Genomic DNA, 57,671 nt, shown 5'->3' on the forward strand with positions numbered 1-57,671 from the left:
CTGATGTTTCCAGATGCGTGGCCGGCACACAGGAGGAAAGCTGAACACGAATGTCCATGATCGTTTCGAGCGCTGAAGCGAGGAAGAACTCGATGCCTTCCTTACCAAGTACATTGGCGATCTCGTGGGGGTCGCAGATCACGGTCGTCACACCATAGGGCAGCACGCAGCGGTCGAACTCATGCGGTGTGACCAGCGAGGATTCGATGTGCAGATGTGTGTCGATGAAGCCTGGAACGACGATCTTGCCGGAGATATCGATCTCGGTCTCGCCGCTATAGGCGCCGCAGGTGCCGACAATACGCTCGCCACCGATGGCAATGTCCGATTGGATGAGTTCACCCGTCACGAGATCGAAGAAGCGTCCGCCTTTCAAGACGATATCGGCCGGTATGCGACCCACACCCTGATCGATGAGACGTTCGAGCTTGGCGGTCATGACTATCCTCGCGATACAATCGATTCCGCGAGTTATAGCGCATCTGTCTGCGGATTGGATGCCCGCAAACGAAACCGGACGCCAATGGCGCCCGGTCCCGTGTCTCATTCGTTTCGATTACTCGGCAGCAACGATCTTGCCGCCTTCCCACTTGTAGAGCGAGAAGCTCTGCGAGGTGAGGTCGCCGGTTTCGCCGTAGGTGAGCTTGCCGATGACGGTCGAGATCGGCTCACCGCCCTTCAGGGCAGCAGCAACGGCTTCCGCATCCTCGGCGCTACCGGCCTTTTCGATGCCAGCCTTCAGGACTTCAACGGCTGCATAGGCGTTGAGCGTGAAGGCTTCGGCCGGGATGTTCTTGGCGGCCAGTGCATCGGCAGCAGCCTTGGAGTCCGGGCTCTTGGTGGCGTCGGAGGCGTTGGTAAACAACGTGCCGGCTGCCGCATCCGTGCCGATCGACCAGAACTCGGTGTTGGAGAGGCCGTCGCCGCCGATGATCTGAGCGTTGACCGAGAGGTCATGCAACTGGCGGGCAAGCAGGCCGCCTTCCGGGTGGTAGCCGCCGAAATAGACGAGATCGACCTTCTCGGCCTTGATACGGGTCGTGAGTGCGGAGAAGTCCTTGTCGCCGGGCGTGATGGAGTCATTGATGACTTCGGTGACGCCGCCGGCGTTCAGCGTTGCCTTGAAGGCGTCGGCAAGGCCCTTACCGTAAGCGCCCTTGTCGTTGATAATGGCGACGCGCTTGTCCTTGAAGTGTTCCAGAGCATATTTGGCGGCGACTTCGGCCTGCTGGTCGTCACGGCCGCAGGTGCGCAGAACGTTGGTCAGGCCGCGCTTGGTGAGGTCAGGCGCGGTTGCCGTTGGCGTGACCATCAGCACGCCGTTTTCGGCCAGAACGTCGGAAACCGGGATTGCAACGCCGGAGGTGACCGGACCGACGACGAAGCGGATGCCGTCGGCGACAACCTTGTTTGCGGCGGAAACGCCCTGCTTCGGTTCGCCGGCGTCGTCTGCAAGCTCGAGCACGACCTTCTCACCGAGAATGCCGCCGCTCTTGTTGATTTCATCGACGGCGGTCTGCGCGCCGTTCTTTACCTGGTCACCATAGGCAGCCACCGGGCCGGTCAGCGGCGCGATGAGGCCGATGACGATATCCGCATGCGCGAGCGGCACAAATGCCAGCGAGGCGACGAGCGTCGCCGTCAGGGTCTTCAGGGTCATGTTCTCTCTCCTTGGGTAGGGTCGTCTTCGACCACCGGTTGCTTGCCGCGAAAGCCGTTTCTTTTGTCAGCGATCCCTTCGGGAGCGTGCCAAGGACGAGGAAAAGCTGCGCGATCAATGAGCCCCGCGGCCATATTTGGCTCGCGCGGCGCATGGCAAGATTTCTAGGAATTTCGGTGAGATTCCGCAAGATGATAACAAGATCAGGTTTGTTTTCGCCAAATCTGGAAAGATTGCGCCCGATTTTTTGATTTTTCAGTCCATTTCCCGCAATTTTCGGTCTGCCTTGTCTCGGCCCGCCAATGATCCTTGCGGTAATTCATATATTCAATCCAATTAATAATTGATTCTGAGAATCCCAGTATAACTGTCGTTCCTGTAGATATTGTTGCGGTGCAATAAAATATTCGATTTGTCGATATATGGATAGCGGGAACAGATATCTGGATGCTCAAGCGTATTGAAGCCAGGCAGGTGCGGACCGGAATGTTTATCGAGATGGTCGAGGGCATCTGGCACGATCCTCTTCTATCTCGGCGACGGTTCTTACTGCGACGCGAGAGCGATACGCTGAAGCTCAATGAGTGCGCGGATGCAGGTGTCGTGATCAACACCACCAAGGGCCTCGATGTCAGGAACACCTCACGCAAGATCGAGATCGACGTCAAGGGAGCGCGCGAGACCATTCAGAGATCCGTGGAGGTCCTGGAAGATGTCTTCGATCGGCTGCAGGGTGGAGATGGGATCACCGTCGATCAGGTCGAGCCGGTGATTTCCTCCGTTTCCAAATCGATGGATGACCACCCTGCCGTCTTCATGAGCGTCACCCGGCTGAAGTCCAAGGATGAAGTGACCTTTCTGCATTCCCTTTCGGTCAGTGCCTTGATGATCCTTTTCAGCCGCCATCTCGGACTGGATGAGGAAGTGGTGCAGACACTCGGCACGGCTGGGCTGTTGCACGACGTCGGCAAGCTCGAAATTCCGCTCGAAGTCCTCAACAAGGAAGGGCGCCTGAACGAAGACGAGATCCAGTTGATCCGTGATCATCCGGAAAAAGGGCATGCGATCCTGTCGCGTCAGGAGGGCATGTCGGAAATCGTTCTCGACGTTTGCCTCAATCATCATGAACGGATCGACGGCAAGGGTTATCCGCGCAGGCTGTCCCACGGCGAGATCAGCCTTCACGCACGTCTTGCCGCGATTTGCGATGTCTATGACGCCGTTACTTCGGTGCGCCCCTACAAGGCTCCGTGGAGCGCGAAGGAGGCGCTGAGCTGGATGCTTGCCAATGAAGGGCATTTCGACCGCCGGCTCGTCAAAAAATTTGCCCTCTGCCTGTCGATAGCCTCCGTTTCCTGAGCGTATCTGTCTCATCACACAAGGCTGCAGGGATCTGATCCGCCGCAGGCCGAATGTCTTCGTGATCCGTGGCTTCCCGAAAGCGCGCAGGATGAGGAAGCTGCTCTATTGATCAGCGAGCGCCTTTCCCAGGAAATCCGTGACCATGCTGGAAACCTGCTGGTGAATCGTTCCGCGATCCGCGCCAACACCATCCCCGCAGACGATGCTCTCCCCTGGCGCTTCCTTCTCGATCAGTTCGGCGGCGTCAGGTTTGCAGGACTGCATGAAGCTGAAATGCAGCGATCCGGGGATAAGGCTGTAGGTGGTGGTCGCTGGCGGTAGATAGCGGGCAAGGTAGCCGGAATCCTTGTTGGTGGCGGCTATGTCCGCCTCGGTTGCCGTCTCCGCATCGACATCCGCCGCAGCACCCAGCACCATGAGAGGGATATGGATTGCCGCAAGGCTCTCCGGTGTCAGCCCGCGGCCAGGTCCGAGGTCGAGCGTCACCGCGGCACGAATTCTTGCATCACCGAGATCGGCGGCCATCGCCGCGTTGGAAGCCGCATCGCGTCCGATGCCGAGCGCCTCGAATATCTTGCAATAGATCGCGCTGAATTCAGCCATGCAATTCTTCGTCACCTTGGCCGCGTCGAAGCGGCCGCCCGCCAGTTCGACGACCGTCCAGCCGCCGAGCGAATGGCCGATGGCGGCAATCCGATCGGATGCCACGCCGCCCGTCAGATCGGGATTGTCGAGCAGCGCATCGATCACGCGGCTGAGGTCGCCAGGGCGCTTCCACAGTTTAACGGCATCGGGCTTTCGCATGTCGAGTGTGGTCGTGCCGGGATGATCGGGTGCGGCGACGACATAGCCCGCGTCAACGAGGTCGGCCGCAAGCCAGGCGAGGTTGCGCCAGCTGCCGCCATAACCATGGGAGAGGACGACCAGCGGATGCGGGCCGGCCACGGGTTCGGCGTCCTTGATGACAGGTTGGCCGACGAAGGCCGGTGTTTCGCCGAGAAGGACGGGTGTGGCGTCAGACGCGGTCGGATACCAGATGCTGACATGCATTGAGCGATCGGCGTTTTTGCCGGGCAGGGTGGTTTGGCGGAACCCGGTTCCGGCATGTGCTGCTGATACCAGCAGCAGGAGCAGAGGGAGGACAAAGGCGAGTCTTGGCATCGGATCTCCATTGGGTTGATTTGCCCTGTCTGGAGGAAATCCCTGAGGCTGGAGACCGATAACGCGATCGAGGTCGCCGATATCAAAAGAAAGGGCGAGGCCGAAGCCTCGCCCTTGAATTCAATCGGGACTATCGAGCTCAGATGTTGTTCTGCAGGATCGTACGCAGCTTGCCGAAGAGTTCGTCGATGTGCTTCTTCTCGATGATCAGCGGCGGTGAGAGAGCGATGATGTCGCCTGTCGTGCGGATCAGCAGGCCGCTTTCGTAAGCCTTGAGGAAGGCCGTGAAGGCCCGCTTGGTCGGCTCACCGGCGATCGGGTCGAGTTCGATGGCGCCGATAAGGCCGGTGTTTCTGATGTCGATGACATTGGGGCAATCCTTCAGCGAATGCAGCGCATCGGCCCAGTAGTCGGAGAGTTCGGCTGCGCGGGTCAGCAGGCCTTCTTCCTTGTAGGTGTCGAGCGTTGCAAGAGCTGCGGCCGAGGCGATCGGGTTACCAGAATAGGTATAGCCGTGGAAGAACTCGATCATGTGCTCGGGGCCATTCATGAAGGCATCATGGATTTCCGAGGTCACGAAGACAGCGCCCATCGGGATGACGCCGTTGGTCAGGCCCTTGGCGGTGGTGATGATATCGGGCTTCACATCGTAGTACTGAGCAGCGAAGGGAGCGCCCAGACGGCCGAAGCCGGTGATGACTTCATCGAAGATCAGCAGGATGCCATGCTTGGTGCAGATCTCGCGCAGCTTCTGCAGATAGCCCTTCGGCGGAATGAGAACGCCGGTCGAACCCGCAACCGGTTCGACGATCACGGCGGCGACCGTGGATGCATCGTGCAGAGTGACGATGCGCTCGAGTTCGGTGGCGATATCGCCGCCATGCTCGGGTTCTCYGCGGGTGAAGTTGTTCTTGCCGGGCAGGTGGGTGTGCGGCATGTGGTCGACGCCGGTCAGCAGGGTGCCGAACATCTTGCGATTGGTGACGATGCCGCCGACCGAGATGCCGCCGAAGTTGACGCCGTGATAGCCACGCTCACGGCCGATCAGGCGGAAGCGTGAGCCGTTGCCCTTCACGCGGTGATAGGCGAGCGCCACCTTGAGCGCCGTTTCCACCGATTCAGAGCCGGAATTGGTGAAGAGGACGTGGTCCAATCCTTCCGGCGCGATGTCGACCAGGCGGTTGGCGAGCTCGAAAGCCTTGGGATGGCCGAGCTGAAAGGCCGGGGCGTAATCGAGTTCGCCGGCCTGTTCGCTGATCGCCTCGGTGATCTTCGGACGGCAATGTCCGGCATTCACGCACCAGAGGCCAGCCGTACCGTCCAGAACCTGACGCCCGTCATGGGTCTGGTAGTACATATCCTTGGCGCTCACGAAGAGGCGCGGTTCCTTCTTGAACTGACGGTTTGCGGTAAAGGGCATCCAAAAGGCGCGAAGGTCGTTTGGCGTTGCATTCAGGCGGTTGGACATGCTGTTCTCCTGGCCGTTGGGGAGGCCGTTCCCGTTCAAGGCTTGGCGCCGTTTATTTTTACTGCCCGGTCAAATTATCAGCGCCCGGCAAGGCGTCAAGCCGAAGAAGCGCCGCTGTCTGCCGTTGCCGGACACTTCGGGCGTCATCAATCCTTCGCCCGGCATTGCTACAAAAATCGATGGCCGCAATGGCCGAGGGCATTTCATTCATTTCCTTGAAATTCAACCATTTTTACCGGAGGTAGTCATGACGGACCGCCAGAAAACCAGACCGCGTCCCAATCCGCGGCGTGCATTTGCGCCGAGCTACGGCACCATTCTCGAAGAAGGCGTTCGTCGCCGTACCGTTCTCAAGGGCTTTATCGCCGCCATGGGTGCGGCTGCTTTTGCGCCGGCGCTCGAAGCAACGAGGGCAGAAGCTGCCGAGTCGACCCTTACTTTCCCCGAACTGAAGCGCGTGCGCGACACCGCCGACCATTGGCCTGATGGTTACGAGCGCCAGATCCTCATTCGCTGGGGCGACGCTCTCTTTACCGACAGCCCGGAATTCGATGTCGCCAAGCTGAATGGCAAGGCGGCCGAGCGCCAGTTTGGCTACAACAATGACTTCACGCAGTTCCTGCCGCTGCCGTGGGGCGAAAAGAGCTCCGATCACGGCCTGATGGTCGTCAGCCATGAATATGCGACGCCCTTTCTGATGTTCCCGGGCCTGACCGCGGACGATTACCGCGAGAAGATGACCGAGGATCAGATCCGCGCCGTCATGGCTGCTGTCGGCATATCCGTTTTCGAAGTGCGCAAGGATGGCAATCAGTGGCAGGTGGCTAAGGACGGCAAGTATAACCGCCGCATCCACATGAGCACGGAGATCGGCATTTCCGGCCCGGCTGCCGGCGACGACCGGCTCAAGACCAAGGCCGATCCGACCGGCACGGTTGTCTTCGGCACGATCTCGAACTGCAATGGCGGCATCACACCCTGGGGCACGATGCTCTCAGGCGAAGAAGGCGCGATGGACGTTTTTGCCGGCGACTATACCAAGTTGCCGAACCAGGAACTGGTCGAGCGCCAGGGCTGGGACGAGGATGAGAACGACATCTATTCCGTCAGCCGCGTCGAGCCGCGCTTCAAGTTCGAGGAAGAGCCGAACGAATGGATGCGTTTCGACTGGGTCGTCGAAATCGATCCCTTCGATCCGACGGCAAAGCCGGTCAAGCGCACGTCGCTCGGCCGCATGACGCATGAAGGCGCGCAATGTTGCGTCGCGCCTGACGGCCGCGTCGTGGTCTTCATGGGTGATGACGACGATTTCGAATATATCTACCGCTTCGTCACCCGCGATCCGTGGAACCCCAACGATCGCGCCGCCAACAAGGATCTGCTCGATCACGGCACGCTGTCTGTCGCCAAGTTCGAAAGCGACGGCACGATGCGCTGGATCCCGCTCGTTGCCGGCGAAGGCCCGCTGACGGCGGAAGCCGGCTTCAAGACGCAGGCAGACGTGGTTCTCGCCACCCGCACTGCCGCCGACCTTGTTGGTGCGACGCCGATGGACGGGCCGGAGGGCTTCATCCCGCATCCCGGCACCGGCAAGCTCTATGTGGCCATGACCGAAAACGAGGATCGCTTGCCGAAGGGCCAGGGGGACGACGAGAAGGAACAGGTCAACGTTGCCAATCCACGTGGCCCCAACCCGCATGGGCATCTGCTGGAGCTTGTAACGCCAGGCGGTCCTGACAAGCCCGATTACGCCGCTGAGAGCTTCAAGTGGGACGTCTTCGTGCTCTGCGGTGATCCGGCCAAGCCCGAAGACCAGGCGATGTTCCACCCGGCGACCACCTCGGCCGGCTGGTTCACCGACCCCGATAACCTTGCCGTGGATCCAGCAGGCCGCCTCTGGGTCACTACCGACGGTCCGCCGCCTGAGGGCATCGCCGATTCCGTCTATGTGATGGATACGGAAGGTTCGGGCCGCGCTTTGCCGAAGCTCATTTATATCGCGCCTGTCGGTTCGGAGACCTGCTCGCCGACCTTTACCTCGGACGGCTCCAGTGTCTTCCTCTCGGTCCAGCATCCGGGTGAATTGCGTATGGCCGATAACGAGGATGCGACCTCAATGGAAGATGCCGGCACCAGCTGGCCGGACTTCAAGCCGGGTGTGCCGGCGCGTCCGTCGCTCGTCGTGCTGACGCGCGCTAGCAACGGAGTGGTGGGCAGCTAACCTGTCGTTCTGACACAGACGGGACCGGCAATTCTTGCGAATTGCCGGTCCCAAAGGTTTTACGTGCTGAAAATCGTTAAGCGGCGCCCGCGGAAGCATTTCCCTGGAACGCTGCTCAGACTGACATCATGTCAGCGCTGACATCAGGCTGCAGACCTGCTCCGGTTCTGAGCCACGTAGATATCCTCCAGCGTCGCGAGGATCTTCATGACCGGCTCGGAGTTGCTGGAATAGTAGATCGTCTGTGCATCACGACGGGTCTTGACCAGCTTCTGAGCGCGCAATTTCGACAGATGCTGGGAGAGGGCCGACTGGCTCAGGCCGACCTGGGTGGCGAGAACGCCGACAGGCACTTCTCCCTTTACCAGGCTGGTGAGGATCAGCAAACGCTTGGGGTTGGCCATGGCCGATAATAAAGCTGCCGCCACATTGGTGTGCTCGGCCAAATCAGAGGTTTCCATATTTTTTCTTCCTAATGCGAAACGTACATCATCCGTACAGGCACAGGCCGTCAGACGGTTCTTTGACTGACGGCGAAAACTAGCAATTGGGCTCGAAGATTGTATATACCTAAATTTAAGGTATCAGGTATGCTATTTTAGATATGTTTGAACAAATGTGATCTAAGTCCTCAGCGGGTATGTCGAACTCGCAACGCATCAATAAGTCACCTGAAATCATATCAAAACCTTCGGAATCGACCCCACATATGCGCCAGGGACCCGCTTCAGGTGCCTTCAGCCTGGATGTCAGCGCTAACATGAGGTCCGGATGGCGCGCTACTAAATCTTGCACTGCGGCGTCAGCTTTTTCAGCGATGTGATCATTTGCCTCGGAGTGAATCACGAGATCGCTGCCGTCCAAAATGTAAGCACGGCCGAATCCGCCATTAAGGCTGGCCGATTGCGGGATGAGCCGGAAGAAACGGAAATCCGGGAAATCGATATAGAGTTTCGCCTTGGCGTGACGATTGAGGAAACGAGCGCGGATGCGCGCGTGGAGAGGCGTATCCCGCTCCACCTGTTCCGCACTGCATTGGGTCGTCAGGCGGGCATGGGCAAGCGGATCGCCCTTGCCGGGCTCGCCGGTCAGGAGCGAGGCCCTGGCATCGGCAGCGAGCGCTTTCGTGTGGGTCGAGAGCGCGGAAACGAGAATGACCGGCACGCCGTCTATGTCGGTGCCGAGGAGAACCCGGCTTGCGAAGGGAAAGCCGGTTTCGGGATCGAGAACGGCGAGGGCAGCATAGCGGGCGGAGCGCAAGAGAGTGCGCGCCAGCTTGCGGGCCTCGTCGTCGGTTTCGCGGAGCGTGGAGGACGGTTCTTTCATATCCGCGTTGTCGCAAAGCGGAGTGAAAGGATCAAGTCTAAAGCGTGTCGCGATCTCCAGGATTCGCTTGCCACGCTTTAGGTTTTTGTTTTCGCATGTCGTTACCGCAAAACCGCTGCACACTTTTGCGCGACATGCTTTATTCCTTCCGCTTGTGCCGTGTAAGGCCGGTGACGACATCCTGCGCCGAGATCGTGCCGACGATCTGCCCGTTGTCGACCACGCCGATACTGCCGGGCTGCCGGGAGAGGGCGTCGAGGATATCGACAAGCGGCGTCGTGGGGCGCGCAGTGGCGCTGACCGACATGCCGATTGCCGCATCGCCAAGCCCGGGCTGCATGATGTCAGAGGCCATCAGCATGTTGATCGGATTCATGTTCTGCACGAAGTCGGCGACATATTGATCGGCCGGGTTCTTGACGATCTCCTGTGGCGTTCCGCACTGGATGATGCGTCCGCCCTCCATGATGGCGATGCGATTGCCGATGCGGAAGGCCTCGTCGAGATCGTGGCTGACGAAGAGGATGGTCTTCTTCAGCCGCCGCTGGAATTCCAGCAACTCGTCCTGCAGGCGCGTACGGATCAGCGGATCGAGCGCGGAGAACGGCTCGTCCATAAGGAGGATTGGCGCGCCGGTGGCGAATGCACGGGCAAGGCCGACGCGCTGCTGCATGCCGCCGGAGAGCTCGTTGACCTTGCGGTCCGCCCATTTCGTCAGGTTGACGAGTTCGAGCTGCTCGCCGACCCGGCTCTTGCGCTCGGCTTCCCGCACGCCCGAGAGCTCAAGGCCGAAACCGACATTCTCGGCAACGGTGCGCCAGGGCATGAGGGCGAATTGCTGGAACACCATGGAGACCGTATGCGTGCGCAGGTCGCGCAGCGCCTTGGCACTGCATTTGTAGGGGTTTACCGGCCCCGTTGCCGTCGAAACGGCGACGTCGCCGCGCACGACCGGCGCAAGCCCATTGACGGCACGCAGGAGCGTCGACTTGCCGGAACCCGAAAGGCCCATCAGCACCAGGATTTCGCCTTCCTCGATGGTCAGCGAGGCATTGGCGACGCCGAGAACGAGGCCGGTCTCGGCGCCGATCTCGTCACGTGAGCGGCCCTGGTCGACCATGGCGAGCCCAATTTCCGGCCGGTCGCCGAAGATGATGTTGACGTCTCTGAAACTGACCGCGGTCATGCGCCGTCTCCTTCGCCTGCGGTGCGGAACATGCGGTCCAGAATGATTGCCAAGATGACGATACAGAAACCGGCCTCAAAACCCTTGGCGATGTTGACGGTATTTAAGGCACGCACGACCGGTACGCCGAGACCGGGAGCGCCAACGAGGGCGGCGATCACGACCATCGAGAGGGAGAGCATGATGGTCTGCGTCAGGCCGGCCATGATCTGCGGTGTTGCAAAGGGCAGCTCGACCTTGCGCAGAACCTGGATCGGCGTCGCGCCGAAGGCGACGGCGGCTTCGACGAGGGAAGGGGGCGTCGAGATAATGCCGAGGCGGGTAAGGCGGATGGGGGCGGGGATGGCGAAGATGACGGTTGCGATCAGGCCCGGCACCATGCCGAGGCCGAAAAGGATAAGTGCTGGAATCAGATAAACGAAGGTCGGAATGGTCTGCATGAGGTCCAGAACGGGCCGCATCGCGGCATAGATCCAGGCGCGGCGGGCAGCCGCAATGCCGAGCGGAATGCCGATCACCATGCTGACGAAGGTCGCGGCGAGTACGAGCGCCAGCGTTTCCGTCGTCTCCTTCCAATAGCCCTGGTTCATGATGAGCAGCAGCCCAAGACAGGTGAAGACCGCCACTGTTATCGATCGGCGCAGCCACCAGGCGAGGAGGCTGATGGCAAGGATGGCAATCAGCGGATTGGGCGTCTGCAGCACGAAAAGCAAGGCATTGATGACGTGGGACAGCAGCGCGGAGAGTTGGTTGAAGAACCATTCGCCGTTTGTCGTCAGCCAGTCAACGAAGGACTTGGCCCAGGGGCCAATGGGAATTTTAGCGTCGGTGATCCAATTCACGAGGCGCGCCTGTCTTTTAAGAACGAAGATCGGGATGAAAACGAAAACGGGGCGGCAGATCCGCCCCGTTCATTTCATCAGAGGCCGAGGCCGGACTTGACGGCTGCGAGGCCATCGCTGCTGCCATCGCGCGTCTTGACGCCGGCAAGCCAGGGATCAACCGTGGACGGATTGGCCTTCAGCCATTCGCCCGCTGCCTTTTCCGGATCTTCACCGTCGTTCAGGATCTTGTTCATGATCTCGTTCTCCATCTTCAGGGAGAACTTCAGATTATTGACCAGCGTCCCGACGTTCGGGCACTCATCGAGATAGCCGGCACGCACGTTGGTATAGACTTCGGCGCCGCCGAAATTCGGTCCGAACGTGTCGTCGCCACCCGACAGATAGGTCATCTTGAAGTTGGTGTTCATCGGATGCGGTTCCCAGCCGAGGAAGACGACGGGCTTGCCTTCCTTCTCGGCGCGGGCGACCTGCGCCAGCATGCCCTGCTCGGAGGATTCGACCAGTTCCATTTCCTTCATGCCGAAGGTGTTCTTGTCGATCATGTCGATGACGTGGCGGTTGCCGTCATTGCCGGGCTCGATACCGTAGATCTTGCCGTCGAGATCACTCTTGTGGGCAGCGATATCCTTGAAGTCCTTGATACCGAGTTCGGCGCCCTTGGCATTGGTTGCCAGCGTGTACTTGGCGCCGACGAGGTTCGGACCGTAAGATTCGACCGACTTGTCGTCGAGGTAGGGCTGGATATCTGCCTTCTGGGACTGCATCCAGTTGCCGAGGAACACGTCGATGTCCTTGTTCTTCATCGAGGTATAGGTGACCGGCAAGGAGAGAACCTTGATGTCGGTCTCATAACCAAGCTTCTTGAGGAGCAGGGAGGCGGTCGCCGTAGTCGACGTGACGTCCGTCCAGCCGATATCCGAAAGATGGACGGTGGAGCAGCTTTCAGGGTCTGCGGAGAAGGCGGCGGTCGCAACGGAGAGAGCTGCGACTGCAGTTGCGGTAATGAGTTTGAATGCGCTTGTTGTTTTCATTTTAGACTCCCAGTCTTACGTTCCCAAGCCAACCATCAATAGACCAGTTTTACAAGCGATCTCGGCGCGTTTGCGGCGTTCCGGACTATATGATTGCGACGCCTCAGCGTTTTTTGGGAAAGCTTGAATTTCAAGGCCTTTGGCGATTTCGCCACCAGGATTTCCTGTGATTATCGATTTGTCGGGGCTTTTCTTTGCGTTCTCCAGCTTTCAAGAAGCCAGATAAGGAGAATCCGATGGCAAAACTCTATTTCAACTACTCGACGATGAATGCCGGCAAGTCGACCATGCTGCTGCAGGCCTCCTACAATTACCAGGAGCGCGGCATGCGCACGGTTCTCTTGATCGCGGCCTTCGACGATCGGGTGGGGCGGGGCATCATCGGTTCGCGTATCGGGCTCGAAGCGGAGGCCATCCCCTTCGAAAGCGACAGCGATCTCTATGCGCTGGTCCGGAAACTCAGCAGCGAAGGACAGGCGATCTCCTGCGTCTTCGTCGATGAAGCGCATTTCATGACGCGCGATCATATCTGGCAGCTTGCCCGCGTCGTCGACAGGCTCGGCATTCCCGTGATGGTCTACGGCCTGAGAACGGATTTCCAGGGCAAGCTCTTCCCGGCCTCGCAGGAGCTGCTGGCGATTGCCGACGAGATGAGGGAGGTGCGTACCATCTGCCATTGCGGGCGCAAGGCCACCATGGTCGTGCGGCTCGATGCCGAGGGCAAGGTGCTGCACGAGGGCGCGCAGATCGATGTCGGGGGGAACGAGAAATATGTTTCGCTCTGCCGCCGCCATTGGGATGATGCAATGAACGGCGAATGGATTGCCGAGCCGGTCTGAACGGATCGACGCCTGTTTTCTTTAGCGCGGCAAGTGAATAGTCTGGAAGACGGAGATTCCATGGGAGTGCCCGGTGCGCAAGAGCCCGCCCTTCGATAGCCAGTATGATGCTGCCCGTGACCTTGCCGAGGCCATGGCCGGCGAAGCCGACTATTGCGCCGCCTGCATCACAAGTTTCGATGGTGACGAGTCGCGCTCATCCGACGAGATTTTCCTGGAGCAGAATGCGCGCTTCCAGGCCTTCTTAAACGACAGTGCCACGCTCGATGTGCTGCTTGCGGAACTCGTCTTCTCCCTGGACCGGCTGACGGCCAAGGTTTCGGCCGATCTCGACAGTTTTCGCGGGCTGACGCGGCGTGAAAAGATGGCCGGATGGTTTTCCCGACAGCGCATGTGGCGCATGCATAGCGCGCGGGTGCGCGAGGCGCCGGTCGTGGAACAACTGCTCGATCTTCTGACGAAATCCGATCTGCTGGCGACGCTGCTTAAAGGCGAGAGGCTGTCCCTTGTCGAGCGTCACAAGAGCGCCGAATTGAGCCTCATCGACATTGTCGAGCATCGGCGGCGGCTTGTTGACGAGATCGACATTGCGCGGATGCGGATGAAGGAGCTCAACGCCAAGGCATTGAACACGCAGGGGCGCATCGGCGTCTATGGCAACAAGGCGCACTGGGAGCAGATGGAGGCGGAGCGTCTGGCGTTGAAGGCGGAGGCCGAGCGCATTTCCGTCGAGGAACATGCGATGCGCGACGAGAGCCAGCGACGCGAACGCTTCATCGGCATGTTCCAGGCCTTCGTCGACAGGCTGAACGGCCGTGTCGCCGGCTGCAACGTGCTCATCCGCAAGCTTTCGGTCGATACCGAGGAGCGGCTTATCATCTATCAGGCACAGGTCGATACCGACCGTCCGGGCATGAAGGTGAGGATCAAGCCGGAGCTTTTCCCGAATATCGCCGCATCCATCGCGCTTTTCGAAAAGGGCATGCTGGTGCCTCAGGATCTGGTCCAGCGAAAGAGCCGTGCAGATCAGGAATTTGCCCGGAAATTTCCCGCCTATGCCGAGGAGCCCTCGGAGGCGCCGCTGATCGATGTGGTGCGAAAATCTCCGATGTTCGGCCTCGGATTCCTCCGTTCGCTGCGCTCCTGACGGGGCGGCGAGGGAAGGCGTATCCGATCTGTCGCGTCTGGCTCGCGCACCGTTTGGCCGAAATATCCTTGTCTGTTGTTGTACTTGGGCGATCGAGCGCATATGTGGATGGAAAGGATATCCCTGTTTTCGCCGCCTGACAGGAGACGACGATGCTCGACCGGATTGCCGGTTTTTTCAGACTGATCGGCCAGACGATCAGCCGCTGGGTTCGCCTTTTCGCTGCCTGGGCGATCTGGCCACTCATGGCCGCGCACGGATGGTATGCGCGGCGGACCTGGATGATCCGGCTGCCGATCATCGCGTTTCTCGCGCTTCTCGTCGTCCTCTACGGCTATTTCATCTGGCAGACGCAGGCCTGGTCGAATTTCAATACGAACTTCGTCGATCAATATCGCCTTTCGGATCGCAAGGTGCCGGCAGGACAGGAAATTCCGGCGGCCGACGGCACTGCCACCAAGACCTGCCAGCGCTCGGCGATCGTCGATGTCGCGGCCGATCTGACGGACTTCAACGTCAACCAGAATGCCTGGATATCGTCGATGGTGCTCTACAAGATGGGCCTGTTCGGCATGGACTGGGATCACACGCCCTTCCTCGACAACAAGGCATCCTTCCAGCGCGGCATCAACCAGGCGGTCCGGCGAACTTCGGCGGAGCTTGTCGACACGCTCGGGCGCGTGCGCGGCACGTCCGGCATCAACAACGATCTGCAGACCGCGCGCGGCAATCTGCAGTTCGATGAACACAGCTGGTATTTCGGGCTCGATCCCTTCGGACTGAAGACGCCGACGCCTGCCTATTATCGCACCGCCATCAAAGACTTGCGCAAGTTCAATACTGATCTCGCCGCCTGCAACGCAGTTTTCGACGGTCGCGCGGACAACCTGATGCAGTTCATCGACCGCATCGCCAACGATCTCGGCAGCACCTCCGACATGCTGGCGGAGCGCTCGGAAAACCATAATCGCGGCTGGTTCGACACGCGGGCGGACGATCGATTCTGGTTCGCCTACGGGCAGCTCTACGCTTATTACGCGATTCTGACGGCCGCACAGTCTGATTTCTCTCAGGTTGTGTCGGAGCGAAACCTCGGGGCGATCTGGGCCGGCACGACACGGCAATTCCAGGCAGCACTTCGCATCCAGCCGGCAATCATTTCCAACGGACGGGAGGATGGCTGGATCATGCCGAGCCATCTCGCCACGATGGGCTTTTATATGCTGAGAGTGCGATCGAACCTGGTTGAAATCCGCTCGGTGCTGGACCGTTAAGCCGGAGTGCCGCCGTCCTCGAAGCCAAGGATGCGCAGCTTCTCGACGAATTCATAGGTGATACCGACGATACCGCCGCCGCTGGCGTCGTCGCGGAACTTGCCGACGGAGCGCACCATCTTGTAGCCGCCGAGCCCGTTGTCGACGCGATAGACATAGTGGAAGCCGACCCGGTAGAGGCTTGCCTGCTCGAAGGTTTCGGCAATCAGCAGCCGGTCTTCCGCATGGATGCGCGACATGAGTTCGGTCAGGTTGACCGGACCTTCGCTGTAAGGAAGATCGAAGATCTGGTGTACGTCTTCGCTGGCGAAGAAATGCCCGGTCTCGAGGTTCATCCGCCAGAAGCCGAAGAGGCGGTAGGCAGCGAACATGGTCAGCGCTTCTGCATCGGTAATTCCGATGTGGGCACGGGATTGCAGCCGATGTTCGACGGCTGACTGTTCGAAACGAAGAGGCACGGTTTCCCCCTAATTCGGGATGGCGCGCTGATTCTCTTCTGATTCCTCAGTTGATCAGCTTCAATCGGATGGCTTTTGCTACCAACTGGGTGCGGTTGACGCAATCGAGTTTTTTAATTGCGTTGGTCATATAGGCATTTACCGTGTGATCCGAGAGCGCCAGGATCTGGCCGATCTCGATCGAGGTCTTGCCCTGCGCTGTCCATCGCACGACCTCAAGCTCGCGGGCCGAGAGCGCGCTATGGGGGCTCTCCTCATTGCGCTTGACGCTGTTGTAGGTATCGACGGCGTGGAGAACGATCATCGCGAGTTCGTTGATCTCGCTCTGGCCGAGGGATGCACGTTCGCCGCCAAACCAGAAGACGAGGCGCTGTCCATCGGCCGAATTGATCGGCATGGCAATGCCGGCGCTCATGCCGTGCTGCAGCATCAAGTTTCTGGTGCCGGCAGGGAAAGACTGGGCATGGCCGGGATCGTTAAGATGCCATACCTGCGGTACGGCTGATTCCCTCATGCGTGCGGCAAAGGGACAGGCGCGCAGCATATGCGCGCGATCGAAATCCCTGATGTAGGAAACCGGCAGCGAGCTCTCGATGATCAGCGGCTTGAGCAGCAAATCTTCTATCGTCGGCGCGTTCAGCAGGGTGGCGTGCTCAAAACCGAATGCCGCTGCCACCCTTCCAAGCGCTTGTGCGAACAGGCCGCGCGTGCGCGCCACTGCCAGTTCGCTCGATAGTAATGACTGCCTTTCAGAGGTAGTCATGTAAGACATTATATGCCCCCGCAAGTCCCTATGTTACCGCTATCAAATACATAAATCCGCCTGGATGCTAGCCCTAATTGACTTAGCACACGCTGATTAATTCATTTTGTGAAAAATTAACCAGATGAAAAACGCGCTTAAGTTGATTTTCGAGCTATACGGGTAGAAGGGCTGTGCCTTTTACCTCCTCCATGACCGCATAGGTGTGTGTTTCGCGTACGCCGGGGAGGGAAAGAATCACCTCCGAGAGGAATTGGCGATAAGCCTCCATCCCCGCCATGCGCGCCTTCACAAGATAGTCGAAGCCTCCTGCGACCATATGACATTCCATGACGTCGTCGCTGCGTTTTACTGCCGCAGCAAAGGCATCGAAAACGTCAGGCGTGGTACGGTCAAGTTTTACCTGTACGAAAACGAGGAGGTTGCGGCCGAGTTTTTCCGGCGAAAGGATTGCCATATAGCCCGTGATATAACCGTCTCGGGTTAGCCGCTTGACGCGCTCGGCAGTGGCCGTGGGAGACAGGTTGACGCGTTCGGCGAGCTCTATGTTGGAAAGTCGTCCTTCCTTCTGCAGCGCACGCAGAATCTTGCGATCGAGACGGTCGAGCTCTTTCATTTTTCGCGGCCTTTCAGGCGGTCGGTAGGCGAAGATCGTGTTGGTCGGCCTCAGTTTAGTGAAAAACACCACGAATGAACAGCTATGTTGCCGAAATCACGGAGAACACTTCATGCCGACCCAGATTTCCACGCCTTTTGCCCCGTTCAACGCTCCATTTGCCGGTGACGATGATCGCCTGCTGCATGGTTTCGCCGAAGGCTTGCGCTTTTCGGCCTCCCAGGATGTTGCGATCGACAAGCGTGCCGGGGGCATGATCGAGGCGATCCGCAGCAATTCGGGATCGATCGGCGGCGTGGAGGATTTCCTCAGGGAATACGGGCTTTCCACCAAGGAGGGTCTGGCGCTGATGGTGCTTGCCGAAGCGCTGCTACGCGTGCCCGACGCGTTGACGCAGGACAAGCTGATCGAGGACAAGCTGAAGGAAGGCGGCTGGAGCGAGCATGAGGGCAAGGCCGACAGCTGGTTTGTCTCGGCATCCGCCTGGGCGCTCGGCGTTTCAGCCCGCATCATCCGCCCCGGTGAGACGCCCGAGGGCGTGCTTCGCGGCCTTGTCAAACGCATGGGCCTGCCGACCGTTCGCAATGCCACCAAGCAGGCCATGCGCTTCCTTGGCCATCACTTCGTGCTCGGCGAAACCATCAAGGACGCTCTCAACCGCGCGGCCAAGAGCGAGGAGAAGGGCTATCGCCATTCCTTCGACATGCTGGGCGAGGGCGCACGGACGGCCGAAGATGCCAAACGTTATTGGCAATCCTACGCCATGGCGATCGAAGCGATCGGCGGCTGGATGGCGAAGAACGCCAAGGGCAAGGATTTGCCCGATCGCATGGGTATTTCCGTCAAGCTTTCGGCGCTGCATCCGCGCTATCTCGCCACTCACCGCGATCGCGTGATGAGGGAACTCGTGCCCGACCTCCTGAAGCTTGCGCAGATGGCTAAGGCACATCAGCTCAATTTCACCATCGATGCCGAAGAAGCCGACCGGCTGGAGCTTTCGCTCGACGTGATCGCCGCGGTCTTTTCCGATCCGTCGCTTGCCGGCTGGGATGGTTTTGGCCTTGCAATCCAGGCCTATCAGAAGCGCGCGGTCGCCGTGATCGATTATGTTGATGAACTCTGCGCAAAGCTTGGCCGCCGCATGATGGTGCGCCTCGTCAAGGGCGCCTACTGGGATACCGAGGTCAAGCGGGCGCAGGAACGCGGGCTTGACGATTATCCGGTCTGGACGCGCAAGCAGGCGACAGACCTTTCCTATCTCGCCTGCGCGCAGCACATGCTCGCCAAGCGGGCGCGTATTTTCCCGCAATTTGCCACCCATAATGCACTGACGGTTTCCACCATTCTGGAGCTTGCCGGCAATGATCGTTCCGGCTTCGAGTTCCAGCGCCTGCATGGTATGGGCGAGAGCCTCTACAATCATCTGCTTGATACCAACGACCGGATCGCCTGCCGGATCTATGCGCCTGTTGGAGGCTACCGCGATCTGCTCGCCTATCTTGTCCGCCGTCTTCTCGAAAACGGCGCCAATTCCTCCTTCGTTGCTATGGCCGGCGACAAGAATGTGCCGATCAAGGCATTGCTGGAGCGTCCGGCGGACAAATTGCAATTCGATGTCGGCGCCAGTGCGCGCAACAGCAGGATCCCGATGCCGCTGCAGCTTTACGGCAAGCGGAAGAACAGCGCCGGACTGGAATTCGGCCATCGGGCGACGCTTGAAAAGCTGATGGAGGCGATCCGGAAGGGGCTTCCCGCCATCGCGGCCGCGCCCCTCATTCCGGGCGTGGCTGCCAGCGCTTCGGAAGCGCCCGTCCTTTCACCGTCCGATCGCTCCAGGACCGTCGGCTCGGTTCGCAATGCCACCGTTGCCGATATCGACAAGGCCTTTGCCGTTGCCGCTAAAGGCTACAAAGCATGGTCGCGCCGTCCGGTCGAAGAACGTGCATCTGCGCTGGAGCGCATGGCCGACCTTATGGAAGAAAATCGCGACAGGCTGCTTGTGCTCCTGGCCGCAGAAGCCGGCAAGACGCTCGACGACGGCATTGCGGAAATACGCGAGGCGGTGGATTTCTGCCGCTATTACGCCAGCGAGGCGCGGCGGCTCTTCGGCACAGCGACCAAGATGCCGGGGCCGACTGGAGAGGATAATCGGTATCTATGGCGCGGCCGCGGGGTTTTTACCTGCATCTCGCCCTGGAACTTTCCGTTGGCGATCTTCCTTGGGCAGGTTTCGGCCGCACTCGTTTCCGGCAATGCCGTGCTTGCAAAGCCTGCACCGCAGACGCCGCTGATCGCCTATGAAGCAGTGAAGCTGTTCCACAAGGCCGGCGTGCCGGAAGATGCGCTGCTCTTCGTGCCTGGCGGTCCCGACGTCGGTGCCGCTATCACGGCGCATGCAGCGCTTGCCGGCGTTGCCTTCACCGGTTCGACGAAGACGGCATGGGCGATCAACCGAGCGCTTGCTGCCAAGGATGGGCCGATCGTGCCGCTGATCGCCGAAACCGGCGGTCTCAACGCCATGGTGGTCGATGCAACCGCGCTCGGCGAACAGGTGGCCGATGACGTGGTCCTCTCAGCCTTCCGCTCTGCCGGTCAGCGGTGCTCTGCACTTCGCCTGCTCTTCCTGCAGGAGGACGTGGCCGAGCACATGACGCAGATGATCGAAGGTGCTGCGCGCGAACTGCAGCTTGGCGATCCCGCATTGGAAACGACCGATGTCGGCCCGATCATCGACGAGAAGCAGAAGGCGATGTTGGAAGCCCATATCGCCGACATGCAGAAAACGCAGAAGGTTCGCTATGCCGGCAAGGCGCCTGATGGCGGAAGCTTCTTCGCGCCGCATATCATCGAGCTCGACAAGCCTGCGGCACTGACCAAGGAAGTCTTCGGGCCGGTGCTGCACATCGTGAGATGGAAGGCGAAGGAATTGCCCAGGGTGCTGCAGGATATCCAGGCCTCCGGCTACGGCCTGACGCTTGGCGTTCACAGCCGCATCGAATCCACGATCCGCACCGTCACCGATGCGCTCGATACTGGCAATGTCTATGTGAACCGTAACATGATCGGCGCCGTCGTCGGCACCCAGCCCTTCGGCGGCTCAGGTTTATCCGGCACCGGCTTCAAGGCCGGCGGGCCCGCCTATCTGCTGCGTTTTGCGCTGGAGCAGGTGATCTCGGTGAACACGGCTGCCGCAGGCGGCAATGCCAGCCTGATTGCGATGGGCGAATAAAGTAATAAGGCGGCGGCAAGTCCTCGGAATCCCGCTTGCTGCCGTTTAATCCAATTGCTAAGCGTATGGTCAGGTGCAACTAAGGCGATCTAATCGTGCGCTTTGCAGTTTCTTTTTTGGTGAAGTGCCTATCCTTCCGATCATTACTTATTTTGTTCCTTTTGAACTTGCCGATCGGAGCTACTGCCTCCGAAGCAGCCAAGCAGAAACAGGCGGGGCAACCCCCGATGGATTTCATTCTCGTGCACAGCCTCTCCTGTCTGGAAGACTGTCCTGAATGGATATCGGCGGAGGGGCGTATAACGTCAGATACGCCAGCGCGGTTGAGAAAATTTCTCAAGAAGATCGGCGACCGGAAAGTACCTGTCGTCCTCCGCTCGGAGGGCGGCGAAGTCGATGCCGCCTATGCGATGGGCCGGATGATCCGCAAGGCTGGTCTTGAAACGGCAGTCGGCGGGACGCAGCTTAAGGATTGCCCCGATGACGATAGGCGCTGCGCTGCTGCTATCGCAAAGGATGGCACTTCGCTCGGGGACACTTATTCGGATGGTGCGTTCTGCTATTCGGCGTGTCCTCTGGTGCTGGCTGGTGGCACGTCGCGCGCCTCGTCGCAGTGGGCCTATATCGGCATCCACCAGATCACGACCATCTATCAGAAGGTGCGTGTCTCTTACCGGATCGAATACAAAATGGTGAACGGTAAGAAGACGGAAGTCTCCCGCAAGGAGGTTGGACGAAAGCCAGCTGGGCAGCGCAGTTCCACCAAGCTGGGCAAGAAAGCCACCGCTGCCCTGACGGGCTATTTGAAAGAAATGGGCGTCAGTGGTGATCTGGTTGATCTGATGATGGCGACCACCCCTGCAAGCATCGCAGTCATACCGCCTGAAGACGCAGTTCGAATGGGTCTTCTCACGGGTGTGCTGACATTCAGTGAGTGGCCCGGTATGCCGCTCTGTACCAAAGACGCCGCGGCGAGCGCCGCCTGCTATCGCCATCCTGCGGCCGAGGTGGCTGTAGCGCCGGCGCCTGTGGCGGAGGCACCGGTGAAGCGTGCGACCGTATACACAAGCGGCGGTCTGCCTAAAACCCATCCTATGGACTTTCTCGTGATGTACGATGGCAATTGCCAGGACGAGTGTACGCAGTGGATTTCTGCGGATGGGGACATCACCCCGGATACGCCGGCTCAGCTGGACGCGGTCTTGAAGACGCTCGGAGAAAAAAAGCTGCCCGTCGTCTTTCAGTCCTATGGCGGCGACAGAGATGCTGCTTTCGCGATGGGGCGTATGATCCGCGCCGCAGGTCTCGATACGTCGATTGGTAGAACGCGCTTGCCGAATTGTCCGATGCAGGATCCGCGTTGCACTGCGAGTATGGCCAAAAACGGGCCGACCGAAGGTGAGGTCTTTGCCGGCGGTGCGTACTGCTTTTCGAGCTGCACGCTTGCCTTCATGGGCGGAGAGTTGCGGTTCGTCGGAAAGACTTCTGCTCTTGGCCTCAGCCAGCCGGCGATCGAGCTTACGGAGACCGAGCGCGGAAAATTCATTGCCTATTTCAGCGAGATGGGCATCAGTCCCGAGACATTCGACACGATGATGATAACGCCGTCATTCGGGAGAGACGATATATATCCACCTCAGGCGCTCAAGCTTGACATCATCGATGGTGTGATTCCCTACGATGAAGAGCCGGGCCTTCATCTCTGCGGACCGAACGCGAAGGAAAGCGTCCGGTGCCCCAGGAGATCCGGTGTGGAAACTGTTCCGGTTGCGGCCACGGTCAATTGATGCCGATATCCGAAAAGATGCGCCGCCGCGATACGGCACTTTTGCTTTGTGCGGCTCTCGTTCGCCGGATGTGTCCGGCTTGACGCCGCCTTACGCCTTGTCCTTCAAATCATTCTTCGAGGTCACGCTCATCAGCTTCTCGAGGAAGCCGAGCATGACTGCCGAGACGACAAAAGCGAGATGCATGAGGGTCAGCCACATGATCCTGCCGTCGGTATATTGATCGACGTTGAGGAAGACCTGCAGGAGGTGGATGGAGGAGATGGCGACGATCGAGGAGGCGACCTTGATCTTCAGGCTGCCGGAATCGAGCTTGCCGAGGAAGGAGACTTCGCCTTCCTTTTCGGCCTCGTCGAAACGGCTGACGAAATTCTCGTAGCCGGAGATCATCACCATGACGATGAGGCTTGCGACGAGTGCCGCATCGATAAGCCCGAGCATGGCGAGGATCATTTCCGCCTCGCCGAGCTCGAATACGCTTCCTGCGACCTTCAGGAACTTGAAGGCGAAAGATACGGCATAARCGGCCAACGCAAGCACAAGGCCGATATAGAAGACCACCAGCAGCCAGCGGCTGGAAAGAATGATGCGCTCGACCAGAAGTTCGAGTGATTTCATGGTCTACCCCGTAAATCTCAGAATCGTTGGCCCCTAATAAACAATGGAATAGGCGGACTGCAAGGCGCAGTACTATTCACAGGTTCGGGATATTTCGCTATCCGATTGAAATAAACGCCGAGTCCGTTGTGCTGAGAGAATGAGGACACGATCCATGGCTGCCATCAAATCCGATATCGAAATCGCACGCGCGGCGACGAAGAAGCCGATTTTCGAAATCGGCGCCACGCTTGGCATCCCCCCGGAACAGCTTGTTCCCTATGGTCACGACAAGGCTAAGATCAGTGCCGAGTTCATCGCCGCCCAAGAGGGCAAAAAGGACGGCAAGCTGATCCTTGTTACCGCCATCAACCCAACGCCGGCGGGCGAGGGCAAGACGACGACCACCGTCGGTCTCGGCGACGGGCTGAACCGCATAGGCAAGAAGGCGATCGTCTGCGTGCGCGAGGCCTCGCTTGGTCCCTGCTTCGGTGTGAAGGGCGGGGCGGCAGGTGGCGGATATGCCCAGGTCGTGCCGATGGAAGACATCAACCTGCATTTCACGGGCGATTTCCACGCGATCACCTCGGCACACAATCTGCTCGCGGCGATGATCGACAATCATATCTACTGGGGCAACGAAGAGAATATCGACCTGCGCCGTATCACATGGCGGCGGGTGATGGATATGAACGACCGGGCGCTACGCAGCATGGTGTCTTCACTCGGTGGGGTTTCCAACGGCTTTCCGCGGCAGAACGGCTTCGATATCACCGTCGCCTCTGAAGTGATGGCAATTCTCTGCCTTGCGACCGATCTCAGGGATTTGGAACGTCGCCTTGGCGATATCATCATCGGCTATCGCTTCGACAAGACGCCGGTTTATGCCCGCGATCTCAAGGCGGATGGGGCCATGGCCGTGCTCCTGAAAGACGCCATGCAGCCGAACCTCGTGCAGACCCTGGAGAACAATCCTGCCTTCGTTCACGGCGGTCCTTTCGCCAATATTGCTCACGGCTGCAATTCGGTGATTGCGACGAAGACCGCGCTGAAGCTCGGCGAATATGTCGTGACGGAAGCGGGCTTCGGGGCCGATCTCGGCGCAGAGAAATTCTTCAACATCAAGTGCCGAAAGGCAGGGTTGAAGCCGAGTGCTGCCGTGATCGTGGCGACAGTCCGGGCGCTGAAGATGAACGGCGGCGTGAAGAAGGACGATCTCGGCGCGGAGAATGTTCAGGCGCTGGTTCGCGGCTGCTCCAACCTTGGCCGCCATATCGCCAATGTGCGCCGGTTCGGCGTGCCTGTCGTCGTTGCGATCAACCATTTCACCTCGGATACGGATGCGGAAATCGCTGCCGTCAAAGATTTCGTCGCGCGTCACGGAGCGGAAGCCATCCTCTGCCGTCATTGGGCGGAAGGGTCTGAAGGCATCGAGGACCTCGCCTATAAGGTTGTGGAGCTTGCCGAATCCGGACAGGCGAAGTTCGAGCCGCTCTATGGCGACGACCTCCCGCTGCTCGAAAAGATCGAGATCGTCGCCTCGAAGATCTATCACGCCGGCGAGGTGACGGCTGACAAGGCTGTACGCGACCAGCTAGCAGCCTGGGAGGAACAGGGCTACGGTAACCTGCCGGTCTGCATGGCGAAGACGCAATATTCCTTCTCCACCGATCCGAACCTGCGCGGTGCGCCCGAGGGGCATATCGTAACGGTGCGCGAGGTGCGCTTGTCAGCCGGCGCCGGTTTCGTCGTGGTCATCACCGGCGAGATCATGACGATGCCCGGTCTGCCGAAGTCGCCGTCGGCGGAGCGGATTTACCTCAATGATCAGGGTTATATCGAAGGACTATTCTAGGCCGCCGCCACTTCACAAGCCGATTCAAGGCTTTCGCAACCGGATTCCGATCTCGCGATCAAACCGTTGATCTGTCTCGTATTTCAGTGACAGTAACGAAAGCCGCCCTTTCTCTCGATCACATCGAGATGGAAGTGGGTTTCGTGGGCAGCATCGCTCTCGGGATCGAGCACGGTGTTGAAATAGAGGCAGCCTGCGGCGCTGACGGTGCGCTGGAATGCCCCTGTCAGCGTCGAATCCTCGCGGCGCGAGCGGACGGCAACATCCTCACCCTTCTTGAAGCTGAAGCTTGCGATATCGATGGCATTGCCGCGGGCATGTTCGGAGATCTTGCCGGTGTCGGCGCCGTTGCGCAGGCGGCAAATGTAGGCGGAAGCCTGATTGATGGTGGTGATATCGCCGCTTTCCGGCAAGGCGACCGAGGCTGTGGGAATGACGCTTCCCTTCATCCATCGTGCGAGCGCCAGTGCCGTCGGGCAGCGTAGTGTGGCTTCAGGCTTCAGCGTGATGCCGGGCAGCGCTTGGGAGACGATGATCGGCTTGTCGATGCCGCAGCCGTTGCCGTCGTCGATGCGGGGTGTCTCGCGGAAGACGACGCCGAGGCTCTGCAATTCTCTAGTGCATTCGGCATGGTCCGCGTCGCTTTCCGGTTCGATGGTCAGATGCTGCTCTTCGAGCGTCTGTTCAGTCGGGGGCTTCGCCCGGTCTTCCGGTGTGGGAGAGGGTGGACCAAATTTTTCGCCGGCTGGCGCGGCCGGGGTCTCGCTCGGTTTGGGCTGCGGTGTCGGAACCTCGGAGGCGGCCGGCGGTGTTTCGGGGTTTTGCGCAGGCGCAGGTTCGGGCTGAGGCTTGGGAACCTGCTCTTCTTCCTGTTTCTTTTCTGGCTGAGGGGCCGCAGGCGCTTCGATTGCTGCTTCTGGCTTTGCCTGAGGGACCGGGCCGGTTCGCGGCAGTCTTGCGCCGGGGAGCAGGGCGAGTGCGGCCAGAATGACCGCCATCTTCCGAAATTCTCTCACACGTCGTTTCCCGTTGATCGAGCGGAGGGGAAACGCAAGAACGGCGAATTCGTTGCAATTGCGCAACGTTTCCTGAGATCCTTAAAACTTGACGTTATTATTCAACATAAATCGGCGGAATATATTGACAATAATACTCATGTTTTTTATGCGGCAAAAAGAAGGCGGAAATCTCCGCAGTCGTCCGCAAGCCTAGCCAGCCCCTCGAGCGTCTGAAACGCCACGACAGCCAGCCCGGTAATTTTCATTTGAGGGTAGGTTATGATCGTCCGGCATTGGCGCTCGGTTCTAATGGTCTGCACAGCAGCCGCACTTGTTCTTCCCGTTTCACAGTCTTTCGCTCAGAGCGCTCCGGCGACCACGCCGGCCACGAATGCCGAAGGCGCAACCGTTCTTCAGAAAATCGTCGTCAAGGGAAATCGTGCGGCCCCCGGCAGTGTTGCCGACACGCCGCTTGCAACCCAGATCGACAAGAAGGAACTGGAAAAGAAGCAGGTCACGAATTACGACGATATCGGCCGCAGCGTCGATGCAACCGTGAATTATTCGCGCGCCGATGCCGGTTTCAATCTGCGTGGCCTCTCCGGCCCGCGTATCCTGACGACGATCGATGGCATCCCGATCCCCTATGTTTCCAACAGTTCGCGTCAGGGCGCCTTTGCGACCAGCAACGCCAATGGCGGCGGCGATACTTTCGATTTCGACTCGCTCTCCTCTCTCGACATCGTGCGTGGAGCGGATTCGAGCAAGGGCGGTTCGGGCATGCTCGGCGGTGCCTTCGTTCTCAATACGCTCGAGCCGGAAGACCTGATCCCGGAAGATCGCGACTGGGGTGCGATCGTCAAGTCGACCTATGACAGCGAAGACCGCAGCATTGCCGGCTCCGCTGCTGCCGCCAAAAGGGTCGGCAACACGTCGATCCTTTTCCAGGGTGCCTATCGCAAGGGCCATGAGCGTGACAGCAAGGGCGACATCGACGTCTACGGCAAGCCGAGGACCGAGCCGGATCCGGCCGATTTCGACCAGCACAACCTGCTGTTCAAGGTGCGTCAGGATCTCGAAGGCGGCCATCGCATCGGTTTGACGGCTGAACGCTTCCGGCGCGACCTGAAGACCGATCTGCGGGACCTGCAGGGCACGCCTCCGATCCGCAGCTATCTCGTCGGTAACTATGACGGTCGGGAACTGCGCGACCGTGACCGTGTTTCACTGGATTATGATTACGAGGCGCAGTCTTCCGATGCATTCTTCAGCACTGCCAGAGCCACCCTCTACTGGCAGGATCTGAAAAAGGAATCCGGCAGCCAGGGCCGGACCGCAGCCAATGTCGTTTCTGGCCGCAATAACAGCGTAGAAAACGAAACCTGGGGCTTTAGCGGTACGGCGACGAAGGACTTTGAATATTCCGGCCTCAGCCACTCCGTTCGTGTCGGCCTCGACGTCGGGGTATCGAAATGGACGCAGTACAGTTCGGCGCTTTGCCCAACGCCGACAACCTGCCCGGCACTCAACAACCAGTCTGAAGTGCCCGATGTCGACAGCACGAACCTCGGCGTGACGTTCGAAGACAAGATCGAGATCGGCAATAGCGGCTTCGCGCTAACGCCCGGCTTCCGCTTCGATTGGTTCAACTACCGGCCGTCGACGGGTGGCGGTTTCGAGAGCAACCCGGCGCTTCCCCGCTTCGGTGCGGTTTATGATCGTACGGAAGCCGGCATGTCGCCGAAGTTGCTCGCGACCTACGATCTGACGCCTGATGTTCAGCTCTATGCCCAGCTTGCCGTCGGCTTCCGTGCCCCGACCGTCGATGAACTCTACAGCCGCTTCTACAACGCGACGCAGGGTTATGCGCAGCTTGGCAATCCAAACCTGGATCCGGAAATCGGCCGCGGCATTGAGATCGGCGCTAACTTCGATACTGGCGGTCTGCAGGGTCGCGTAGCGGCATTCCATACCCGGTATCAGAACTTCATCGAAACCGTGACGACAAGAGATCCCACCACCGGCTTCATGACGTTCGCCTACACGAACGTATCCTCGGCTTCCATCTCCGGTCTCGAAGCGAATGTGATCAAGACGTTCGACAACGGTATCAATCTTCATACCTCGCTTGCCTATACCTATGGCCGGAACGACGATACGCAGGAGCGGCTGCGCTCAGTCGCGCCGTTTAAGGCCATTGTCGGCGGCGGCTGGAGCAATGACGAATACGGCTTCGACCTCTCCTCCACGCTCTCGTCGCAGATGACCGGTAACGACAATGCTCTGACGTCGTTCGATGCGCCCGGCTACGGCATCGTCGATCTGACCGCATGGTGGACGCCAGAACAAGTCAAGGGTCTGCGTATCCAGGGCGGGATCTACAACATCTTCGATCAGGAGTATTACAACGCGCTCGCTGTTCGCGAGGTCAATCTGAGTGCAACCGCTTCGCAGCCGAAGGAATGGTATTCGGAGCCGGGCCGTACCTTCAAGATCTCCGTTACCAAGACCTTCTGATTGACAATTGCCTGTTCAAGGCTGGGGTAGGGGCGGCTTTCGGGCCGCCCTTTTTCGTGAGCCGATCGCCTCTTGCGCTTGGCTTCATCTCAGGCTAACAATTTCGCCCATGAAGAAGTCCTTGAACATTGCAGTTTGGTGGTGGGCTCGCTGAGGCGGCCTCGACCAATCGTGTCCAAAGACGACGAACGAGCCGCCCGAAACTTCGAGGCGGCTTTTTTGTTTCAAAGGCCGCCTTTCGTCCGGGCCCGATAACGGAGTGGAACTATGGTAACGATCCTGCGGGATGATGGTGCGGAAATCTACGAGACCAAGGGCGGCATCACCGTCACCCGGCAGAGGCGGGCCATCCCCTATGCCGATGCGGTGTCCTCCTATGTCGACAAGCTCGACGAGCGGCGCGGGGCGGTCTTCTCGTCGAACTACGAATATCCGGGCCGCTATACGCGTTGGGATACTGCCGTCGTCGATCCGCCGCTCGGTGTTTCCTCTTTCGGCCGCAATGTCTGGATCGAAGCCTATAACGAGCGCGGTGAGATCATCCTCGAGTTTATCGTCGAGCGGCTGAAGACTGTCAGCGAACTCGAACTCGGCGCATCGACCGCGCGCAGGCTAGACCTGACGGTGAAGATGCCGGACCGCGTCTTTACCGAAGAAGAGCGCTCGAAGATGCCGACGGTGTTTACGGTGCTTCGCGCCATCACCGATCTCTTCTATTCGCAGGCCGATGCCAGCATCGGCTTCTATGGCGCCTTCGGCTACGATCTCGCTTTCCAGTTCGATGCGATCAACTTGAAGCTGGGGCGTCCTTCCGACCAGCGAGACATGGTGCTCTACCTGCCGGACGAAATTCTCGTCGTCGACAACTACGCCGCCAAGGCGTGGGTCGATCGTTACGACTTCGCCAAGGACGGCAAGACGACGGAGGGCAAGGCGGGCGATATCGCTGCCGAGCCGTTTATCCGCACGGATGCCATTCCGCCGAAGAGCGATCACCGCCCGGGCGAATATGCCGAGCTCGTCGTCAAGGCGAAGGAGAGCTTCCGCAAGGGCGATCTTTTCGAAGTGGTGCCCGGCCAGAAGTTCATGGAGCGCTGCGAAAGCAAACCTTCGGACATTTCCAAGCGATTGAAGGCGATTAATCCGTCGCCCTATTCCTTCTTCATCAATCTCGGAAACCAGGAATATCTGGTCGGCGCCTCGCCGGAAATGTTTGTGCGTGTTTCCGGTCGCCGCATCGAGACCTGCCCGATCTCCGGCACGATCAAGCGTGGCGACGATCCGATTGCCGACAGCGAGCAGATCCTGAAGCTCCTGAATTCCAAGAAGGACGAATCCGAACTCACCATGTGCTCGGATGTCGATCGCAACGACAAGAGCCGCGTCTGCGAGCCGGGGTCGGTCAAGGTCATCGGCCGCCGGCAGATCGAAATGTATTCGCGTCTCATCCACACGGTCGACCATATCGAAGGTCGCCTGCGGGATGACATGGATGCCTTCGACGGCTTCCTCAGCCATGCATGGGCTGTCACCGTCACAGGCGCGCCGAAGCTCTGGGCCATGCGTTTTATCGAATCCCATGAGAAGAGCCCGCGCGCGTGGTATGGTGGGGCAATCGGCATGGTCGGCTTCAATGGCGACATGAATACCGGCCTGACGCTGCGCACCGTGCGCATCAAGGATGGCATTGCCGAAGTGCGCGCCGGCGCGACATTGCTGAACGACTCCATTCCCGAGGAAGAAGAAGCCGAAACCGAACTGAAGGCCTCTGCCATGCTTTCCGCAATCCGCGATGCCAAAACGGGCAATTCCGGCAAGACCCAGCGCGATGTCGCCTCCGTCGGCAAGGGCGTCAATATCCTGCTGATCGACCATGAAGACAGCTTCGTTCACACGCTGGCGAATTACTTCCGCCAGACGGGCGCCACGGTTTCGACCGTTCGTACGCCGGTGCCCGAGGAAGTTTTCGATCGGCTGAACCCGGATCTCGTCGTGCTGTCGCCTGGTCCCGGCAATCCTAAGGATTTCGACTGCAAGGCGACGATCAAGAAGGCGCGCGCGCGCAATCTGCCGATCTTCGGTGTTTGCCTCGGTCTGCAGGCGCTGGCGGAAGCCTACGGCGGCGAGCTTCGTCATCTGGCGCTGCCGATGCATGGCAAACCGTCACGCATCCGCGTACTGGAGCCGGGTATCGTGTTCTCCGGCCTTGCCAAGGAAGTGACGGTCGGTCGTTATCACTCGATCTTTGCCGACCCTTCGACGCTGCCGCGGGAGTTCATTATTACCGCGGAGAGCGAGGATGGCACCATCATGGGTATCGAGCATGCCAAGGAGCCGATCGCAGCGGTGCAGTTCCATCCGGAATCGATCATGACGCTCGGCGGCGATGCCGGCATGCGGATGATCGAGAATGTGGTGGCGCACCTTGCCCGCCGGGCCAAGACCAAGGCGGCCTGATGCCAAAGGTATAAGCAATAAAAAACCCGCCTGAATGGCGGGTTTTTTATGTGCGTTGGTTTGTTCGTCTATACGCGCCGCATGAGCCGGGCGACGATGGATACGACGAACAGCACCAGGAAGATGAAGAACAGGACCTGGGCGATCGAAGCGGATGCGCCGGCAATGCCGCCAAATCCAAGGACGCCTGCAATCAGGGCTACGACGAGAAATACCAGAGCATAGTACAGCATCGCGATCTCCTTTGTCGGTTGCTGGCAATATAACGGAAGCGTGAGCCGTTCGTTCCATTGTCGCTGCGACAATTGAATTGTGTGCTGATTTAAATCTGCTCAGCCGAATTGCAGATCGGTATTGAAGGAGCGGTCTCCATCGCGTGGCATGGGCGGTTCTGCTGCTGCCAGATAGGATCTCGCCGGGCCGGTCAGCACGAACCAGAGGCTGGCGCCGATCATGAAATAGGCGGCCGTCGGATCATCCGAGCGTGAGACGAAGGGAAGGCCGATGGCGGTGAAGAGGATGGCGAGCCGCACGGCCCATTCCGCCTCGCGTTTCATGAAAGCCCTGGTTCTCAGCTTCTTGTAGGCGGCGACGTTATAGCTGTCTGTCTTGCGACTGGACGTGAAGAGCATCCAGACCGAGGGGAGGGTCAGCATCACGAGACCGCCGTAACACAGAAGCAGGGCCGGTCCCGTGAGGAAGTGTCCGGCGGTAAAGAACAGAAAGCCTGTCACGGCAATGTTCCAGAGCGGCTCCAGCCGTTCCGGCGAAAGGCCGGTTCGGATATGCCAGGCCCGCAAGGAACTGGCCGCACCGTCGAGCAACGGTTGGTCGATGTAACGATTGATCCAATGCATGTCTGCGCGGTCCCCAATTGACTGCAGGGCCGTCAACACCATGCAATTGGGACGCTATCATGGCGCAAATGGGCAAAAGCGTGAGCCTGCGGCGTTTTGGTCAGCTTATGCGTTGCGCTTGACGACGCGCAGGTTCATTTCCGAGCGCAGCTTGAAGCCGAGTGCCTTGTAGAGCGTTATGGCTGAAGTGTTGGTGTAATAGGCATGAAGGAAGACGGTGTCCCCCCTGGCGGAAATTTCGCCGGCGACGAAGCGGAAGAGCAGGGTGCCGAGGCCTTGCCCCTGAAAATCAGGATGGGTGCAAAGTCCGCTGAGCTCGCCAAATCCGGGATGTCGCAGGCGCTGCCCGGCCATGGCGACAAGCCGGCCGTCGATCTTGACGCCCCAGAAGGTGCCAAGTTTTTGAGCACCAAGTGTGAAGGGCCCGGGTTTGGTCAGCATGGCGAGGGCCAGCATCTCATCCGCATCGTTGGGGGTCAGCGGCTGCAGCCGGCTGTCGGAAATACGCTCGTAAGGCCGCTCGGCGATCATCTGTACCAGCTTTCCCTCGGAGACGACCGTCAGTCCCTGCGGGATGGTGACGGGTCCGGCTTCGACAATCGCCATGACCTCATCAGCGGCGGGGAGGTTTTCGAGTGCTTCGAGGCTTTCGCGGCTATCATCGGCGGTCGCTGCGAAGGGGACGATCGAGGGCGGGTAGCGCATCGCGTATTCGCCGCCTTCGGCAAGCTCGGCATGCGCTGTTTGCAGCGCGTTCCAGATCGGTCGGTCGAGAATATGGCTCATGGTGTCTTCTCCTGTACGGCGCTACAGCATCGGCCCGAAAATCGGGACCGATTTTCGGAAAGCCTGATGTGTAGATTCAAAAAATTAGAGCGTCCTTTGTGCGTCCGAATGGACGCACGGCGATCTAACGCGGCGGATCAGCGGTGATTCGGCGAGCCCGTCCTCCATCGCGGCAAGCTGCTCGAGCAGCGGGCCGTCGAGATCCCGGCAGAGATCGGCAACGGCGGCTGCGATGAGCGGCCAGACCTGTTGCTTCGAATAGTCAACGAGTTCCTGTCCTTTTGGTGTCAGCGAAACGACTCTGCGCCGCTGATCTTCGGCAGATGGTTGCATACCAAGGAATCCCAGCCCCATGAGTTGGGAGGCGGTGCGCGTCGCGCCGGGCTGGGTGATGCCCACTGCCTGCGCCAATTCCCCGATGGTAAGCGGGCCGAGCCTGTCGATGGCGCCGAGGAAGGGATATTGCGCGGCCTGGATCGAGACGCCCAGTTCCTCGATCACCTGTTGCGTGTCGGCCTGCAGACGTTCGCCGATCCGGCGGAAGCGGCTGCCGAGGCAAAGGTAGCCCAGCGATTTCACGACATCTTCGACCAAGGCATGTTCTCTATTCTTGTTACATAACAAGTTATATAACTGCTTATGTATTTATCGTCAATTGCACAAGCGGGTTGGGGCCGTTCACATGGAGATGACGTCGCCTTTGTCCTGTCAAAACCTTTGACATTTTGGGCCTGATTGCCCATATCACCCGCATTGGCCGCCTGCGCGATTCCCGCGCGGGCGGTTTTGCGTTTCAATGGCTTAAATGCTGCAATTCATTCGCATCCGCAGGGGGATGATATGAACGAAGAAGGCAATCTCACGGTTCGGAAACTTGCGTTCTGGGGCATTCCCCTGTCGCTCGGCGTTCTAGGGCTCAAGATGGTCGCCTGGTGGGTGACGGGCTCCGTGGCGCTGCTCTCGGACGGGCTGGAATCCTTCGTCAATGTCGTGGCGGCCTTCATCGCCTTTTTCGTCATCCGCTACGCGCAGAAGCCCGCCGACCACGACCATCCCTTCGGCCACCATAAGGCGGAATATCTTTCCGCCGTCACCGAAGGGGTGATGATCGTCGTCGCCGCGCTGCTGATCGTGCAGGAGGCCGTGAACCATCTCGCAGATCCGCGCATGCTCGAGGCACCGGTGCTCGGTCTTTCGATCAACTTCGCGGCCGGTGTCATCAATGCCGTCTGGGCGCGGCTTTTGATCCGCACGGGGCGCAAGCATCGCTCTGCGGCACTGACGGCGGACGGGCAGCACATCATGTCGGATGTGGTCACTTCCGTCGGCGTTCTCGTCGGCCTGCTTCTGGCGCTTGCAACCGGCTATGCGATCTTCGATCCCATTCTCGCGATTCTCGTCGCGCTCAACATCCTCTATCAGGGCTGGAAGGTGATCTCGCAGTCGATCGGTGGGCTGATGGATCAGGCGGTCGAACCGCAGGAGGAAGAGGCGATCAAGCAGGCGATTGCCACCCATGCGGCAGGCTCGATCGGCGTGCATGACCTGAAGACGCGGCGCGCCGGGTCGGTGACCTTCGTCGATTTCCATCTCGTCGTGCCCGCCAAGATGACTGTGCGGGAAGCGCATGATATTTGCGATCGCCTTGAAGATGCCATTCGGGCCGCGCATTCGGGCTCGACAATTGCCATTCACGTGGAGCCGGAGGGCGAAAAGGCCCATGGCATCCGCGTCAAAGTGATCAAGGAGGCGTAATGCCCAATACAGACGTTTCCAGCCTTTCGATGCTGGGCCAGCAGACGGAAACCGCCAGGAGTCCCGAAGAGGCGGTTCTGGAAAAAGTGCCGTCCAATCATGCCGGAACCGACTATGTCGTGCGCTTCACCGCGCCGGAATTCACGTCGCTCTGCCCAATGACCGGACAGCCGGATTTCGCCCATATCGTCATCGATTACATTCCGAACGAATTCCTGGTGGAATCGAAGTCGCTGAAGCTCTTCCTGCATTCCTTCCGCAATCACGGCGCCTTTCACGAGGATTGCTCGATCTATATCGCCAAGCGGATCGTCGAGCTTCTCGATCCGAAATGGTTGCGCATCGGCGCGTACTGGTATCCGCGCGGCGGCATTCCAATCGACGTCTTCTGGCAGACAGGCAAGCCGCCGGAAGGTGTGTGGCTGCCGGATCAGGGCGTTGCGACCTATCGTGGGCGTGGGTGAGCCATGGTCGGGCGCAGCCCGAGCAATCGATGCACTGCTTTGTTCTTCGCAATTCCGGACGAAAAACCGCTTGGCACTTTTTCTGGAATTGCTCTGAATCGATTGTAACGGCGAACGCCCTAAGCTTAAGGCGAAGGGCCGGGAAACGGTGCGGCAATTGAAACCAACTGCCGCTCTTTCCTTACAGCTAAATCCTAGACATCTGTCGTGTCGTCGCCGGAGTCATCTGTAAAATCGTCGTTGTCGTCGTAATCGGCCTGCTGGATATTGTCGTTATTGTCGGCTTGGTTGTCGTCGGCCTTATTGTTGTCGCCGTAGTAATTGTTGATAACGGTTTCCTCGGTGGGCGCGCTCGCATTGCCGAAGGGATTGGCGCCGCCGAAAGGTGAACCCAAGCCGAGTGACGACATGTGGTTGCCGAAAATGCCACTGAGCGAATTGGCAAGCAGCATGCCGCCGGCAACGCCGGCTGCCGTGCCGAGGGCGCCGCGCAAGAAGCTGCCGCCGGCGGACGGTGCATAGGCCTGCTGGCTCCAGGGGCCTGACGGTTGCTGCGGCACCTGGCGGGTGTTGTCGTAGCCGCGTGGCTGCTCGTAACTGTCTCTCGGAGCGCCACCCCATGGGCCGGGAGCAGGCGCCGGTTGTTGCGTCTGCGTGTTGCCGAAGATGGAGCTCAGAAAGCCGCCTTGTTCGGCCCGGCGGTGATCGGTTTCGCCCGCTTCGAACTGCCGGACACGCTCTTCAAGCTCCTTGATGTGATTGGCGGCAGCTTCCAGGCCCTTTTCCTGCACGATGACGGCCTGCGCCAGATAGTAAGTGGCGGAGGGTTGCGCACGGGTCGCTTCTGATATCAGCGTTTCGGCTTCCGGATCGCGCGGCGTGGCGGCGGCGGTGCGCACGCGATCGAAGAGGGCGGTCAGCAATTGGCGTTCTTCCGGTGACATGTCCTGTCTCCTCTAAAGTTCTGCGGCTTTAACATTCGGCGGATGGGCCGCTAAGGCTGAGTTAGGAAGCGATTAGGGCATTTCAAAGCCTTGGCAACTTACATTTCAGTAAGCTCAGGCCTCCTTCAGCCAGATGCGCAGCGGCCCCAGAAGTTCGAAGCCCACGCGCAGCGCTTCGTCCAGCTCGTCGCCGCGTTCGTAACCGACAAGCGGTTCTCGCGGATAGAGCTCGGCCGCCTGCGCAATCAGCCCACGGCGGATGGTTTCACCGTGCCGGCCCTCGGCAAACAGGTTCGAATGGCCGACGACGCCGGCGTGGTGATTGAGGATGCCGCCCCCGACCGGTTGGCCGTGTTCGAAGCCGAGCAGAAAGGCGATTTCGGGATCGTGGAGTAGTGGTTCGGTAAAGATCTTCTGCGTTACCGGGCCGTTCGCCTTGCCCCATTCCGCCTCCCATCGCGCAAGGTCAGCAGCGCTTTCCACGCGCCGCCAGGTGATTGGGGACGTCGTTGAGACTGGCATGCGCATGCCGATCCATTCAGCTTCGAACAAGAGCTTGAAGCCGAGCGGCGCAAGATCGAGGGCCGCATAGCTGTCCTTTATCGCCCAGTCCCGTTTCTCGCTATTGATCAGCGTCGCGATCGTCTCCGTTTGTTCGCCGTCGGCCTCCGTCAGCGTTACGGCATCGGGATAGAAGGGCGGCGTGCCTCGACGATGAAACCAGAGTGTGGCCGTAAACTCACCGGGCGAGCTCAGCGCCTTGCAGACGGCATCGCACCAGAATGCATTGTTGCTGATGGCAGCACGCAGAAAGGAGGAGGTCATTTTGCGTTTCTCCCGGTCTTTTTAGAGGATGCGATGATATCGTCCGTTTGTCATAAGAATATCTTCACCGCTTCCTGCTTCCTCTTTTTCCCGCATTGTTTTACGCATTGAGTCGCACTATGTGCGAGGAAACGCATTAGACGTGAGAGAGGTTCGAATGAACGACGAAGAAGAACAGGACGACAAGACGAAGGAACTGCCGCTCGGCAAGGAAACGGAGGCGAACCTTTTCAAGTCGCGTTCGATCTTCATCTATGGGCCGATCACGCAGGAACTGGCGCAGAAGGTTAGCACCCAGCTCGTGGCGCTTTCAGCCGCCAATGACGAAGATATTCGTATCTATGTGAATTCGCCCGGCGGTCACGTCGAATCCGGCGATTCCATCCACGACATGATCAAGTTCATCAAGCCGAAGGTCTGGATGATCGGCACGGGTTGGGTTGCCTCGGCTGGTGCGCTTATCTATGCCGCGGCTCCGAAGGAACGTCGCATCTGCCTGCCGAACACCCGCTTCCTGCTGCACCAGCCGTCCGGCGGCACGCGCGGCATGGCTTCGGACATCGAGATCCAGGCACGCGAAATCATCAAGATGAACGAACGCCTCATCAAGATCTTCTCGAAGGCAACCGGCCAGTCGGAAGAAAAGATCGCCAAGGATATCGACCGCGATTACTGGCTCTCGGCTGAAGATGCCGTCGCCTATGGTCTCGTCTCTCGCGTCGTGACCTCGCAGAGCGAAATCTGATCTTTCGCCATCTAGCCTTTTGAATATACGCCCCGTCTGCCAGTCGCAGGCGGGGCGTTTCCATATCTACCGAGATAGCGCCGTGTAATATAGGGGATTGCCGCCCAAGCGAACATTTCCGCCGGCAATCCGGCTTGCGCGCCTCCCGCTTATGCGGCTCCATGCGCAATCTTCGCAGCCGGAGTCGCGCCATGCTCAAAGATTTTTCCGTCCAGAGCCTGTTCATGGGTCTTCTGACGGCTTTCGTCGGGTTTACCAGCTCCTTTGCGGTCGTGTTGCATGGATTGCAGGCGGTCGGCGCGACGGATGCGCAGGCAGCCTCAGGGCTGATGGCGTTGTCAATCTCGATGGGGCTTTGCGCCATCGTGCTCAGCGCCGTCACGCGTCTGCCGGTCAGCATCGCCTGGTCGACCCCGGGGGCAGCGCTGCTTGCCAGCATCGGCACGATCGACGGCGGCTTCAATGCGGCGGTCGGGGCTTTCATTCTTTGCGGTTTGCTCATCGTCATTGCCGGGCTGTTCAAGCCGCTCGGACGGGCGGTTGCCGCCATTCCGGCGCCGCTTGCCAATGCAATGCTGTCGGGCGTACTGCTCGGTCTCTGCTTTGCTCCCGTCAAGGCGATCGCCTTCAATCCGCTGCTCGGCCTGCCGATCATTCTGACCTGGATTGTGGTCGGCGCCTTCAAGCGGCTGTGGGCGGTGCCGGCAGCGCTGGTGGCCTTCGCGCTGGTGCTGGCGTTCGGCGTCGATATTCCCGAGGGGGCGTTTGCGTCACTCGAACAGTCGCTGGTGCCCGTTATCGACATCGTTCACCCGGTCTTCAATCTCGCCGGTTTCGTGTCGATTGCCCTGCCGCTCTTCATTGTGACGATGGCCTCGCAGAATATTCCCGGCATCGCGGTGCTGAAGGTCAATCACTATGATCCGATGCCGGGCCCGCTCTTTGCCGTGACCGGCGTCTTCTCGCTTCTGGCGGCGCCCTTCGGCGGGCATGCGGTCAACCTGGCGGCGATCACGGCAGCGATGTGCGCCGGGCAGGATGCGCATGCCGATCCTTCGCGGCGTTATTGGGCAGCGCTGATTTCGGGTGTCGGTTACGTCATTTTCGGCCTGCTTGCCGGGGCGGTGACCGCCTTTGTCGCGCTGGCGCCGCCGATTCTGATTGAGGCCGTTGCCGGTCTTGCACTGGTCGGCGCCTTCTCCGGTTCTGCCATGGCTGCCTTCCAGGCGCCGGAGTCACGTGAGGCGGCGGCTATCACCTTTCTTGTCACGGCTTCCGGCGTTTCCTTCGGTGGCATCTCCGGCGCCTTCTGGGGCCTGATTGCCGGCGGGCTGATGCTTGCGCTGTCCCGGATAGTGCAGGCGCGGAAAAAATAGGCGAGGGGTTGCCGGAATTTGCGGCGAAGGCTATAAGCGCGGTCATGAAGAGCACAAGCGCACGGATTTCCGACACGATTGCACGCAGCCGCACGGCCCTGCGTGACAATACGCGCGCCCTGACTTCGCTTCTTCTCCTCGGCCTTACGCGCGGTTGCCGGGTCCTTTGAGGAGCGCCCGGCGGCCGAAAGCCCGCCCGGCCATCGCTCCTCGCGACTCACTCTCAAAATTGACCAAACGACCGAGTAAAGGTCCGCATTTGCAGTCGCCAAGCCAGATATGATCGGCTAAGACGCGGGGCAAATGCCGGGACGAGGAGACAAGACAATGGATACGAACACCAGCCGATCCTCCGCAAGCGCTGCTTCCGCCAAGGGCATGCCCGACGCCGCCGTGAAGTACCGGCCTTATCCGCAGGTAAACATTCCCGACCGCACCTGGCCGACCAAGACCATCACCAAGGCGCCGATCTGGTGCTCCGTGGACCTGCGCGACGGCAATCAGGCGCTCGTCGATCCGATGGGCCATGATCGCAAGGCCCGCATGTTTCAGCTGCTGCTGGAAATGGGTTTCAAGGAAATCGAGATCGGTTTCCCCTCTGCCTCGCAGACAGATTTCGATTTTGCCCGCTGGTGCATTGAAGAGGGCAATGTGCCCGATGATGTCTCGCTGCAGGTGCTGGTGCAGTGCCGGCCTGAGCTGATCACGCGTACCTTCGAAGCGCTGGAAGGCGCCAACCGACCGATCGTGCATTTCTACAATTCGACCAGCGAATTGCAGCGCCGCGTTGTGTTCGCCAAGGATGTGCAGGGCATCAAGCAGATCGCCGTCGATGCCGCCAAGATGATCACAGACATGGCTGCCAAGGCCGGGGGCGGCTACCGTTTCGAATATTCGCCCGAGAGCTTTACCGGCACCGAGTTGGACGTGGCGCTGGAAATCTGCAACGCCGTCATCGACGTGGTGAAGCCGACGCCTGACAACAAGCTCATCATCAATCTGCCCTCGACCGTCGAAATGGCGACGCCGAACGTCTATGCCGACCAGATCGAATGGATGTGCCGCAATCTCGATAACAGAGAAAACCTGATCATCTCGCTGCATCCGCATAATGACCGCGGCACCGGCATTGCCGCCGCCGAGCTGGCGTTGCTGGCAGGCGCCGATCGCGTTGAAGGCACGCTCTTTGGCAATGGCGAGCGCACTGGCAATGTCGACGTCGTCACCATGGCACTCAACATGTTCACGCAGGGCGTCGATCCGGAAATCGACTGCTCGAACATCGAACGCATCAAGGAAGTGTTCGAATATTCGAACCAGATGGCGATTGCCGATCGTCACCCTTATGTCGGCGAACTGGTCTACACGGCCTTTTCCGGTTCGCATCAGGATGCGATCAACAAGGGCATGAAGGCGGCGCAGGTTGCCAACCATCCAGTCTGGGAAGTGCCTTACCTGCCGATCGACCCGCGTGACGTCGGCCGCTCCTACGAAGCGATCATCCGCATCAATTCGCAGTCGGGCAAAGGCGGCATCGCCTATATCCTGCAGCAGGATTACGGGCTCAACCTGCCGCGCAATCTGCAGGTCGAATTCCGCGAAGACATCCAGCGCATCACCGATGAAGAGGGCAAGGAGCTTCCTTCGAAGCGTATCCACGACCGCTTCATCGAGCGCTATGTGACCCAGCCGGGCGCCCGTCTCCGGTTCGTCGATCACCACACCTATCCCGATACAGAGCACAAGGGACAGCGGATCGTGGCGGCCGAGATTACCGACAATGGTGAGATCAAGCGTATCGAAGGCCGTGGCAACGGCCCGATTGATGGCTTCATCAATGCGCTGTCGCACTATCTCGGTATCGAGATGTCGGTCGAGGATTATTCGGAGCATTCGCTGCAGCACGGCTCGAATGCCGCCGCCATCTCCTATGTCGAGACGTCCTATCCGGGCGGCAAGCTCTTTGGTGCCGGCATCAACACCAATATCGTGGCGGCATCGCTCGAAGCGATCGTCTCGGCTGCCAACCGAGTGCTCGACGTGAAGGCCGGCAAGGCCTAACCATTCTGATCAGGCCGCGATCGCCTCGGAGTGGCGCGGCCTGACGATGCAATCGGCGAGCTCATCGAGCTCGCCCTGTGCTTGCGCGTGGTTTTGTCCCCATTGGCAGAGGGCGAGAAGGATCGGCTCCAACCCGAGGCCAAGTTCAGTCGCGGTATATTCTACGCGTGCGGGCACCTCTGCAAAGACTTCTCGGCGTACAAGGCCGTGCTCCTCCATCTCTCGCAATTGCTGGATCAGCACCTTCTGGGTAATCTCGGGCATCATGCGCTTGAGCTCTGAAAGCCGTTTCGGTCCTGAGAAGACATGATAGAGAATGACGGGTTTCCATCTCCCGGAAATGACCTTCAAGGCCCGTTCCACGGGGAGTTTCGGCAGTCTTTTCATGGGCTCGGCCATGGTCACCTCCTGGTGGGTATGGCACTGATATGTGTGTATTTTGAAGCGTAAATCGAGTGCTACAGGCTGCCTTACGCCATCAAAATCTGAGGTCTGCCATGAAAGCCGTTCAATTCACCCGCTTCGGTCCGCCTGAGGTTCTCGAAACTGTAGAGGTGCCGATCCCGAAGCCCAAAGGCGGCGAAGTGCTGGTGCGCGTCCATGCCGCCGGCGTCAATTTCTTCGAGGTTCTGATGCGGGCGGATCGCTATGCCGTGACGCCACCGCTGCCTGTCTTTCCCGGTGTGGAAGTGGCAGGCATCGTCGAAGAACTTGGGGCGGATGCAGATCCGTCGCTGCTTGGCGCGCGTGTCGCCGTGCCGCTCTTTGCAATCGCTCGTGGCTTCGGCGGTTATGCCGAATATGTGGCTATAGATGTTGGAGCGGCGGTGCGTTTGCCGGACGACCTTTCCTTTGCGGATGCGACGGCATTGATGGTGCAGGGCCTGACGGCTCTGCACATGGTGCGTCGTAGCCCGCCGAAGGGAAGGGTGGTGCTCGTCAACGCTGCTGGCGGTGGGGTCGGGTCTCTGTTGTTGCAGCTTGCTAGGCTCGAGGGGGCGAGCGTGGTCATTGCAGCAGCCGGCAGTGAGGCGAAGAGGCAGCTTGCACTCTCCCTCGGCGCCGATCTGGCGGTCGATTACACCGCCGAAGAGTGGACCGGCTCGGTCAGGACCGCGACCGGAGGGCAGGGTGCCGATGTCATTTACGAGACGGTCGGCGGCGATATCGCGAGGGCGTCTCTGGCTGCACTTGCTCCCGCCGGAGAAATGCTGTTTGCGGCCATGGGGCGGTTCTCGCTGGAGCTTTCAGAGATCGGCTCCATGCTGGATATGAACCAGTCGCTGAAGGGCTTTTCACTCTTGCCGCTGATTGCGGCTGACAAATGGAAGGGCGATCTCGCTGCTCTCTTCGATCTTGCCGCATCCGGAGGGCTGGAGATCGTGCAAGGCGGTCGGTTTTCGCTTGATGAAGTCGCTGAGGCGCATCGTGCGCTTGAGGAGCGTCGAGTCAGCGGAAAAGTCGTGCTGGTGCCATAACCGTCAAATGGCGGCGGCAATTTCCATGGCGAGCTGGCTGAGCGTGGCTTCGGCGGAGGGGCCTGCCAGCACATAGGACGTGCCGGCATTGTGCCAGGTTACCAGGCCGATCTCGTCGCGGATCGTTTCCTTGAAGTCTTCCGTTTCCGGTGGCTGCGCATCCTTGCGGAAGCAGATCGAGATGATATCGCCATCGGCATTGGAATAGACGAGTTGGCCGACAGGGCGGCTGTCACCAAGGATCACGCGCGCGCCCTGGAAGGTCCAGGATTCTGTGGAAAGATCCGGTACGCGGAACGGCACGCCAATCGCGGTCGTCAGCCAGGAGGAGATTTCCTCTGACTGTGAGGCCGGCACTTCAACGAGGTGACGCGGCTGGCGCACGAGAAGCCGCTGGAAGGCGGTGACGTCACCCAGCCAGTCATTGGTGTTGATCTGGGGGATTGCGGCCGGCGTGGTGTCATCCGTATCCGGCGCATTGCCGATAAAATAGCCGATGCCACCGCCGACGACAAAGAGAATAAGGGCTGCGGCAAGCGCCTGGCGGCCATTTGGCGCGAGCTTCAGCTGCGGGCGCGCGTTGCGCTGGGCGATCGGCGTCTTCGGTGGCTGCGTGCTCTTGATCGAGCGAACAAGCGCCAGCGGAACAGGTTCCTTCAGCATGTCGTCCAACTTGCGACGGCCGAAATCGACGCCGTGGCGGAGCTTGTCGTAGATTTTACGGGCGTTTTCATCCGTTGCCAGCCTGCTTTCCAGTTCCAACTTCTGTTCCGGTGTGGTTTCGCCGTCAAGGAGGGCGGCAAGCTGGGCTTCAAGCGGCTGTTTTTTGAAATCGAGCAAATCAGTCAGTACCTGTGGACGGGCGGATTGTGACCGGACAATGCGGCGAAATGGAGTCGTGCGGTCGCAAGCTGACCGGCAATGCCGCCAATCGCAATGCCCATGATTTCGGCTGCCTGCTGATAGGTATGACCTTCCACGTCGATCAGCACGAAGATGCTGGCCACGCCCTCGGGCATTTCCGCGAGCATGCGGTGCAGGGCGTCGGTATCGACGAACGCTGTATGGTCGCGAATGGCATCGCGGATATCGGTTACATTGCCCCGTGCGACCGGACGCGGCTTGCGCTTGCGGCTGTCGTCGGCCCATTGCTGGCGTGCAAGTGTATAGATCCAGCTTTCCAGCCGGCCTTCGCCATTCCACTGATGCCCTTTGGAAATTGCGCGCAGACAGACCGCCTGGACCAGCTCATCGGCCGCAGCCGTCTCTCCCGCGAGCGTGATGGCAAAGCGGCGGAGGCGGGGCAGGAGACCGACGAGATCACGCCGGATATCGGTGGTGGTGGCGGGTTGGCGCATGGTTTTTCCAAGAAGCATTCACATTGGCCGAAACTCATACCAGCTTCAAATATGGGCCAGCTTCGCATGCGGGCCTTGCCCGGCGGGTGCGAAGCCATCGTATTCATCCCGGCCATGCAGGCGGCTTTTATGGAACAAGTCGCCTGTATTTCGCAAGCGCGGGGTTCAATTCATCCATCCCATCCCAAGGGATTTCCGCACCATACCCCGCGGAGCTTGCCTCAATATGTCCTGTAGCCGTTCAGGCTCTGCAGCAGAGCGCGATAGGCCCAGGTATTTTCGCCGCCGCGATCGCGAATCTCGACGAGCTGGACGCGGGCGCCCTGAATGTCTCCCTGCTCGGCGAGCGCCATGCCCATATAGGAGCGGGCGAGGATGTAATTCTCATCCTGCTGCAGCGCCTTCTTATAGTAGGACATGCCGAGCTCCATGCGGCCGGCCTTGCGGTTGGCATAGCCGAGATAGTTCAAGATGCGCGGATCGTTCTGGTTTTTGGCGAGATTGAGCACCGTAATGGCGTTCTCATACTGGCCGGTATAGGCAAATTCGCGGGCGAACTTGTAGAGATCGTCATCGTTGAAGCTCTGCTTCTTCGGATCGACGCATTCCTTCTTCTTGGCATCCCAGACCTTGCCCTTGGTGCAGGTCTTGGTCGTTTGGGTCTTCTGCGGCGGCGAGGTGTCATCGTTCCCGCCGCCGACCGCGAAAGCCGACGTGGCGAGGCCGAAAGCAAAGACGGAAACAAGCGAAAGTCTGCACAGGCGATGAAGAGAAGCAGTCATCGGGCGTACTCCGTTTTGAAGCGCTGCGGTTGTTGAATTGTACGCCGACGTTTAAAAATACCAAGAGCCCCGGCGGCCTTTATTGCCAATGTTGCGACATTGGCGATCGCTCTTCACATGTTGATTCAACAACTGCCGAAATTGATTCCGCAATCGCCTCTAAAGCSCGAAAATATCTGCACTTTCCGGCATCATTCCGTCGCCCGTATCATTTATGCTGAARCGCTCGCCYTTCACYTCCCAAGCGCCSGGAGAACCGGAAATSGAGAAGAGATTRTAGGCGGCGCGCGGCTTGATGCCGCCCGGTCCTTGCGATGCCGAAGCGATGCCGACGACGGGTACGGGGCCTGTCTGTCCGCGCAGCCAGTGGAGTGTGTTGAGATGGGTATGGCCGTGCAGCACGAGCTCGGCTCCGCCGGTGGAGACGACGGCGGCAAAGCGGCGGATGCCGATCATGCGTTTATAGAAACGGGTCGCGCCGCGGATCGGCGGATGGTGGATCATGACGACACGGAACAGACCGGCCTCGCCGGCAGCACGCAGCATGTTGACCGTATCGCGCGCCTGGCGCGCGCCGAAGAAGCCGGAGGCCGCGAAGGGCGGAGTTGCAACGGCAGTCGAGCAGCCGACGATTGCGACTTTGTCGCGGATGCGAAGATAGGGAAAGATGTGCCGGTTTTCTTCCCATTCCGGTGGCGCAAGGTCGCCGCGCACATAGTCATACCAGGCGCGCATCGACTTCTCATAGGAGCCCGGCACATAGGCATCGTGGTTGCCAGGGACGACCGATGTCGCGGCGGGATCGCCGAGTTCGCGCAGCCAGGCTGCCGCGCTCCGAATCTCGATGCCGCTTGCGAGGTTGACGAGGTCGCCGGTCACCGCCAGATGGTCGGCCTTGTGTGAGCGGATATCGTCCAGAAGCAGATCGAGCGTGCTGCCGAAAAGATGCTTGCGCCGGTTGCGGTGCCAGTTCACAAAGCCCGTAATACGTTTTGAGAAAAGTTCGTGAATGGAAAGGCGGGGCAGGGGTCCGAGATGGACGTCGGAGATATGCGCGAGCTTGAACATGCAACGACACATAGACCAGCTTATTTACAATTCAAACACATCCCCGCGATGAGAGTATGAAAGAACCCATGGCAGACAAACAAACATGGCCCCTTCACATGAAAGTGTTGGTGCGATTGCTGCACGTGTATTTTTCCGTCGCGCGCGGCATGACGATGGGGGTGCGTGCAGCCTGTTTCGACGAGCAGGGGCGCCTCTTTCTCGTTCGTCACGGCTACACCGGCGGATGGCATATGCCAGGTGGCGGGCTGGAACGAAACGAGACGGCAGAAGAGGCGCTCATCAAGGAGTTGCGGGAGGAAGGCAACCTCAAGATCGTGGGCAAGCCACAGCTCTTTCACGTCTATTTCAACACCAATATCACCCGGCGCGACCATGTGGTCTTCTACCGAGCCATCGTGGAACAGACCGCGCCGCGCTTGCCGGATTGGGAAATTGCCGAGAGCGGCTTTTTCGAAATCGACAAGCTGCCGGCGGAGACGACTGAAGCGACGCATAGAAGGCTGGCTGAACTCCGCGGTGAGGCGGAGCCGGCGCATTACTGGTGAGGCTCAGGCAGCGGCTGCGAGCCTGTCCCGGCCGTGCGGCCGATCGAGATCGAGTGCCGGGCCGGCTGGCACGATGCCGGTCGGGTTGATGGTCTTGTGACTGCGGTAATAGTGCTCCTTGATGTGGCGCAGGTTCACCGTCTCAGCGACACCGGGAGTCTGATAAAGGTCACGCAGATAGCCCGACAGGTTTTGGTAGTCATCGATGCGGCGGATGTTGCACTTGAAGTGGCCGACATAAACAGGGTCGAAACGCACGAGCGTCGTGAAGAGCCGCCAGTCGGCTTCGGTCTGGCGATCGCCGAAAAGGTAGCGGCCCTTGCCGAGACGCTCATCGAGCTTATCCAGCGTTTCGAAGAGCTTGACGACATTCTCCTCGTAAGCCGCTTGCGTGGTGGCAAAGCCCGACTTGTAGACGCCGTTGTTGACGGTGTCATAGACGATGTCGTTCAGTGCATCGATATCGGCCCGCAGGTCTTCCGGGTAATAATCTGCCGTCGAGCCCGTCAGATGATTGAAGGCGCTGTTGAACATGCGGATGATTTCAGCCGATTCGTTGTTGACGATCGTGCTCGTCTTGATGTCCCAGAGAACCGGTACGGTGACGCGGCCGGAATAGTGCGGATCGGCCTTCACGTAGATTTCCCAAAGTGCCTCGGAGCCGAAAAGGTGATCGCCGGTGGCGCCATTGCCGACTTTGAACTCCCAACCATTTTCCACCATCAGCGGATCGACGACCGAAACGGAAATCAGGTCTTCGAGCTTCTTCAGCTTGCGGAAGATCAGCGTGCGATGCGCCCAGGGGCAGGCGAGGGAGACATAGAGGTGATAACGGCCCGCCTCGGCTTTAAAGCCGCCTTTGCCGCTGGGACCGGCCTCTCCGTCAGCTGTAATCCAGTTGCGGTACTGCGAGGGCTGACGCTTGAAATGGCCCTTCGTTTCCTTCGTATCGTACCAGACGTCATGCCAGACGCCGTCCACCAGCATGCCCATGTTTTGTACCTCTGAAATTGTTCGTTTCGCATAGATATCGCAGCACACCGCTTTTTGCAGGTCGGCAAAAATTGAACACTGCGTCTCGGTCGCTTAATTCTTGGCCGAATTTTTGCAATGGACGACGGAAATTTTTCCTGCTATCCGCCTTCCTCACAAATTTCTGGAATCCTGCTTGATGTCTATTCTCAGAGGCCTGCGACGACGCTGATGCTCCCGAACGCCCGACGGCGTGTTCGCGAACCCACATCTGCGTCTATACGGTCTCTGTTCCCATGCTCATGTACAAGCACGATCTCGTCTACCTCACTGAGGATGCGTCTCACGACGCGGCTATTGAACTCATCAACGAAGAAGCATTCGGCCCCGGCCGGCACACGCGCGCCGCTGCCCGTATTCGCGAGCAGGGACCGCATGACCTGTCGCTCTCCTTCATCTGCGCCGATGACGGCGAGACGATCGCTTCGGTGCGGATGACGCCGGTTCTGGCCGGAACGGTGAAAGGCCATCTCCTGGGACCGCTTGCCGTGCGGCCGTCGCACAAGAGCAAGGGCATTGGCCGCGAACTGGTGCGCATCGCGGTCGAGGCCGCCAAACGCAAGGGTTCGGAAGCCATCATCCTCGTCGGTGATCCGCCGTATTACGGCCCGCTCGGCTTCGAGAAGGTCGCATATGGCGCACTGACTTTTCCCGGTCCCGTCGATCCGGGCCGTGTGCTCGTGGTCCCGATCGCGGAAGATACGCATGCGCGGCTGAAAGGCACGATCGCCTGGCGGCGATAGAGCATTTCCGTTCTTCTTCGGATCACGGAAACACTCTATCTCTTTGTTCTTACGCAATTCCGGACGCAAAACAGCTGCGCACTTTTGCTGGAATTGCTCTCGTCAGAGCCTCTTCTTGAGGAAGGTCCGCGTCCTGCCCTCGGGAAAATCGGGCAGTTCGCCAAAGACTTCATAGCCCTGACGCTTGTATGCGCTGAGCGCATGCGGGTTGAACGTATCGATCCAGGCGCCACGGCAGCCCCGGGCGGCGGCTTCTTCTTCCGCCTTCGCGAGGATCTTGCCTGCCATGCCACTGCCGCGCAGCATGTCGGGAATGTAGAGCATCTGCACGAAGAGCCAGCCCCAGGCGGTGTAGCCCGACAGACCGCCGGAGACCTTGCCATCTGTATCACGGATCAGAACGGCAAGCGTCTGCCGTTCGGACGGACCGACATCCTCGGTATTGAAGGCCGAAAGGCCATCAGTGATGACGGCGAGCTCTTCCGGCGAAGGGGACGCGGTGAGTTCGAACTCCGGCATTGTTACCGCCCCTCACGCCACCACATGGCGCCAAAGGCTAGAAGCAGAATTCCGACACCTGCGAAGCCCGCAAAGAGTGGCAAGGTATTGATGCCCTTCAGCACGGTCTCATTGGTCATGCGGATCGCCATGCGATCATTGTCGGCCACACGCACCTGGCCGCGCACCGGCAGGATGGGCGGGACAGTGATGGCGCCGGCACTGTTGACGACGCGCGTGACGAGGCCGCGGCTCTTGTCGGTGATCGGCTTCAACGCAGCGGTCGTCGAAATCATCGCCTTGAATTCGGGCGCATCGACGGCGCCGACATGGGCGAGCGTGGTCAGATCGCCGTTGCGGATTTCGAAAAGCCCGATTTCGTCCATGCGCTTTTCGGCCTTGTAGAGGCCGGGCTCGGTCTGCGTCAGCGGCAGGTTCTCGGTCCTGCCCGAGGGGTAGCGGACGACCGCGTCTCCGGGGGCATCGCCAATCGTCTGGCGGGTGATTTCCAGTGTTCGGCCGGAGGTGCGCGCCGTCAGAGCCTCTTCCTCCAGTGCGGGTTCCTTCATCAACCAGTGGGCGATGCGGCGATAGAGCGAGACGTGCGGGCCGCCGCCCTCGAAGCCACGCGCCCAGAGCCAGCCCTGATCGGAAAGCAGCATGGCGACACGGCCCTGGCCGGCGCGGTTGAGCACCAGCAGCGGATGGTTGTCGGCACCGACCATGACGGTCTGGCCCTGCGGCCGCTCGACATCGACGCTTCGGAACCAGCGGCCCCAATGCGGCGGCTCATCGCCGGAGCCGTCAAGCCCGCGAGTGACGGGATGCTTGCGGCCCTGTTCGGAAAGACGGGGATAGAAGGCCTGCTCGATCATCCGGCCGGTTGGCTCTGCCGGCAGTACGGAAGCAAGCGGGGTCATGGCGATCGACTCCGGGCTTGCATGCTCAGGACCGGCGGCGATCAGCAATGCGCCGCCATTTTCCACATATTGCGCGATGTTGTCATAATAGAGCATCGGCAGCACATTGGCGCGATCCTGATAGCGGTCGAAGATGATCAGGTCGAAATCCTTGATCTTGTCGACGAAGAGCTCTCGGGTTGGGAATGCGATCAGCGACAGCTCGTTGATCGGCGTGCCGTCCTGCTTTTCCGGCGGGCGCAGGATGGTGAAATGCACGAGATCGACTGACGCGTCGGACTTCAGGAGATTGCGCCAGGCGCGCTCGCCGGCATGCGGTTCGCCCGAGACGAGAAGGACGCGCAGGTTCTGGCGGATGCCATCGATGATGTGCACGGCACGATTATTGGCATCCGTCACTTCGCCGGGAATACCGGCGACGGAGAATTCCAGCACGTTCGGGCCGCCGCGGGTCACCTTGAAGGAGAAGGGTGTATCCTGGCCGGGTGTTGCCTGCAGGGTGGCGATCTCATCGCCGTTGAGGCGCACTGTCACATTCGCAGCGCCGCCGGGACTCGGGCCGTCGTCGAAGACGCGCAGGACGAGCTGCTGCTCCTCGTTGACGATGCCGAAGCGGGGCGCCTTGATGACCTCGATGCGGCGGTCGAACTCGTTCGGCTTGCCGGTGATGAGGCCATGGATCGGCGCGTCGAAGCCGAGTGCTTGATTGACGCCGGGCACATCATGCACCTCGCCATCCGTCAGCATGATCGCGCCGCCAACGCGCGAGGGCGGTACATCGGCGATCGAAGCCGACAGGGCCTCGAAGAGGCGTGTGGAGGGCACGTCGGAATTGCGGTCCTCGTTCACGTCCACGAAGCGGGGCTCGATCTGCGGAAAGCGGGCGAGCTGGGTTTTCAAGGATGCCAGCGCATCATCCGTCATCTTCATGCGGTCGGCCGTCTGCTGGCTCTGGCTGCGGTCGACGATGACGGGGACGATGGTCGAAAGCTGGTCGCGGTCCTCCTGCAGCAGTACTGGATTGGCAAGTGCTGCCAGTAGCGCCATCGCCGCAAGCGTGCGGATCCATGCGCCGCGTATGCCGCGCCAGATCGCGAATACGGCGATCAGGAGGACGATGCCGGTCAGTACCGCCAAAAAGGGCCAGGGCAGGAAGGGTGAATAATCGAGCGTCATATCACTGCCCCAGCCGTTCGAGCAGGTCGGGCACGTGAACCTGGTCTGTCTTGTAGTTGCCGGTCAGCATGTACATCATGATGTTGWCGCCGGCGCGGAAGGCATATTCGCGCTGCGTCTCATCCGGCGGCACAGTGGGCAGCAGCGGGGTGTCATTGTCGTCAACGGCCCACGCGCCGGCAAAATCGTTTGCGGTGATCAGGATCGGCGAGACGCCGTCTGCGGCAGCGGCCGGCCTATTGGCGCTGTTCTGGTTCTGGCCGCCCTGCCGCGCCTCGATCCAGAGCGGGCTGCCGGCGTAGCGGCCGGGGAAGCTGGACAGAAGATAAAAGGACTTGGTCAGCACATGGTCGTGCGGAACGGGTTCCAGCGGCGGAATATCCAGATTGGCGAGGATCTGCTGCAGGCGCTGGCCGTTGGCGGTCGTGTCGCTGCCCCCTTCGAGGGAGTCGAACTGGTCGCGCGTGTCGAAAAGCACCGTTCCGCCATTGCGCATATAGGCGTCGATACGGCTGATGGCGGCGTTGGACGGCATCGGCGCGGTTGCCGAAATCGGCCAGTAGATGATCGGGTAGAAGGATAACTCGTCCTTATTCAGGTCAATGCCAACGGGTGGGGACGGCTCCAGCGTGGTGCGGTAGGTCAGGAATCTCGTGAGGCCATTGAGCCCCTCTTCAGAAATATTGTCCACATCCTGTTCGCCGGTCACGACATAGGCGAGATGGGTATTGTCGAGCCGCTGCATGATGATGTCGTCGCCCGGCTGGGTGTCATTGGCATGCGAGATGTCCGGCTGCAACATCAGGCCGGCCGCAAGTGCCACGGCGATCGTCGCCGCAGCCCGGGCGCGCGGCCGCAGGCGGGAGAAGGCGCCGTTCATGAAGAGCACGACCAGGCTATCGGCCAGAAGCAGCAGGAAGGCGATGAAGAAGAGCAAGGGCTTGGCCGACCAGCTTTCGCCACCGACAAGGCCGGCGCGCACGACATTGACGCCATCGATGTCGAGCGGTTTCAGCTCGGCATTGTCGGGCAGAACGTTCAGTGCCGTGAAGCCATCTTCGGAGCCATAGAGGCCGGGTGGATTGTCGAAATTGGCAATGGGTGCTGCCTTGGCATTCGGGATCAGTGGACGGGCATTGCCGGTTTCGGTGACCAGGATGCCCTTGGCGGTCAGCATGCGGAAGGGCGGCAGTGTTTCGGCAACGCGCGCACTGCCCGATGATTCCGAGGTTACTCCGCCGGAACGGGAGATCTGGATGAGGTGGCGCAGCATTTCGACGAAGGTGCCAGAAATCGGCAGGTTCGACCAGGTCGCTTCGGCACTCACATGGAAGAGCACGATCTGGCCGGCATTCATCTTGTTCATGGTCACGAGCGGCGTACCATCGGCAAGGCTTGCCCATGTGCGTTCGGCGAGATCGGGTGTCGGCTCTGCCAGCACCTGGCGGTTGACCGTCACGTCGGTCGGACGCGGTATGCCGGCAAACGGGCTGAATCCAGGGAATTCGGCGAGCGCTTGCGGCTCGCTCCAGGACAGGCTGCCGCCAAGCGCACGTTCCCCCTGGCGCAGGGTGACAGGGATCAGCGGATCTTCGGCAGGTGCCGCGGCAAGGCGCGGGCCGGCAAAGCGCAGCAGCATGCCACCGTTCGATATCCAGCGCTGCAGGGGCGCGTAGGTATCCTCCGGCAAGCGGCCGATATCGGCCATGATGATGATCGAAGGATTGTTGGCGAGCAGCTTCGGGATCGCGACCGAAAGATCGGCATCGGTCGGCCGCACGAGGTCCGCATAGGGTTCGAGCGCCCGCTGGATGTAGTAGAGCGGGGAGAGCAGCGGCTGGAATTCATCGCCGCTTTCGCCCGAGAGAAGCACGACCCTGCGGCGCTTGAAGGCATCGTCGAGCAGATGCACCGCGCCTGCGGTGGCGCCGGTATTGATGCTGACGCGGGCAAAATCGTTGCGCATCTCGAAGGGGGCGGAAATGCCGGCATTGACGGCCGTCTGGCCGGGGGCGAAGTCAGCCCTGCCGGTGGCGATCACGCGGCCCTGCGCGTCCTGTGCATTGAGCGGGACGGAGGCCGCGCCACTGGCACTGAGGCGGGTCAGTTTGACCGTCATCGCATCGGCCGTATTGGYGGCGCCCGAGATTGCTACCGTCTGGGCAGCATCGCCTTCGATCACGCGCAGTTCGGCGGGCCGAAGGTCGGAGAGTTGACGGACGACAGCATCGTTGTCGCTGCTTGCTGCACCGTCGGTGAGGAAGGCAAGCGTGCCGGGATGCGTGCCGTTCAGGGCGGCGCGCAGCGCTTCGAAAGCCCGCTGGCGATCCGGCACGAGCGGTTTCGGCACGGCGGCGCGGAGCTTTTCGCGGGCGGCAGCCGCAGTGCCGGGTGTCGCGTTATTGGTCGGGTCGGCGGTGAAGGCGATGGAGACGACAGCGCCGGCAGTCTCGGCATCGTCGATCAGCGCATCGGCCGTCTGGACGCGGCGCTCCCAATCGGGTGCCGAAGCCCAGCTATTGTCGACGAAAAGGACGAGCGGACCACCCGATGCGAGCGAGCTGGTGCGCGGATTGAAGACCGGATCGGCGATCGCGAAGATGATGGCGGCTGCCAGAAGCATGCGCAGCAGCGTCAGCCACCAAGGGCTTTTCGCCGGCGTTTCCTCGCGCTTCAGCACAGTCGCGAGGATTTTCAGCGGCGGAAAGACTTCCGCCTGCGGGCGCGGCGGGGTGAGCCGCAGCAGCCACCAGATGACGGGCAGGGCAATCAGCGCGCCGAGGATAGCGGGATAGGCGAAGGCGAAGGGAAGCGCGCTCAAAACTGTCCTCCATGCGTTGCCTTTGCCGGCATGCCGGAAAGATACATATGGACGGCAACCAGCGCTTCGGACGCCAGATGATCGGTGCGGTGGCTGACGAAGGTCCAGCCGAGATGGCGCAGCGATTGGCCGAGATCTTCGCGTCGCGCGAGATAGGCGTTGCGATAGGCTTCCCGCAGGCTCTCCGCCCGCCCGGAGGTCAGCCTGTCGCCTGTTTCCGGATCGGTGAATTCGGTGCGACCGTTATAGGGAAAGATTTCCTCGGCCGGATCGGCGATCTCGACCACATGGCCACGCAGGCCCCGGCGGGCAAGCGGACCGAGACGAGCCATGATGGAAGGCGCGTCATCGAGGAAATCGCCGATGAGGATGAGATCGCTCCAACCGCGCACCATCGCGGTTTCGGGCAGGCCGCCAGTCAGCGGCGTGTGCATCAGGGCGGCTGCCAGCCTTTCGGCTGCATTGCGGGCGGAGACAGGTTCCATCACGCCGGGGCAGCCGATGCGCTCGCCGGAGCGGGCGAGGATCTCGGCAAGCGCCAGCATGATGACCAGCGCCCGGCTTTCCTTGGAAACGCTGCCATAGGTCGACTTGTACATCATGGAGGGCGACATGTCGGCCCAGAGCCAGATTGTGTGGGCAGCCTCCCATTCGCGGTCACGCACATAGGTATGGTCGTCGCGGGCGGAGCGGCGCCAATCGATGCGCGACAGGCTTTCACCTTCGCTATAGGGGCGGAACTGCCAGAAATTCTCGCCGATACCGCGTTTACGGCGGCCATGCCAGCCGGCAATCACGGTGTTGGCGATGCGCTTGGCTTCGACCAGGCAATCCGGCACGAGGGCAGCCCGCTGCCTTGCGCGGGAAAGGGCATCGCTGCCGGGCGTCGGGTTGACGATCTGTCCGATGGATGCCACGCGCAGCGCTTCCTTATCCCTTTGCCTGCTTGACCAGTCCGGCGATGACGTCGCGCACCGACATGCCCTCGGCGCGGGCGGCGAAGGTCAGTGCCATGCGGTGCTCGAGAACGGGCTCGGCCAGAGCGTAGATATCGTCGAGCGAGGGCGCCAGACGGCCCTCATAGAGCGCGCGGGCGCGGGCGCACAGCATCATCGCCTGGCCGGCGCGCGGGCCAGGCCCCCAGGCCACATGCTTGTCGGTGGAGGCATTGCCCTGGCCTGGACGGGCTGAGCGCACGAGCGAGAGGATGGCATCGACGACGGTATCGCTGACCGGCATCTGGCGTACGAGCGTCTGGATTTCGGACAGGCGTGCCGCATTGATGACCGGTTCGGGTTTGGCTTCGGTGAGACCCGTCGTTTCCAGAAGGATCTGGCGCTCGGCGGCAAGTTCGGGATAGTGAACATCGACCTGCAGAAGGAAGCGGTCGAGCTGGGCTTCGGGAAGCGGATAGGTGCCTTCCTGCTCCAGCGGGTTCTGCGTTGCGAGAACGTGGAAGGGTGAGGGCAGGTCATAACGCTGGCCGGCAATGGTGATATGATATTCCTGCATCGCCTGCAGAAGTGCCGACTGGGTGCGCGGCGAAGCGCGGTTGATTTCGTCGGCCATCAGAAGCTGGGCGAAAACCGGCCCCTTGACGAAACGGAAGGAGCGGCGGCCGCTCTCGTCCTGGTCCATCACTTCGGAACCCAGGATATCCGAAGGCATCAGGTCGGGCGTGAACTGGATACGGTTTGCGGCAAGGCCGAGGACTTCGCCGAGCGTTGTCACGAGCCTCGTCTTGGCAAGGCCGGGAACACCGACGAGGAGTGCATGACCACCGGAGAGAACGGCGAGAAGCGTGTTTTCAACCACGCTTTCCTGACCGAAGATGACCTTGGAAACTTCCGTGCGGATGGCGGCGATATCGGAGAGCGCTCTTTCTGCGGCGGCGACAATCGCCTGTTCATCGAGGCTGGCTTCGGTCTTGATCATACCCACGGGCATCTCCAACGGCTGAAATCATTCGGCTGCGAATCGTCTGACTTTAATAGGCGTGCCTCATACCCGATACAGTTATGAAGATGTTGCGGGCTGACAAGTTTGTTTCAAATGACTATCTCGTGACTTTATTTTGTTAAGAGCAAACCGGGACAGAAGAATGGCAGCCGAGGAAATGAGGCATACGGCAGATGCAGCGGGGCTTGCCGCGCTGATTTCGCGCGCTTCCGAGGCGAAATCCGGCAAAAAGCGCGGCTTGCCGCCTGTCGAGAAATGGAATCCGCCCTTTTGCGGCGATATCGACATGGAAATTCGGGCGGATGGCACATGGTTCTACATGGGCACGCCGATCGGCCGGGCTCCGCTGGTCCAGCTCTTTTCGACCGTTTTGAGGAAGGACGAAGACGGAAAAACCTATCTCGTAACTCCTGTGGAAAAGGTCGGCATCAGGGTCATTGACGCACCCTTTGTGGCCGTCGAGATGAATGTAAGTGAGCGAGATGGCCAGCAGGTTCTGACCTTCCGCACCAATGTCGGCGATGTCATCGAGGCCGGCAAGGATCACCCTCTGCGCTTTCCGGATCATGGGCCAGAGTATGGGAAAGACAGTGAACTAAAGCCCTATCTGCATGTGCGGGGCCGGCTTGAAGCATTGGTGTCACGCGCCGTGATGTATGAGCTGGTCGAACTCGGAGAGGTGGCCGAGGTTGCCGGCCGGGAGATGTTCGTCGTTCGCTCCGGTGGTGAGATTTTTCCGATCATGCCGGCCGACGAACTGGAAGCAGCCTCCCGATGAGTGAAGCGATCAGCAAGACCTATCCCCCGTTTTCGGCTGCCGAGTTCCGTCGCCGTGCGCTCAATCAGATCGGTGCACCCATCGATCACGCCTGGCGCGACCATGGCGACCATGTGCTCAATCCCGATATCGTTGCGCTGGCCGAGACCTTGAAACTCCGTGATGCGGCCGTGCTGGTGCCCGTCGTCGATGATGGCGAAGAGGCGAAGGTGATCTTCACCAAGCGAACGTCGACACTGCGCAAGCATTCTGGCCAGATCGCCTTTCCCGGTGGTTCGATCGATCCCGAGGATGTCTCGCCCGAGATGGCCGCGATCCGCGAAACCGAGGAGGAGATTGGTCTTGGCGGCGGCTTCGTCGAGACGGTCGGCCGGCTGCCGAACTATCTGTCGTCCACCGGGTTCCGCATCACGCCCGTTCTCGGCGTTGTGCAACGCGGTTTTTCGCTGCAGCTCAATCCGATCGAAGTGGACGACGTTTTCGAGGTGCCGCTTTCCTTCCTGATGAATCCTGCCAATCACACACGGGACAAGCGGGTAGTTGATGGTATCGACCGGCATTTCTACCGCATGCCCTATGAAACGCGGATGATCTGGGGCATCACCGCCGGCATCGTCCGCACGCTTTATGAAAGGCTTTATGCATGACCTCTGTTGCCGACCAGGCATGGTTTCAGGATCCGGCGCTCGGTCGGGTCTTTGCGCTACTGAACGCCGATGGCGGGGAAGGGCGTGTGGTCGGTGGCGCGGTGCGCAACAGCCTGATGGGGCTTGCGGTCGCCGATATCGATGTCGCCACCACGCTGCTGCCGGAAACAGTCATGGAGCGGGCCGCTGCTGCTGGCGTCAAGGCGGTACCGACCGGCATTGACCACGGAACGGTGACGCTCGTCATCGATGGCCGCCCCTTCGAAGTGACGACGTTGCGTACCGATGTGGAAACGGATGGCCGTCGCGCCAAGGTGGCCTTCAGCGCGGACTGGCAATCGGATGCGGAACGGCGCGACCTCACCATCAATGCACTTTACGCAAATGCTGCGGGCGAGGTGATCGATCTCATCGGCGGGCTCGATGATATCGAGAAGCGCAATATTCGCTTCATCGGTAATGCAGCGACGCGGATCGCCGAGGACTATCTGCGCATCCTGCGCTTCTTCCGTTTCTTCGCCTGGTACGGTTCCGGACGGCCCGATGCAGAAGGGCTGAGAGCGTCATCCTCAGCGCGTTCGAAGCTGAAAACGCTGTCGGCCGAACGGGTCTGGTCGGAGCTCAGAAAGCTCCTGTCGGCGGAAGATCCAGGCCGCGCGCTTCTCTGGATGCGGCAGGTTGCAGTTCTCTCGGAAATCCTGCCGGAAACGGAAAAATGGGGCATCGATGCCATTCCCGCGCTTGTTGCGACCGAGAAGGCGCTCGGCTGGGAGCCTGATCCGCTGCTGCGGCTGGCCTCGATCATTCCGCCCGATCCGGTGCGGCTGGAGGAATTGGCAGCACGGCTGAAATTTTCGAATGCGGAAACCGCCTATTTCAGGGCCTGGGCAAAAGCCGCCCCGGTCAATGACGAGATTTCCGCCGCCGCCTTCGAGAAGCTGCTCTACAGAAACGGCGTGGACGGCATCATCGTGCGGCTGAAACTGGCGCTTGGCGTTGCTCGGGGCAAGGCAGAGAATGGTAGTTTTGATGAGATGAGCCGTTCGGCGCGGCTTTCGAAGCTTCTGGATCATGCACGCATCTGGAAGAAGCCGCAGTTTCCGCTGAACGGCGCAGATGTGATGGCCACGGGCATACAGGCCGGCCCGAAGGTCGGTGAAATCCTGTCGACCTTGGAAAACCAGTGGGTGGAAGAGAATTTTGTCTCCGACCGGGCGGCATTGCTCGCCCGGCTCTCGGAGATTGCAGGTTGA

At 60.1% G+C, this 57,671-nt stretch carries 51 protein-coding genes and 1 pseudogene (1 of these 52 cut by a window edge); 21 read left to right on the forward strand and 31 right to left on the reverse strand.

Annotation, left to right across the window (positions count from 1 at the left end):
- On the reverse strand, positions 1-439 hold the beginning of the coding sequence (gene ade / locus AC1DTN_RS04690; RefSeq protein ID WP_442207016.1) for an adenine deaminase. Its footprint begins 1,259 nt before the window's first position; 439 of the gene's 1,698 nt are visible here — the first part of the coding sequence; it begins with the start codon at positions 437-439; its stop codon lies beyond the left edge, outside the window.
- Between the two features lie 117 nt (positions 440-556).
- Positions 557-1,660 (reverse strand): branched-chain amino acid ABC transporter substrate-binding protein, encoded by a 1,104-nt coding sequence (locus AC1DTN_RS04695; RefSeq protein ID WP_442207015.1) that lies wholly within the window; start codon positions 1,658-1,660, stop codon positions 557-559.
- Between the two features lie 447 nt (positions 1,661-2,107).
- Here AC1DTN_RS04695 and AC1DTN_RS04700 point away from each other — a divergent pair, with 447 nt between their 5' ends.
- Positions 2,108-3,019 carry an HD-GYP domain-containing protein gene (locus AC1DTN_RS04700; protein WP_442207014.1) on the forward strand — a complete coding sequence of 304 codons (912 nt, stop codon included), beginning with the start codon at positions 2,108-2,110 and terminating at the stop codon, positions 3,017-3,019.
- Positions 3,020-3,124: 105 nt separating this feature from the next.
- On the opposite strand, the gene AC1DTN_RS04705 is transcribed toward AC1DTN_RS04700, so the two are convergent.
- Positions 3,125-4,183 (reverse strand): alpha/beta hydrolase family protein, encoded by a 1,059-nt coding sequence (locus AC1DTN_RS04705; RefSeq protein ID WP_442207013.1) that lies wholly within the window; start codon positions 4,181-4,183, stop codon positions 3,125-3,127.
- 139 nt (positions 4,184-4,322) lie between these two features.
- Positions 4,323-5,651, reverse strand: a complete 1,329-nt coding sequence (aptA, locus tag AC1DTN_RS04710) for an omega-aminotransferase AptA (protein WP_477920039.1) — start codon at positions 5,649-5,651, stop codon at positions 4,323-4,325.
- Positions 5,652-5,898: 247 nt separating this feature from the next.
- Here aptA and AC1DTN_RS04715 point away from each other — a divergent pair, with 247 nt between their 5' ends.
- Positions 5,899-7,872: a PhoX family protein gene (locus AC1DTN_RS04715; RefSeq protein ID WP_442207012.1), complete on the forward strand. Its 1,974-nt coding sequence runs from the start codon at positions 5,899-5,901 to the stop codon at positions 7,870-7,872.
- Positions 7,873-8,015: 143 nt separating this feature from the next.
- Here AC1DTN_RS04715 and AC1DTN_RS04720 read toward each other — a convergent pair whose 3' ends face one another.
- The 5 genes from AC1DTN_RS04720 to AC1DTN_RS04740 all read right to left on the reverse strand — a co-directional run bounded on the left by AC1DTN_RS04720 (position 8,016) and on the right by AC1DTN_RS04740 (position 12,260).
- Positions 8,016-8,333, reverse strand: coding sequence for an ArsR/SmtB family transcription factor (locus AC1DTN_RS04720; RefSeq protein ID WP_007824533.1), 318 nt, complete (start codon positions 8,331-8,333; stop codon positions 8,016-8,018).
- Positions 8,334-8,448: 115 nt separating this feature from the next.
- On the reverse strand, positions 8,449-9,198 hold the full coding sequence (locus AC1DTN_RS04725; RefSeq protein ID WP_477920040.1) for a HugZ family pyridoxamine 5'-phosphate oxidase: 750 nt from the start codon (positions 9,196-9,198) through the stop codon (positions 8,449-8,451).
- Positions 9,199-9,337: 139 nt separating this feature from the next.
- Complete coding sequence (gene choV, locus AC1DTN_RS04730; protein ID WP_442207010.1) at positions 9,338-10,384, reverse strand: choline ABC transporter ATP-binding protein; 1,047 nt, start codon at positions 10,382-10,384, stop codon at positions 9,338-9,340.
- A complete protein-coding gene (choW, locus tag AC1DTN_RS04735; RefSeq protein WP_442207009.1) occupies positions 10,381-11,226 on the reverse strand; it encodes a choline ABC transporter permease subunit in 846 nt (281 codons plus the stop codon). Before choW ends, choV begins: the two co-directional genes overlap by 4 nt.
- A gap of 77 nt (positions 11,227-11,303) precedes the next feature.
- On the reverse strand, positions 11,304-12,260 hold the full coding sequence (locus AC1DTN_RS04740; RefSeq protein WP_442207008.1) for a choline ABC transporter substrate-binding protein: 957 nt from the start codon (positions 12,258-12,260) through the stop codon (positions 11,304-11,306).
- Positions 12,261-12,496: 236 nt separating this feature from the next.
- Between AC1DTN_RS04740 and AC1DTN_RS04745 the strand changes: the two genes are divergently transcribed.
- The 3 genes from AC1DTN_RS04745 (at position 12,497) to AC1DTN_RS04755 (ending at position 15,520) form a co-directional block, all read left to right on the forward strand.
- Positions 12,497-13,099, forward strand: coding sequence for a thymidine kinase (locus tag AC1DTN_RS04745; protein ID WP_113321978.1), 603 nt, complete (start codon positions 12,497-12,499; stop codon positions 13,097-13,099).
- Between the two features lie 73 nt (positions 13,100-13,172).
- Entirely contained in the window at positions 13,173-14,246 is a 1,074-nt protein-coding gene (locus AC1DTN_RS04750) for a hypothetical protein (RefSeq protein ID WP_442207007.1), read from the forward strand.
- A gap of 152 nt (positions 14,247-14,398) precedes the next feature.
- Complete coding sequence (locus AC1DTN_RS04755) at positions 14,399-15,520, forward strand: DUF2333 family protein (protein WP_442207006.1); 1,122 nt, start codon at positions 14,399-14,401, stop codon at positions 15,518-15,520.
- Here AC1DTN_RS04755 and AC1DTN_RS04760 read toward each other — a convergent pair.
- The 3 genes from AC1DTN_RS04760 to AC1DTN_RS04770 form a co-directional block, all read right to left on the reverse strand.
- Entirely contained in the window at positions 15,517-15,978 is a 462-nt protein-coding gene (locus AC1DTN_RS04760) for a PAS domain-containing protein (protein ID WP_113321981.1), read from the reverse strand. The genes AC1DTN_RS04755 and AC1DTN_RS04760 overlap by 4 nt on opposite strands.
- Positions 15,979-16,024: 46 nt before the next feature.
- Positions 16,025-16,750 (reverse strand): helix-turn-helix transcriptional regulator, encoded by a 726-nt coding sequence (locus AC1DTN_RS04765; protein ID WP_113321982.1) that lies wholly within the window; start codon positions 16,748-16,750, stop codon positions 16,025-16,027.
- A gap of 145 nt (positions 16,751-16,895) precedes the next feature.
- The gene (locus AC1DTN_RS04770) at positions 16,896-17,357 is read right to left on the reverse strand and encodes an Lrp/AsnC ligand binding domain-containing protein (RefSeq protein ID WP_007824522.1); all 462 of its coding nucleotides are present in this window, start codon (positions 17,355-17,357) and stop codon (positions 16,896-16,898) included.
- 112 nt (positions 17,358-17,469) lie between these two features.
- Here AC1DTN_RS04770 and putA point away from each other — a divergent pair, with 112 nt between their 5' ends.
- Positions 17,470-20,586: a bifunctional proline dehydrogenase/L-glutamate gamma-semialdehyde dehydrogenase PutA gene (gene putA, locus AC1DTN_RS04775; protein WP_442207005.1), complete on the forward strand. Its 3,117-nt coding sequence runs from the start codon at positions 17,470-17,472 to the stop codon at positions 20,584-20,586.
- Positions 20,587-20,681: 95 nt separating this feature from the next.
- On the forward strand, positions 20,682-22,373 hold the full coding sequence (locus AC1DTN_RS04780; RefSeq protein ID WP_442207004.1) for a COG3904 family protein: 1,692 nt from the start codon (positions 20,682-20,684) through the stop codon (positions 22,371-22,373).
- A gap of 90 nt (positions 22,374-22,463) precedes the next feature.
- Here AC1DTN_RS04780 and AC1DTN_RS04785 read toward each other — a convergent pair whose 3' ends face one another.
- Entirely contained in the window at positions 22,464-22,991 is a 528-nt protein-coding gene (locus tag AC1DTN_RS04785; protein WP_477920042.1) for a TIGR00645 family protein, read from the reverse strand.
- A gap of 154 nt (positions 22,992-23,145) precedes the next feature.
- Between AC1DTN_RS04785 and AC1DTN_RS04790 the strand changes: the two genes are divergently transcribed.
- A complete protein-coding gene (locus AC1DTN_RS04790; RefSeq protein ID WP_007824517.1) occupies positions 23,146-24,825 on the forward strand; it encodes a formate--tetrahydrofolate ligase in 1,680 nt (559 codons plus the stop codon).
- Positions 24,826-24,908: 83 nt separating this feature from the next.
- Here AC1DTN_RS04790 and AC1DTN_RS04795 read toward each other — a convergent pair whose 3' ends face one another.
- Positions 24,909-25,823, reverse strand: a complete 915-nt coding sequence (locus tag AC1DTN_RS04795) for an extensin-like domain-containing protein (RefSeq protein WP_442207057.1) — start codon at positions 25,821-25,823, stop codon at positions 24,909-24,911.
- A 279-nt stretch (positions 25,824-26,102) separates the two neighbouring features.
- Between AC1DTN_RS04795 and AC1DTN_RS04800 the strand changes: the two genes are divergently transcribed.
- Together AC1DTN_RS04800 and AC1DTN_RS04805 are read left to right on the forward strand one after the other, a co-directional pair.
- A complete protein-coding gene (locus AC1DTN_RS04800; protein ID WP_442207003.1) occupies positions 26,103-28,340 on the forward strand; it encodes a TonB-dependent hemoglobin/transferrin/lactoferrin family receptor in 2,238 nt (745 codons plus the stop codon).
- Between the two features lie 267 nt (positions 28,341-28,607).
- Positions 28,608-30,797, forward strand: coding sequence for an anthranilate synthase (locus tag AC1DTN_RS04805; protein WP_442207002.1), 2,190 nt, complete (start codon positions 28,608-28,610; stop codon positions 30,795-30,797).
- A 68-nt stretch (positions 30,798-30,865) separates the two neighbouring features.
- Here the strand turns inward: AC1DTN_RS04805 and AC1DTN_RS04810 are convergent, their stop codons facing one another.
- The 4 genes from AC1DTN_RS04810 to AC1DTN_RS04825 all read right to left on the reverse strand — a co-directional run bounded on the left by AC1DTN_RS04810 (position 30,866) and on the right by AC1DTN_RS04825 (position 33,034).
- Positions 30,866-31,030: a DUF1328 domain-containing protein gene (locus AC1DTN_RS04810; RefSeq protein WP_007824505.1), complete on the reverse strand. Its 165-nt coding sequence runs from the start codon at positions 31,028-31,030 to the stop codon at positions 30,866-30,868.
- Between the two features lie 99 nt (positions 31,031-31,129).
- A complete protein-coding gene (locus AC1DTN_RS04815; protein ID WP_113322023.1) occupies positions 31,130-31,654 on the reverse strand; it encodes a hypothetical protein in 525 nt (174 codons plus the stop codon).
- Positions 31,655-31,759: 105 nt separating this feature from the next.
- The gene (locus AC1DTN_RS04820) at positions 31,760-32,440 is read right to left on the reverse strand and encodes a GNAT family N-acetyltransferase (RefSeq protein WP_113321988.1); all 681 of its coding nucleotides are present in this window, start codon (positions 32,438-32,440) and stop codon (positions 31,760-31,762) included.
- Between the two features lie 84 nt (positions 32,441-32,524).
- Entirely contained in the window at positions 32,525-33,034 is a 510-nt protein-coding gene (locus AC1DTN_RS04825; protein ID WP_113321989.1) for a MarR family winged helix-turn-helix transcriptional regulator, read from the reverse strand.
- A gap of 246 nt (positions 33,035-33,280) precedes the next feature.
- On the opposite strand from AC1DTN_RS04825, the gene emfA reads away from it, so the two are divergent.
- Positions 33,281-34,195, forward strand: coding sequence for a CDF family cation efflux transporter EmfA (gene emfA, locus AC1DTN_RS04830; protein ID WP_113321990.1), 915 nt, complete (start codon positions 33,281-33,283; stop codon positions 34,193-34,195).
- Positions 34,195-34,659: a preQ(1) synthase gene (gene queF / locus AC1DTN_RS04835; protein WP_007824496.1), complete on the forward strand. Its 465-nt coding sequence runs from the start codon at positions 34,195-34,197 to the stop codon at positions 34,657-34,659. The genes emfA and queF overlap by 1 nt, the downstream gene beginning before the upstream one ends.
- Positions 34,660-34,853: 194 nt before the next feature.
- Here queF and AC1DTN_RS04840 read toward each other — a convergent pair whose 3' ends face one another.
- Positions 34,854-35,603 carry a DUF2076 domain-containing protein gene (locus AC1DTN_RS04840; protein ID WP_442207000.1) on the reverse strand — a complete coding sequence of 250 codons (750 nt, stop codon included), beginning with the start codon at positions 35,601-35,603 and terminating at the stop codon, positions 34,854-34,856.
- A gap of 114 nt (positions 35,604-35,717) precedes the next feature.
- A complete protein-coding gene (locus tag AC1DTN_RS04845) occupies positions 35,718-36,428 on the reverse strand; it encodes a hypothetical protein (protein WP_113321992.1) in 711 nt (236 codons plus the stop codon).
- 157 nt (positions 36,429-36,585) lie between these two features.
- On the opposite strand from AC1DTN_RS04845, the gene AC1DTN_RS04850 reads away from it, so the two are divergent.
- From AC1DTN_RS04850 to leuA, 3 genes are all read left to right on the forward strand, one after another.
- Positions 36,586-37,173 (forward strand): ATP-dependent Clp protease proteolytic subunit, encoded by a 588-nt coding sequence (locus AC1DTN_RS04850; RefSeq protein WP_113321993.1) that lies wholly within the window; start codon positions 36,586-36,588, stop codon positions 37,171-37,173.
- Between the two features lie 161 nt (positions 37,174-37,334).
- Positions 37,335-38,549, forward strand: coding sequence for a benzoate/H(+) symporter BenE family transporter (locus tag AC1DTN_RS04855; RefSeq protein WP_442206999.1), 1,215 nt, complete (start codon positions 37,335-37,337; stop codon positions 38,547-38,549).
- Positions 38,550-38,876: 327 nt separating this feature from the next.
- Positions 38,877-40,610, forward strand: coding sequence for a 2-isopropylmalate synthase (gene leuA, locus AC1DTN_RS04860; RefSeq protein ID WP_113321995.1), 1,734 nt, complete (start codon positions 38,877-38,879; stop codon positions 40,608-40,610).
- Between the two features lie 9 nt (positions 40,611-40,619).
- Here leuA and AC1DTN_RS04865 read toward each other — a convergent pair whose 3' ends face one another.
- Positions 40,620-41,009 carry a winged helix-turn-helix transcriptional regulator gene (locus AC1DTN_RS04865; RefSeq protein ID WP_113321996.1) on the reverse strand — a complete coding sequence of 130 codons (390 nt, stop codon included), beginning with the start codon at positions 41,007-41,009 and terminating at the stop codon, positions 40,620-40,622.
- Positions 41,010-41,107: 98 nt separating this feature from the next.
- Here AC1DTN_RS04865 and AC1DTN_RS04870 point away from each other — a divergent pair, with 98 nt between their 5' ends.
- Positions 41,108-42,088, forward strand: coding sequence for a quinone oxidoreductase family protein (locus AC1DTN_RS04870; RefSeq protein ID WP_113321997.1), 981 nt, complete (start codon positions 41,108-41,110; stop codon positions 42,086-42,088).
- 3 nt (positions 42,089-42,091) lie between these two features.
- Here AC1DTN_RS04870 and AC1DTN_RS04875 read toward each other — a convergent pair whose 3' ends face one another.
- The 4 genes from AC1DTN_RS04875 to AC1DTN_RS04890 all read right to left on the reverse strand — a co-directional run bounded on the left by AC1DTN_RS04875 (position 42,092) and on the right by AC1DTN_RS04890 (position 45,296).
- The gene (locus tag AC1DTN_RS04875) at positions 42,092-42,928 is read right to left on the reverse strand and encodes an anti-sigma factor family protein (protein ID WP_113322024.1); all 837 of its coding nucleotides are present in this window, start codon (positions 42,926-42,928) and stop codon (positions 42,092-42,094) included.
- Between the two features lie 5 nt (positions 42,929-42,933).
- Positions 42,934-43,446: an RNA polymerase sigma factor gene (locus AC1DTN_RS04880; protein ID WP_442206998.1), complete on the reverse strand. Its 513-nt coding sequence runs from the start codon at positions 43,444-43,446 to the stop codon at positions 42,934-42,936.
- A gap of 221 nt (positions 43,447-43,667) precedes the next feature.
- The gene (locus tag AC1DTN_RS04885; protein WP_113321999.1) at positions 43,668-44,228 is read right to left on the reverse strand and encodes a tetratricopeptide repeat protein; all 561 of its coding nucleotides are present in this window, start codon (positions 44,226-44,228) and stop codon (positions 43,668-43,670) included.
- A gap of 159 nt (positions 44,229-44,387) precedes the next feature.
- Positions 44,388-45,296, reverse strand: coding sequence for a metallophosphoesterase family protein (locus tag AC1DTN_RS04890; protein ID WP_477920044.1), 909 nt, complete (start codon positions 45,294-45,296; stop codon positions 44,388-44,390).
- A 68-nt stretch (positions 45,297-45,364) separates the two neighbouring features.
- Here AC1DTN_RS04890 and AC1DTN_RS04895 point away from each other — a divergent pair, with 68 nt between their 5' ends.
- Complete coding sequence (locus AC1DTN_RS04895) at positions 45,365-45,844, forward strand: NUDIX domain-containing protein (protein ID WP_113322001.1); 480 nt, start codon at positions 45,365-45,367, stop codon at positions 45,842-45,844.
- Between the two features lie 3 nt (positions 45,845-45,847).
- Here AC1DTN_RS04895 and AC1DTN_RS04900 read toward each other — a convergent pair whose 3' ends face one another.
- Positions 45,848-46,837, reverse strand: coding sequence for a glutathione S-transferase family protein (locus AC1DTN_RS04900; RefSeq protein ID WP_439016068.1), 990 nt, complete (start codon positions 46,835-46,837; stop codon positions 45,848-45,850).
- 210 nt (positions 46,838-47,047) lie between these two features.
- Here AC1DTN_RS04900 and AC1DTN_RS04905 point away from each other — a divergent pair.
- Positions 47,048-47,619: pseudogene (locus AC1DTN_RS04905) on the forward strand (GNAT family N-acetyltransferase).
- Between the two features lie 102 nt (positions 47,620-47,721).
- On the opposite strand, the gene AC1DTN_RS04910 reads toward AC1DTN_RS04905, so the two are convergent.
- The 5 genes from AC1DTN_RS04910 to AC1DTN_RS04930 are packed head-to-tail and all read right to left on the reverse strand — an operon-like array spanning position 47,722 to position 54,975.
- Entirely contained in the window at positions 47,722-48,138 is a 417-nt protein-coding gene (locus AC1DTN_RS04910; protein WP_442206996.1) for a GNAT family N-acetyltransferase, read from the reverse strand.
- 2 nt (positions 48,139-48,140) lie between these two features.
- The gene (locus tag AC1DTN_RS04915; RefSeq protein WP_442206995.1) at positions 48,141-50,213 is read right to left on the reverse strand and encodes a hypothetical protein; all 2,073 of its coding nucleotides are present in this window, start codon (positions 50,211-50,213) and stop codon (positions 48,141-48,143) included.
- A gap of 1 nt (position 50,214) precedes the next feature.
- Positions 50,215-53,034, reverse strand: coding sequence for a DUF4159 domain-containing protein (locus AC1DTN_RS04920; RefSeq protein ID WP_477920045.1), 2,820 nt, complete (start codon positions 53,032-53,034; stop codon positions 50,215-50,217).
- Positions 53,031-53,951: a DUF58 domain-containing protein gene (locus AC1DTN_RS04925; RefSeq protein ID WP_442206993.1), complete on the reverse strand. Its 921-nt coding sequence runs from the start codon at positions 53,949-53,951 to the stop codon at positions 53,031-53,033. Before AC1DTN_RS04925 ends, AC1DTN_RS04920 begins: the two co-directional genes overlap by 4 nt.
- A 13-nt stretch (positions 53,952-53,964) precedes the next feature.
- Positions 53,965-54,975, reverse strand: coding sequence for an AAA family ATPase (locus tag AC1DTN_RS04930; protein WP_037100272.1), 1,011 nt, complete (start codon positions 54,973-54,975; stop codon positions 53,965-53,967).
- A 160-nt stretch (positions 54,976-55,135) separates the two neighbouring features.
- Here AC1DTN_RS04930 and AC1DTN_RS04935 point away from each other — a divergent pair, with 160 nt between their 5' ends.
- From AC1DTN_RS04935 to AC1DTN_RS04945, 3 genes are read left to right on the forward strand one after another with little or no spacing between them, the layout of a single operon-like run.
- The gene (locus tag AC1DTN_RS04935; RefSeq protein ID WP_442206992.1) at positions 55,136-55,771 is read left to right on the forward strand and encodes a DUF1285 domain-containing protein; all 636 of its coding nucleotides are present in this window, start codon (positions 55,136-55,138) and stop codon (positions 55,769-55,771) included.
- Positions 55,768-56,418: a CoA pyrophosphatase gene (locus AC1DTN_RS04940; RefSeq protein ID WP_029868578.1), complete on the forward strand. Its 651-nt coding sequence runs from the start codon at positions 55,768-55,770 to the stop codon at positions 56,416-56,418. Before AC1DTN_RS04935 ends, AC1DTN_RS04940 begins: the two co-directional genes overlap by 4 nt.
- On the forward strand, positions 56,415-57,671 hold the full coding sequence (locus AC1DTN_RS04945; RefSeq protein ID WP_442206991.1) for a CCA tRNA nucleotidyltransferase: 1,257 nt from the start codon (positions 56,415-56,417) through the stop codon (positions 57,669-57,671). Before AC1DTN_RS04940 ends, AC1DTN_RS04945 begins: the two co-directional genes overlap by 4 nt.

Source organism: Rhizobium sp. 01T444, assembly GCF_056398305.1.

Coding starts and splice junctions, on each gene's coding strand:
- queF (WP_007824496.1), top strand. CDS start 34,195: ATGCCCAATACAGACGTTTCCAGCCTTTCGATGCTGGGCCAGCAGACG.
- AC1DTN_RS04940 (WP_029868578.1), top strand. CDS start 55,768: ATGAGTGAAGCGATCAGCAAGACCTATCCCCCGTTTTCGGCTGCCGAG.
- AC1DTN_RS04910 (WP_442206996.1), bottom strand. CDS start 48,138: ATGCCGGAGTTCGAACTCACCGCGTCCCCTTCGCCGGAAGAGCTCGCC.
- AC1DTN_RS04795 (WP_442207057.1), bottom strand. CDS start 25,823: ATGGCGGTCATTCTGGCCGCACTCGCCCTGCTCCCCGGCGCAAGACTG.
- AC1DTN_RS04695 (WP_442207015.1), bottom strand. CDS start 1,660: ATGACCCTGAAGACCCTGACGGCGACGCTCGTCGCCTCGCTGGCATTT.
- putA (WP_442207005.1), top strand. CDS start 17,470: ATGCCGACCCAGATTTCCACGCCTTTTGCCCCGTTCAACGCTCCATTT.
- AC1DTN_RS04715 (WP_442207012.1), top strand. CDS start 5,899: ATGACGGACCGCCAGAAAACCAGACCGCGTCCCAATCCGCGGCGTGCA.
- AC1DTN_RS04840 (WP_442207000.1), bottom strand. CDS start 35,603: ATGTCACCGGAAGAACGCCAATTGCTGACCGCCCTCTTCGATCGCGTG.
- AC1DTN_RS04720 (WP_007824533.1), bottom strand. CDS start 8,333: ATGGAAACCTCTGATTTGGCCGAGCACACCAATGTGGCGGCAGCTTTA.
- AC1DTN_RS04790 (WP_007824517.1), top strand. CDS start 23,146: ATGGCTGCCATCAAATCCGATATCGAAATCGCACGCGCGGCGACGAAG.
- AC1DTN_RS04915 (WP_442206995.1), bottom strand. CDS start 50,213: ATGACGCTCGATTATTCACCCTTCCTGCCCTGGCCCTTTTTGGCGGTA.
- AC1DTN_RS04815 (WP_113322023.1), bottom strand. CDS start 31,654: ATGCATTGGATCAATCGTTACATCGACCAACCGTTGCTCGACGGTGCG.
- AC1DTN_RS04810 (WP_007824505.1), bottom strand. CDS start 31,030: ATGCTGTACTATGCTCTGGTATTTCTCGTCGTAGCCCTGATTGCAGGC.
- leuA (WP_113321995.1), top strand. CDS start 38,877: ATGGATACGAACACCAGCCGATCCTCCGCAAGCGCTGCTTCCGCCAAG.
- AC1DTN_RS04935 (WP_442206992.1), top strand. CDS start 55,136: ATGGCAGCCGAGGAAATGAGGCATACGGCAGATGCAGCGGGGCTTGCC.
- AC1DTN_RS04880 (WP_442206998.1), bottom strand. CDS start 43,446: ATGCGCCAACCCGCCACCACCACCGATATCCGGCGTGATCTCGTCGGT.
- choV (WP_442207010.1), bottom strand. CDS start 10,384: ATGACCGCGGTCAGTTTCAGAGACGTCAACATCATCTTCGGCGACCGG.
- AC1DTN_RS04770 (WP_007824522.1), bottom strand. CDS start 17,357: ATGAAAGAGCTCGACCGTCTCGATCGCAAGATTCTGCGTGCGCTGCAG.
- AC1DTN_RS04745 (WP_113321978.1), top strand. CDS start 12,497: ATGGCAAAACTCTATTTCAACTACTCGACGATGAATGCCGGCAAGTCG.
- AC1DTN_RS04845 (WP_113321992.1), bottom strand. CDS start 36,428: ATGACCTCCTCCTTTCTGCGTGCTGCCATCAGCAACAATGCATTCTGG.
- AC1DTN_RS04870 (WP_113321997.1), top strand. CDS start 41,108: ATGAAAGCCGTTCAATTCACCCGCTTCGGTCCGCCTGAGGTTCTCGAA.
- AC1DTN_RS04740 (WP_442207008.1), bottom strand. CDS start 12,260: ATGAAAACAACAAGCGCATTCAAACTCATTACCGCAACTGCAGTCGCA.
- AC1DTN_RS04705 (WP_442207013.1), bottom strand. CDS start 4,183: ATGCCAAGACTCGCCTTTGTCCTCCCTCTGCTCCTGCTGCTGGTATCA.
- emfA (WP_113321990.1), top strand. CDS start 33,281: ATGAACGAAGAAGGCAATCTCACGGTTCGGAAACTTGCGTTCTGGGGC.
- AC1DTN_RS04755 (WP_442207006.1), top strand. CDS start 14,399: ATGCTCGACCGGATTGCCGGTTTTTTCAGACTGATCGGCCAGACGATC.
- AC1DTN_RS04700 (WP_442207014.1), top strand. CDS start 2,108: ATGCTCAAGCGTATTGAAGCCAGGCAGGTGCGGACCGGAATGTTTATC.
- AC1DTN_RS04895 (WP_113322001.1), top strand. CDS start 45,365: ATGGCAGACAAACAAACATGGCCCCTTCACATGAAAGTGTTGGTGCGA.
- AC1DTN_RS04855 (WP_442206999.1), top strand. CDS start 37,335: ATGCGCAATCTTCGCAGCCGGAGTCGCGCCATGCTCAAAGATTTTTCC.
- AC1DTN_RS04885 (WP_113321999.1), bottom strand. CDS start 44,228: ATGACTGCTTCTCTTCATCGCCTGTGCAGACTTTCGCTTGTTTCCGTC.
- AC1DTN_RS04850 (WP_113321993.1), top strand. CDS start 36,586: ATGAACGACGAAGAAGAACAGGACGACAAGACGAAGGAACTGCCGCTC.
- AC1DTN_RS04865 (WP_113321996.1), bottom strand. CDS start 41,009: ATGGCCGAGCCCATGAAAAGACTGCCGAAACTCCCCGTGGAACGGGCC.
- AC1DTN_RS04805 (WP_442207002.1), top strand. CDS start 28,608: ATGGTAACGATCCTGCGGGATGATGGTGCGGAAATCTACGAGACCAAG.
- AC1DTN_RS04725 (WP_477920040.1), bottom strand. CDS start 9,198: ATGAAAGAACCGTCCTCCACGCTCCGCGAAACCGACGACGAGGCCCGC.
- AC1DTN_RS04800 (WP_442207003.1), top strand. CDS start 26,103: ATGATCGTCCGGCATTGGCGCTCGGTTCTAATGGTCTGCACAGCAGCC.
- AC1DTN_RS04820 (WP_113321988.1), bottom strand. CDS start 32,440: ATGAGCCATATTCTCGACCGACCGATCTGGAACGCGCTGCAAACAGCG.
- AC1DTN_RS04900 (WP_439016068.1), bottom strand. CDS start 46,837: ATGGGCATGCTGGTGGACGGCGTCTGGCATGACGTCTGGTACGATACG.
- AC1DTN_RS04945 (WP_442206991.1), top strand. CDS start 56,415: ATGACCTCTGTTGCCGACCAGGCATGGTTTCAGGATCCGGCGCTCGGT.
- AC1DTN_RS04765 (WP_113321982.1), bottom strand. CDS start 16,750: ATGTCTTACATGACTACCTCTGAAAGGCAGTCATTACTATCGAGCGAA.